The 54,095-nt window shown below is 53.1% G+C and carries 52 protein-coding genes; 24 read left to right on the top strand and 28 right to left on the bottom strand.

Translation table 11 applies throughout. The features are described from left to right. The coding region (locus VMT71_14885) for a tripartite tricarboxylate transporter substrate binding protein (GenBank protein HVN25256.1) at nt 1–532 on the bottom strand (532 nt) is incomplete at its 3' end. 638 nt (nt 533–1,170) lie between these two features. Here VMT71_14885 and VMT71_14880 point away from each other — a divergent pair. The 3 genes from VMT71_14880 to VMT71_14870 all read left to right on the top strand — a co-directional run bounded on the left by VMT71_14880 (nt 1,171) and on the right by VMT71_14870 (nt 3,881). Then, nucleotides 1,171–2,811 carry an FAD-binding protein gene (locus VMT71_14880; protein ID HVN25255.1) on the top strand — a complete coding sequence of 547 codons (1,641 nt, stop codon included), beginning with the start codon at nt 1,171–1,173 and terminating at the stop codon, nt 2,809–2,811. 10 nt (nt 2,812–2,821) lie between these two features. Then, the gene (locus VMT71_14875) at nt 2,822–3,034 is read left to right on the top strand and encodes a ferredoxin family protein (GenBank protein HVN25254.1); all 213 of its coding nucleotides are present in this window, start codon (nt 2,822–2,824) and stop codon (nt 3,032–3,034) included. A 256-nt stretch (nt 3,035–3,290) separates the two neighbouring features. Then, nucleotides 3,291–3,881, top strand: coding sequence for a hypothetical protein (locus VMT71_14870; GenBank protein HVN25253.1), 591 nt, complete (start codon nt 3,291–3,293; stop codon nt 3,879–3,881). Between the two features lie 17 nt (nt 3,882–3,898). On the opposite strand, the gene scmD is transcribed toward VMT71_14870, so the two are convergent. Continuing rightward, nucleotides 3,899–4,624: a SynChlorMet cassette protein ScmD gene (scmD, locus tag VMT71_14865; GenBank protein HVN25252.1), complete on the bottom strand. Its 726-nt coding sequence runs from the start codon at nt 4,622–4,624 to the stop codon at nt 3,899–3,901. A gap of 128 nt (nt 4,625–4,752) precedes the next feature. On the opposite strand from scmD, the gene VMT71_14860 reads away from it, so the two are divergent. Beyond that, complete coding sequence (locus tag VMT71_14860; protein ID HVN25251.1) at nt 4,753–5,130, top strand: hypothetical protein; 378 nt, start codon at nt 4,753–4,755, stop codon at nt 5,128–5,130. 168 nt (nt 5,131–5,298) lie between these two features. Here the strand turns inward: VMT71_14860 and VMT71_14855 are convergent, their stop codons facing one another. Continuing rightward, on the bottom strand, nt 5,299–6,009 hold the full coding sequence (locus tag VMT71_14855) for a class II aldolase/adducin family protein (GenBank protein ID HVN25250.1): 711 nt from the start codon (nt 6,007–6,009) through the stop codon (nt 5,299–5,301). Nucleotides 6,010–6,224: 215 nt separating this feature from the next. Here VMT71_14855 and VMT71_14850 point away from each other — a divergent pair, with 215 nt between their 5' ends. Genes VMT71_14850 through VMT71_14840 form a run of 3 tightly spaced genes read left to right on the top strand, consistent with a single transcriptional unit; the run spans nt 6,225 to nt 9,261 of the window. Then, nucleotides 6,225–6,707: a tripartite tricarboxylate transporter TctB family protein gene (locus VMT71_14850; GenBank protein ID HVN25249.1), complete on the top strand. Its 483-nt coding sequence runs from the start codon at nt 6,225–6,227 to the stop codon at nt 6,705–6,707. A gap of 40 nt (nt 6,708–6,747) precedes the next feature. Then, nucleotides 6,748–8,244 (top strand): tripartite tricarboxylate transporter permease, encoded by a 1,497-nt coding sequence (locus VMT71_14845; protein ID HVN25248.1) that lies wholly within the window; start codon nt 6,748–6,750, stop codon nt 8,242–8,244. Between the two features lie 51 nt (nt 8,245–8,295). Continuing rightward, entirely contained in the window at nt 8,296–9,261 is a 966-nt protein-coding gene (locus VMT71_14840; protein HVN25247.1) for a tripartite tricarboxylate transporter substrate binding protein, read from the top strand. Between the two features lie 65 nt (nt 9,262–9,326). Here the strand turns inward: VMT71_14840 and VMT71_14835 are convergent, their stop codons facing one another. Next, on the bottom strand, nt 9,327–9,893 hold the full coding sequence (locus VMT71_14835; GenBank protein ID HVN25246.1) for a hypothetical protein: 567 nt from the start codon (nt 9,891–9,893) through the stop codon (nt 9,327–9,329). A 346-nt stretch (nt 9,894–10,239) separates the two neighbouring features. Between VMT71_14835 and VMT71_14830 the strand changes: the two genes are divergently transcribed. After that, entirely contained in the window at nt 10,240–10,818 is a 579-nt protein-coding gene (locus VMT71_14830) for a rubrerythrin family protein (GenBank protein ID HVN25245.1), read from the top strand. Nucleotides 10,819–10,825: 7 nt separating this feature from the next. Here the strand turns inward: VMT71_14830 and VMT71_14825 are convergent, their stop codons facing one another. Next, nucleotides 10,826–12,376: a hypothetical protein gene (locus VMT71_14825; GenBank protein HVN25244.1), complete on the bottom strand. Its 1,551-nt coding sequence runs from the start codon at nt 12,374–12,376 to the stop codon at nt 10,826–10,828. Between the two features lie 399 nt (nt 12,377–12,775). Further along, entirely contained in the window at nt 12,776–14,305 is a 1,530-nt protein-coding gene (locus VMT71_14820; GenBank protein ID HVN25243.1) for a sigma 54-interacting transcriptional regulator, read from the bottom strand. A gap of 201 nt (nt 14,306–14,506) precedes the next feature. Here VMT71_14820 and VMT71_14815 point away from each other — a divergent pair, with 201 nt between their 5' ends. The 5 genes from VMT71_14815 to VMT71_14795 all read left to right on the top strand — a co-directional run bounded on the left by VMT71_14815 (nt 14,507) and on the right by VMT71_14795 (nt 18,283). Further along, entirely contained in the window at nt 14,507–14,782 is a 276-nt protein-coding gene (locus VMT71_14815) for a hypothetical protein (protein ID HVN25242.1), read from the top strand. After that, complete coding sequence (locus VMT71_14810) at nt 14,767–16,785, top strand: ATP-binding protein (protein ID HVN25241.1); 2,019 nt, start codon at nt 14,767–14,769, stop codon at nt 16,783–16,785. Before VMT71_14815 ends, VMT71_14810 begins: the two co-directional genes overlap by 16 nt. Further along, on the top strand, nt 16,775–17,191 hold the full coding sequence (locus VMT71_14805; protein HVN25240.1) for a response regulator: 417 nt from the start codon (nt 16,775–16,777) through the stop codon (nt 17,189–17,191). Before VMT71_14810 ends, VMT71_14805 begins: the two co-directional genes overlap by 11 nt. Beyond that, nucleotides 17,163–17,534, top strand: coding sequence for a response regulator (locus tag VMT71_14800; GenBank protein HVN25239.1), 372 nt, complete (start codon nt 17,163–17,165; stop codon nt 17,532–17,534). The genes VMT71_14805 and VMT71_14800 overlap by 29 nt, the downstream gene beginning before the upstream one ends. A gap of 80 nt (nt 17,535–17,614) precedes the next feature. Continuing rightward, complete coding sequence (locus VMT71_14795) at nt 17,615–18,283, top strand: hypothetical protein (GenBank protein ID HVN25238.1); 669 nt, start codon at nt 17,615–17,617, stop codon at nt 18,281–18,283. A gap of 7 nt (nt 18,284–18,290) precedes the next feature. Here VMT71_14795 and VMT71_14790 read toward each other — a convergent pair whose 3' ends face one another. Further along, a complete protein-coding gene (locus VMT71_14790) occupies nt 18,291–19,052 on the bottom strand; it encodes a glucose 1-dehydrogenase (GenBank protein ID HVN25237.1) in 762 nt (253 codons plus the stop codon). 158 nt (nt 19,053–19,210) lie between these two features. Here VMT71_14790 and VMT71_14785 point away from each other — a divergent pair, with 158 nt between their 5' ends. Both VMT71_14785 and VMT71_14780 read left to right on the top strand, forming a co-directional pair. Continuing rightward, nucleotides 19,211–20,077 carry an alpha/beta fold hydrolase gene (locus VMT71_14785; GenBank protein HVN25236.1) on the top strand — a complete coding sequence of 289 codons (867 nt, stop codon included), beginning with the start codon at nt 19,211–19,213 and terminating at the stop codon, nt 20,075–20,077. Next, entirely contained in the window at nt 20,070–21,305 is a 1,236-nt protein-coding gene (locus VMT71_14780; GenBank protein HVN25235.1) for an MFS transporter, read from the top strand. Before VMT71_14785 ends, VMT71_14780 begins: the two co-directional genes overlap by 8 nt. A gap of 27 nt (nt 21,306–21,332) precedes the next feature. Here VMT71_14780 and VMT71_14775 read toward each other — a convergent pair whose 3' ends face one another. From VMT71_14775 to VMT71_14745, 7 genes are all read right to left on the bottom strand, one after another. Next, nucleotides 21,333–22,574, bottom strand: coding sequence for a pyridoxal phosphate-dependent aminotransferase (locus tag VMT71_14775; protein HVN25234.1), 1,242 nt, complete (start codon nt 22,572–22,574; stop codon nt 21,333–21,335). A gap of 25 nt (nt 22,575–22,599) precedes the next feature. Further along, nucleotides 22,600–23,718: a reductive dehalogenase gene (locus tag VMT71_14770; protein HVN25233.1), complete on the bottom strand. Its 1,119-nt coding sequence runs from the start codon at nt 23,716–23,718 to the stop codon at nt 22,600–22,602. 49 nt (nt 23,719–23,767) lie between these two features. Then, nucleotides 23,768–24,472, bottom strand: a complete 705-nt coding sequence (locus VMT71_14765) for an ABC transporter ATP-binding protein (protein HVN25232.1) — start codon at nt 24,470–24,472, stop codon at nt 23,768–23,770. Beyond that, nucleotides 24,459–25,184: an ABC transporter ATP-binding protein gene (locus VMT71_14760; GenBank protein HVN25231.1), complete on the bottom strand. Its 726-nt coding sequence runs from the start codon at nt 25,182–25,184 to the stop codon at nt 24,459–24,461. Before VMT71_14760 ends, VMT71_14765 begins: the two co-directional genes overlap by 14 nt. 23 nt (nt 25,185–25,207) lie before the next feature. Continuing rightward, nucleotides 25,208–26,197 (bottom strand): branched-chain amino acid ABC transporter permease, encoded by a 990-nt coding sequence (locus tag VMT71_14755; GenBank protein ID HVN25230.1) that lies wholly within the window; start codon nt 26,195–26,197, stop codon nt 25,208–25,210. Beyond that, on the bottom strand, nt 26,181–27,107 hold the full coding sequence (locus tag VMT71_14750; protein ID HVN25229.1) for a branched-chain amino acid ABC transporter permease: 927 nt from the start codon (nt 27,105–27,107) through the stop codon (nt 26,181–26,183). Before VMT71_14750 ends, VMT71_14755 begins: the two co-directional genes overlap by 17 nt. A gap of 80 nt (nt 27,108–27,187) precedes the next feature. After that, nucleotides 27,188–28,432, bottom strand: a complete 1,245-nt coding sequence (locus VMT71_14745; GenBank protein ID HVN25228.1) for an ABC transporter substrate-binding protein — start codon at nt 28,430–28,432, stop codon at nt 27,188–27,190. 226 nt (nt 28,433–28,658) lie between these two features. Here VMT71_14745 and VMT71_14740 point away from each other — a divergent pair, with 226 nt between their 5' ends. After that, nucleotides 28,659–29,606 (top strand): DUF523 and DUF1722 domain-containing protein, encoded by a 948-nt coding sequence (locus VMT71_14740; protein HVN25227.1) that lies wholly within the window; start codon nt 28,659–28,661, stop codon nt 29,604–29,606. Between the two features lie 236 nt (nt 29,607–29,842). After that, nucleotides 29,843–30,472 carry a PEP-CTERM sorting domain-containing protein gene (locus VMT71_14735; GenBank protein ID HVN25226.1) on the top strand — a complete coding sequence of 210 codons (630 nt, stop codon included), beginning with the start codon at nt 29,843–29,845 and terminating at the stop codon, nt 30,470–30,472. Nucleotides 30,473–30,505: 33 nt separating this feature from the next. On the opposite strand, the gene VMT71_14730 is transcribed toward VMT71_14735, so the two are convergent. The 5 genes from VMT71_14730 to VMT71_14710 form a co-directional block, all read right to left on the bottom strand. After that, nucleotides 30,506–30,955: a PH domain-containing protein gene (locus VMT71_14730; protein HVN25225.1), complete on the bottom strand. Its 450-nt coding sequence runs from the start codon at nt 30,953–30,955 to the stop codon at nt 30,506–30,508. 102 nt (nt 30,956–31,057) lie between these two features. Then, complete coding sequence (locus tag VMT71_14725; GenBank protein HVN25224.1) at nt 31,058–32,365, bottom strand: TRAP transporter large permease; 1,308 nt, start codon at nt 32,363–32,365, stop codon at nt 31,058–31,060. Then, on the bottom strand, nt 32,358–32,843 hold the full coding sequence (locus VMT71_14720; GenBank protein ID HVN25223.1) for a TRAP transporter small permease: 486 nt from the start codon (nt 32,841–32,843) through the stop codon (nt 32,358–32,360). Before VMT71_14720 ends, VMT71_14725 begins: the two co-directional genes overlap by 8 nt. 110 nt (nt 32,844–32,953) lie before the next feature. After that, on the bottom strand, nt 32,954–33,973 hold the full coding sequence (locus VMT71_14715; GenBank protein ID HVN25222.1) for a TRAP transporter substrate-binding protein: 1,020 nt from the start codon (nt 33,971–33,973) through the stop codon (nt 32,954–32,956). Between the two features lie 124 nt (nt 33,974–34,097). Next, on the bottom strand, nt 34,098–34,832 hold the full coding sequence (locus VMT71_14710; GenBank protein ID HVN25221.1) for a FadR/GntR family transcriptional regulator: 735 nt from the start codon (nt 34,830–34,832) through the stop codon (nt 34,098–34,100). Nucleotides 34,833–34,988: 156 nt separating this feature from the next. Between VMT71_14710 and VMT71_14705 the strand changes: the two genes are divergently transcribed. After that, complete coding sequence (locus VMT71_14705; protein HVN25220.1) at nt 34,989–36,482, top strand: AMP-binding protein; 1,494 nt, start codon at nt 34,989–34,991, stop codon at nt 36,480–36,482. A gap of 48 nt (nt 36,483–36,530) precedes the next feature. Here the strand turns inward: VMT71_14705 and VMT71_14700 are convergent, their stop codons facing one another. Continuing rightward, nucleotides 36,531–37,343 (bottom strand): transporter substrate-binding domain-containing protein, encoded by an 813-nt coding sequence (locus VMT71_14700; protein HVN25219.1) that lies wholly within the window; start codon nt 37,341–37,343, stop codon nt 36,531–36,533. A 282-nt stretch (nt 37,344–37,625) separates the two neighbouring features. Between VMT71_14700 and VMT71_14695 the strand changes: the two genes are divergently transcribed. Beyond that, nucleotides 37,626–37,907 carry a hypothetical protein gene (locus VMT71_14695; protein ID HVN25218.1) on the top strand — a complete coding sequence of 94 codons (282 nt, stop codon included), beginning with the start codon at nt 37,626–37,628 and terminating at the stop codon, nt 37,905–37,907. A 43-nt stretch (nt 37,908–37,950) separates the two neighbouring features. On the opposite strand, the gene VMT71_14690 is transcribed toward VMT71_14695, so the two are convergent. The 6 genes from VMT71_14690 to VMT71_14665 all read right to left on the bottom strand — a co-directional run bounded on the left by VMT71_14690 (nt 37,951) and on the right by VMT71_14665 (nt 42,965). Further along, nucleotides 37,951–38,571: a DUF4412 domain-containing protein gene (locus VMT71_14690; protein ID HVN25217.1), complete on the bottom strand. Its 621-nt coding sequence runs from the start codon at nt 38,569–38,571 to the stop codon at nt 37,951–37,953. A gap of 176 nt (nt 38,572–38,747) precedes the next feature. Further along, complete coding sequence (locus VMT71_14685) at nt 38,748–39,446, bottom strand: M48 family metallopeptidase (protein ID HVN25216.1); 699 nt, start codon at nt 39,444–39,446, stop codon at nt 38,748–38,750. A 63-nt stretch (nt 39,447–39,509) separates the two neighbouring features. Further along, nucleotides 39,510–41,369 carry a carbamoyltransferase gene (locus VMT71_14680; protein ID HVN25215.1) on the bottom strand — a complete coding sequence of 620 codons (1,860 nt, stop codon included), beginning with the start codon at nt 41,367–41,369 and terminating at the stop codon, nt 39,510–39,512. A gap of 64 nt (nt 41,370–41,433) precedes the next feature. Next, a complete protein-coding gene (locus VMT71_14675) occupies nt 41,434–41,583 on the bottom strand; it encodes a DUF5989 family protein (GenBank protein HVN25214.1) in 150 nt (49 codons plus the stop codon). A gap of 10 nt (nt 41,584–41,593) precedes the next feature. Continuing rightward, the gene (locus VMT71_14670) at nt 41,594–41,962 is read right to left on the bottom strand and encodes an SxtJ family membrane protein (GenBank protein HVN25213.1); all 369 of its coding nucleotides are present in this window, start codon (nt 41,960–41,962) and stop codon (nt 41,594–41,596) included. Nucleotides 41,963–41,972: 10 nt separating this feature from the next. Then, a complete protein-coding gene (locus VMT71_14665; protein HVN25212.1) occupies nt 41,973–42,965 on the bottom strand; it encodes an SGNH/GDSL hydrolase family protein in 993 nt (330 codons plus the stop codon). Between the two features lie 290 nt (nt 42,966–43,255). Here VMT71_14665 and VMT71_14660 point away from each other — a divergent pair, with 290 nt between their 5' ends. Then, complete coding sequence (locus tag VMT71_14660) at nt 43,256–44,524, top strand: glyceraldehyde 3-phosphate dehydrogenase NAD-binding domain-containing protein (GenBank protein HVN25211.1); 1,269 nt, start codon at nt 43,256–43,258, stop codon at nt 44,522–44,524. Between the two features lie 9 nt (nt 44,525–44,533). On the opposite strand, the gene VMT71_14655 is transcribed toward VMT71_14660, so the two are convergent. Continuing rightward, complete coding sequence (locus tag VMT71_14655) at nt 44,534–48,724, bottom strand: PEP/pyruvate-binding domain-containing protein (GenBank protein ID HVN25210.1); 4,191 nt, start codon at nt 48,722–48,724, stop codon at nt 44,534–44,536. 153 nt (nt 48,725–48,877) lie between these two features. Next, the gene (locus VMT71_14650) at nt 48,878–49,261 is read right to left on the bottom strand and encodes a response regulator (protein ID HVN25209.1); all 384 of its coding nucleotides are present in this window, start codon (nt 49,259–49,261) and stop codon (nt 48,878–48,880) included. Between the two features lie 461 nt (nt 49,262–49,722). Here VMT71_14650 and VMT71_14645 point away from each other — a divergent pair, with 461 nt between their 5' ends. The 4 genes from VMT71_14645 to VMT71_14630 all read left to right on the top strand — a co-directional run bounded on the left by VMT71_14645 (nt 49,723) and on the right by VMT71_14630 (nt 53,973). Then, nucleotides 49,723–50,883, top strand: a complete 1,161-nt coding sequence (locus tag VMT71_14645; GenBank protein HVN25208.1) for an L-dopachrome tautomerase-related protein — start codon at nt 49,723–49,725, stop codon at nt 50,881–50,883. A gap of 25 nt (nt 50,884–50,908) precedes the next feature. Beyond that, a complete protein-coding gene (locus VMT71_14640) occupies nt 50,909–52,426 on the top strand; it encodes an FAD-dependent oxidoreductase (GenBank protein HVN25207.1) in 1,518 nt (505 codons plus the stop codon). A gap of 208 nt (nt 52,427–52,634) precedes the next feature. Next, entirely contained in the window at nt 52,635–53,297 is a 663-nt protein-coding gene (locus VMT71_14635; GenBank protein ID HVN25206.1) for a class I SAM-dependent methyltransferase, read from the top strand. A gap of 433 nt (nt 53,298–53,730) precedes the next feature. Continuing rightward, the gene (locus tag VMT71_14630) at nt 53,731–53,973 is read left to right on the top strand and encodes a ribbon-helix-helix domain-containing protein (GenBank protein ID HVN25205.1); all 243 of its coding nucleotides are present in this window, start codon (nt 53,731–53,733) and stop codon (nt 53,971–53,973) included. Nucleotides 53,974–54,095: the final 122 nt, after the last annotated feature.

The following is a 54,095-nucleotide window of genomic DNA, read 5'->3' as shown; positions in this document are numbered from 1 at the left end:
CTAGCTGTGTCTGAGCGTTGAACATCTCCATGACCAGATGTGGAAGCGATCCTACACCAACTGTGCTGTACGAGAGGGTCTTCGGGTGCTGTTTCGCGTAAGCCACCAGTTCAGGCAGGGTCTTCACAGGCAGATCTTTGTTAACCAGGAATATTTGATCAGCGGTGACAGTCCTCCCGATCGGCGTGAAGTCGCTCAGTTTGTATGGGAGATCAGGAGTGATGAGCGGAATGGTAACCATGGTGACCCAGTTGGTAAGAAGGGTGTAGCCGTCCGGCTTTGAGGCAGCTACAAAGGCGCTACCCAGTGCCGAGGCTGCACCGGGTTTATTCACGACGATGAGTGGCTGTCCCAGGTACTTCCCCATGTACTCTGCAACGACGCGAGCGGCAAGATCCGTGATCCCTCCAACAGCATACGGGCATATAAACTGGATTGGCTTATTAGGATAGTCATCTTTGGCCCACGCTTGCGATCCTGTGAGTATGATGCAAAAGCTAACAAGAATAAGCAGCACAGTCCTTGCGTTCATGCATTCTCCCTTCTTATTCCCTGAGAATGTACAACTGTCTACGGCAGGCTCACTGGTTACAGCCCCGGTGTGAGAATGTTTTATCCCGTTTCTATCGCTGCTTGTCAAGGAAAACTAATCGTGCCAACCAACCGTGCCGTGCAAAGTCAAGCGCTGTTCGTCATCGGCAAAAGAGTCTTCCGTATTGAATCGAAGGAGCCGCACGACTGATTGGGCAATGATTGACTCGACATGGGGGGTGTGCTAAAGTTCGGCCAAATCTGATCTTCAATACCTGCGATGCGTTTGAGAAATGGAAATTCGTTTTAAGAAAGTGTGCTTAAAGACGTAGCCAGGCAGCCTGGCTGGAAGGCTGGGTATTGTCAAAAGTCTTATGAAAACTAGAACCTGCCGGAACACTGTTTCCTTCGCTGCTCCGCTCCGGGCGGTTGACCCACTAAAGTCTCGCAATCGCTCAATCTATACGCCCACCCCAGGGGTACCGGGTCGTGCAGATTGTCCTGCGGAACGTTCTTGCTCGCCCAGCGGGTGCCCCAATCCGTCCTTTACGTCGCCGCACCCGCAAGCGGGTACCCGAGGAAAAGTTCTTCCGGCAGGGCGGATTTTGACGATACCCAAGGCTGTTCAGGGAGGGGCTTATGAAAGAGGAAGTGATACAGGCTGACGTGTTGTGCGTCGGCGGGGGCATTGCCGGTCTGATGGCGGCGATCAGGGCAAGTGAGTCTGGTGCGAAAGTTGTGGTAGCCGAGAAGTCCAATACGGTGCACAGCGGATCAGCGGGAGTTGGAAACGATCACTTCCGTTGCTACATCCCGGAGATTCATGGCTCGGACATGAAGCCCAACCTTGAGGCACTCGTGCGCTCGCCTGGTGGTGGAGGGATGAGGCACATGAAATTCATGCGCACCTGGTTGGAGAAGTCGTTCGACATCGTGAAGCTTTGGGAGAGCTGGGGTATCCCGATGAAATATGAGGGACAGTACGAATTCGCCGGCCATGGGCTTCCCGGCCGTATTCTTACATCTCTTAAGTATTCAGGCAAAGATCAGAAAGTTATTTTGACGCGTGAGGCTCTGAAGCGCGGTGTGGCCATTATGAACCGGGTGATGATGTTTGACCTCATAAACAGCAACGGCAACCTGGTAGCATTGGGCATCGACACGAGAGAGGACAAGCTCCTGATCTACGAAGCAAGAAGTGTGATTCTGGGAACTGGGTTGTGTACGAGGCTCTATCCGAGTCCTACGCCGGGGCACATGTTCAATATTGCGTACTCACCCAATAATACCGGAGACGGGCGCGCAATGGCGTACCGGGCCGGCGCTGAACTGGCAAACCTGGAACTCACGATGCGGTGGGCAGGCCCCAAGTACTTTGCCAGGTGCGGGAAGGCGACGTGGGTTGGGGTTCTCAGGGATCCGGCGGACAAGCCTATAGGACCCTTTGTTACACAACCTGACCGGAAGCTGGGCGATGTCGCAGCGGACATCTGGCATTCGGCATTTGAAGACTTCGCCAAATCGGGCAAGGGCCCGGTCTACATGGATTGTCGAGGTATCTCAGATGAGGATTACCAGTACATGATTCACTGGTTGAGGAATGAGGGGAACGTATCGCTTCTGGACCATCTGGCCGAAGAAGGCATTGATATCAAGAAACAGCCTGTGGAGTTCTCCACCTACGAATTGCACCTCTCCGGAGGAGTCTATTACAACGAGAAGGGGGAGACATCCGTCAAAGGTCTTTACGCGGCAGGAGATGAGATATTCGGTGCCATCTCATGCGCTGCAACATTCGGTTGGATTGCAGGAGAAAGCGCCGCGGCGTATTCACGAAGCGCTGCCTTCCCGCGTGCGGAAGAGGCGCGCGGACATGTCGAGGCAAAGAAACAGATACTGCACGAGATGCTCAGCCGGGCGAGAGGCCCGGGATGGAAAGAAGCCAACGTGGCCCTTCAGCAAATCATGCAAGATTATGCAGGCCCGATACGGTCAGAAACCTTGCTCTCAGCCGGGCTCACGCACCTGCGCAGGCTCAAGCAAAAGATAGCTACGGCCCTTACGGCTCGCGACCAACACGAGTTGGCGAGGAGCCTCGAAATAGTGAACCTTGCTGATCTTGCGGAGCTTCTGTTTCTTGCCGCTCTGGAAAGGAAGGAGACGAGAGCGGGACATGTGCGTACTGATTATCCGTTCACGAACCCTTTGCTTGAGAAGCTGCTCATGGTGAAAAAAGGCGAGAGCGGGCCTGTGATGGAATGGAGAGAGGTAGAACGTTGAGGAGGAGCGTATGCCACCGCTTATAGACGAGAAGATCTGCACCCGCTGCGGTGCTTGCGTGGACGTGTGTCAAAGTGATGTTTTTGTGATGACGGCAAAGAATGAGCTGCCTTCTGCTGTTTATGCGGATGAGTGCTGGCATTGCGGCGCATGCGTGGCAGAGTGCCCGGCCGAGGCCGTCACACTGAGAGTTCCGCTACCAATGATGATTTGCTGCAAGTAATCGCGCTCCCAATTCCTTGCGGTGAGGGACTGCTATCTCCGCCTTCCCCGTAAGTGCATCTAAAGGTTTTCGCGATAGCTTAGACAAGAAGTACACCTCGTAGTTCTCCTGTCTTCGGCGCCCGACGACTGATGTGAATTTCGAAGAGCGCCGGCAAGAATCCAGCCGGTACACTAGAGGATCGAAGCTTCTTCCGAATAGAGCACCTTGACGTGCTTTTTTTACGGTCTTACTATCCTCGCAGGAGGGAAGCGCCATGAAAAAGTTCATCTTCACCGCAGTACTTTGTCTGATAGTTGCCGTTTCATATGCGTATGGAAAGAATGGGCATGGCGGTGGCCGCTCCTCTGGTGGGTCTCGCACTTTCTCGACCGGACATCCCGGAGGGGGATATCACGGAGGCGGTGGAGGCCGTTGGTACGGCGGATACGTCCGTGGAGGCCACTATTACGGGGGGCATTATTATGGCGGCTACGGCAGGTATTACTACAGAGGCTATGCACCCAAAGGTGCCATATTCGGTGCTTTTCTCGGCGGACTCGTTATCGGAGGCGTGTACAGTCCGTTCTGGTGGCCTTTTTACGCGGTACCGGTCCCTCCGAGCTACTATGATCCCTATTATCAATATCCTTATCCCCCACCTCCCTATGTGATAGAAGTTCCTCCGGCTGAGGCCACTACTGCCTATCCGCAAGAGCCTCCTGTAGCGGCACCGCCGGCAGAAACAGCGCCAGCACAACCAAATAAGTGCTATGCGCCAAAGACCGACTCGAATGGAAATATAGTCAAAGAGAATGAGAATATGATTCCCGACTTCTCGAAGCCTGTGCCGTGTCCTCCGCAATAGGGAATATAATCGGCAATTTACATGGGCCCGGTGCCGGTTGAGCAGTCGGGGATATAATCCGCACCGCCCGTGGCGCAACCACAGCCAAAGCCGTACGGAGAGCGTAAGCTGCCACCATTGCAGGTTGGAGGAAACCCCGCAGCGGTGCCGTTGCTGCAAGCATAGCCCACACTGCCACCGCTACCGCATCCGGCCGCATTTCCTGTATTGCAGGCGCCTGCCAGATGGTGAGAACCGGAGGTGCAGTTTCCATGAGCACGCCTCTCCTGACCCAGTAGTTCCAGCCGTGGCTGCTCGTAAACGACGGTACCAGGACAGGGTTGGTGCGACGGTGGAACTTTGTGGGGAATATTCTCGGCCACGCATGCAGCATGGAGTGATGAGCATTGCCTGTCGTTACAGCTCCGTGCTCCCGCATATCCCGCCAGGCCGTTTTCTACCAGATCCTCAACGAAGGAGGCTATATGCTCACGTGCGTTCTGCTGCAACGTCGGCACACCTCTGCGCAGGGCTGCGAGTAGATCATTGATTGAATGCTCTCCATCCAGGAGCTTCCAAACGTAAACACCGACGGGATTCAAGCCGAAACCATGGCCCGTATCAGGGTCAAAGAGAACCGCCCAATCGTCAAACTCTTCACGGATGACGACATGAGGATTGGCAAAAGGTCTGTCCCGGTTTTTCATGTGGTAGATGCACGCTGTTCTCTGTGCGTCACTGTCTGTAAAACTTACAGGATTCATGCAAGTTATATGCCTGGTACCCACAATGCTCAATATGGCTGTTACAGCGCTTCCCACATCTTGACTGCATCCTGATACCTATGCATGGACAACTTTTTTGTGGTAAGTTTAAGGCTAGAGTCACGCATATGAAGCCGGTTACCATAGAAGTGGTGAGCCATCTCCTCACGACCTACAGCCACTGTATCAGGTGTGGACTCATGTTTAGAGAGTCTGGGCTGGAACGAGAGGTTACGAACAAGGACAGGGAGGAGTACCCGCCTGACCTGCAGGAAGAATCTCTGAAACTCTCCGAATGGATGTGTGAGCTATCAAGGCTTTACAGGCATCGTGTCCGCATCCGTCTCATAGATGCCAAATCACCCTTGGGCATCTACAAGTCCCTACTGCACCGCTTTCGTACGTATCCCACCTTTATCATCGAGAAGGAAGACGTGTACAGCGGGTGGAATGAGCAAGAGCTCGAAAGCCTGCTCGACCTGCGCATAAGAACCGCCAATCAATGAATCTCAACTTTGAAAGACTCACTTGGATGTGACTCTGATCGGCGACCATTGCAGCGGGAGTGACCGGAGTCCGCCGGGTCCGCAATCGTCGGTTACGGGAACGCATTGTGCAGCAGCAGAGGTACTCTATTTGATCTCGACAGAAGAAGAGATTGCTCTTGAGAACCTCTACTTTGAATCCAGATACGTGTGGCTCAGGTAACCCCATATATTCTTGACCCAGTTCTTGTGGGTCTGCCCCTTGATGTGGTTGCCATCCAGATACATTGCTTCGATCGGTCTCGGTGTCCCCAGGGTCGAGGCGATGTACTGCATCTTAGCGGTTCTCTCGAGGATGGCGCAAATGGCGACGCACGCCTCCGGAGATTCTCCCACAGTCACTGCTCCATGTCCTCTCACCAGAAGCGCTGGGCTGCCCCCGAGGGCTTCCGCCAGTTCCTGCCCCAGTTCCGGCCTGTCGATCTGCCCGGGGTAATCCCAGATGGGCACGGCGGGATGAAATATAGCTGCCCTGTGATAGACAGGAAGAATCTTCACACCGGCAATGCTGAAGCAGGTGGCCATTTGGGGATGGCAGTGGATCACCGATGCAACGTCCGGCCGGGCAGCATAGATCTTTGTGTGGATGAACCGCTCGCCTACGGCCCCAAGCTCACCCTCCACCTTGTTGCCTTCCATGTCGATGGTGATGATGTCGTCAAAGGTTAGGGTGTCCAGGGTTCGGGCCTGGTCGTGCAGATGCCCGGGCATGCAAATCAGGTTTTCACCCGGCACCTTGACGCTCAAGTGGCCCGTATTGAGCTCCATGAGCTCATCGCGAAGAAGGATCTTCATGCCATCCACGATCTTCTGTTTGATCTCATCCACCTGGCTGCTCATTGCTCCCTCCCTTTATCCTCCGTAGATGTCCGACAAGCCGCGATATACGGCTATGTATCAGGGAGAATATAGCGGGTTATTCCATGCAAGTCAATCAGGCGACGATCCCCGTCGAAGTGATGAACGTTCGGAAAAGCGTCTTGACTTGACGAGCGATGTTGCAATAGAATTCGACGTTATCAAATCCCGTATAAGATCGCATCAAAGGTCTCAACGTGCCGATTCCAAAAAAATGTAAAGAGCCGGTCTTTCTCTTCAACGGGTTCCTCCTGGCAGCGTTCGTTCTTATGTATCACCAGACCGGCCGCTTTTCTGAAAGGGCGCAGAAATTCCCCAAATTCGTCCTTGGAATAGGCATTCTTACCCTTACGTTCTGGATGGTGTCCTATATCATATTCCCCGCCATCCTCAGATTCACGGAACAACAGGCGGAGAAGGAAGACGAAAGAACCGAAAATCGTGCTCGGTATTACTGGTCATGGTTCTGCATAGCCGTCTCCATCCTGACAGGCTATCTCTTTGGATTTGTCTTCGTCGTTCCCGCGGCCTTCCTCAGCTATGGTCTCATCCTCGGCGAGAGAGGCAAATGGCTTTCCTTGATGATCGTCATGCTGGCCATGACGTTCGGCTTTTATATCGTCTTCTATCGGATACTGCATATTCCGGTGCTGAGGGGCGTGATTCTGAATGTCGAGTGAGAAGGATTGCGGCTGAATGGTAGAGGTAGATTAGCTCCGTATGGTGCCTTTTGATATCATCCTCCAGGGGATAGCCGCAACCTTCACGGTTCAGAATCTCTTGCTACTCCTGTTGGGTTTGATCGTGGGAGTGGTGGTCGGGATTTTACCGGGAATAGGGCCTGCCGCGGGCATGGTGCTTGTTCTGCCTTTCAGCGTGGGCCTGCAGGCAACCAGTGCCCTGGTCCTCATGAGCGGTGTCTATTTCGCCTCGAGTTACGGCGGTTCAGTCGCGGCCATCCTTGTTAACACTCCCGGTGAATCGGCAAGCGCCGCAACACTCCTCGATGGGTATCCGATGACACAACGGGGGCGAGGCGCAGAGGCGCTTGGTATCTCCGCGACGGCCGCCTGCCTGGGTACTGTCTTTGGAGTTCTGGTCCTGGCTTTTACGGCTCCACTGCTCGCCTCTCTCGCGCTGCGCTTCGGTCCGGCAGAGAATTGCTTACTCGCGCTTTTTGCCCTTTCTGTGATTTCCGCAATCGTCAAACGAAATCCCGTCAAAGGCCTGATCTCCGCGTGCATCGGGCTCGTTCTCGCAACAGTCGGATCAGATGAGGTCAGCAATAGCATCCGTTTCACTTTCGGACTGCGGGCCCTTGAGGATGGAATACCTTTTGTGCAGACTATGATCGGCCTCTTCGCCATTTCTCAGGTCCTCACGTTGTCCGAGCAGAATCAGGCTATCAGCAGCGTGGAACTCGCCGGATCCGGATTCCTCACAGGTTTCAAGACGACGTTCAAACATCCCTTCACACTCCTCAGGTCGTTTATGATAGGGTTATGGATAGGAGCGCTTCCCGCGGCAGGAAGGAGCACGGCGTCCTTTATGGCCTATGCAGAAGAGATGAGGGTTGCCAAGGACAAATCACAATTCGGAAAAGGAAATCCTGTCGGGGTCATCGCGAGCGAGATGGGTAATAACGCATGCGCCATGGGAGACCTCATTCCCACTCTTAGCCTGGGCATACCCGGAAGCGTTGGCGCTGCAGTCTTTCTCGGGATTATGATCATCTTCGGCGTCATTCCGGGGCACAAGGTCTTCGTCGAACAAGGAACAACTATCTACGGCCTTTTTACCGCGTTCTTTATCGAAAGCCTTCTGGTATTGGTTTTAGGACTGACCTATGCGAAGTATTTTGCCAAGATTGCTCTTGTCCGGAATGATCTGATCGTTCCCATCATCCTGGTCTTTTCGCTGCTCGGAAGCTACGCGATCCAGAACTCCTTTTTTGATATCTTGATTACCGCAGTTTTCGGTGGCCTTGGCTATTTCATGAATAAGCACGGGTATTCGCCCATTCCCCTCGTTCTCGCGCTGGTTCTGGGACCCATGCTGGAGAAGAATTTTCAGAGGGCCCTCATCATGAGCGATGGATCCTATTCGATCTTCTTTCACTCGGGAATCAGCCTTGTTCTGGTGGCACTGACCTTTTTTTCTTTGCTCTATCCTTATCTTTCGCCTCTCATGAAAGCGCGGAGGATGCGAAGCCGTTGAGGCGGTTGCTCTATCGATAAACATGTTAAGGAGATTTCAGACGTGCACCTTATGAAAACATTGTGGGTTCTTCTACTGATTGTCTCGATTTCTTTCTTTCTCGGCCAGGCCGCTTCCGCCGAGGAGAAATTCCCCAGCAGGCCTATCAGAATGGTTATCACCCACGCAGCCGGCGGAAGCGTGGATCTCCCGGGAAGGGCGATGGCGCAATACATGCAGAAATATCTCAAAGTCCCCGTACAGTGCGAGAACATGCTGGGAGGAGGAGGTCGCAAAGCGATGGAGTATGTCTTCGCTGCAAAACCCGACGGATATACGATCGTCACCAGTGCGTTTCCCTCGCGGCTTATAGGAGAACTCGTCTATAAGTCCAAGTACAAGATGAAAGAATATGTCCATCTGGGAAGCTGGGTCGGAGGGGACTACCGTACGGTGTTTGTTGCTAAAGACTCAGCGTTCAAGGATTTCAAACAGGTGTTCGATGAATCGAAAAAAAGAAAGATCAATGTGGGAGGCGGTGGGGGCCTTGGGTCGACGTCCCAACTTCAGATCGTGTATCTGAAGGAACTTGTCAAATTGAACCTTAATTTTGTGCCTTTCGACAGTGATGCGGAAGTGGCGGCTGCTGTCCTGGGAAAACATGTGGATATAGGCACCGGTCCCCTTTCTGGTGCGATACGCAATCATAAATCGGGCGAGATACGGATTCTCGCTGTCCATGCGCCCAAACGTATCAAGGAGATTCCCGAGGTCCCGACCATGAAAGAACTGGGGTTCGACGGGGTGATTATCCCCTACGGCGTTGGAGCCTGGGCGCCACCCCACACGCCGAACGACAGAGCGAAGATCCTCGCGGATGCTATCATGGCATCCTGCAAAGATCCGGAATTCATCAAATGGGCCGAGAAGACCTCAACAATGCTCGATCCGATGGGCCCGGAAGAGTTTTATAAGGTTACCCTGGAGGATTACAGGAGCATCGAGAAGGTGCTACCTCTCCTGATGAAGGAGAAATAGTCCGAGGCACCAAAAATATTTCAACGCACACCTTCCCGCAGGGCTCCTGCGCTCTCACATCTCATCTATTTCTTGAGTTTCGGTGCAGGGGCTTTATCGGTGGTAAATTTGAACGTACCGCCGTCTACAATCTCGGAACTCTTTTTGACGTGGGCTATCTGCCATACGTATTCGACGCTATATTCTAGCTTCTCTTTCGGTACCGCAAAAGTTTCGCCCTTGATGTCATTTGCTTCCAGAACGGTATCTCCACTGCCGCCCTTTCTCACAATCAGGAGCGAGGTACTTGCCGTGTCAGGAGGGTTCTTCCATGTCAGGACGGGTGTCAAAGGCACGAGGCCGGAAGGACTGACCGGAGGGTCAAAAGTTTTCATATTCTTGGGATCAACGTTGGGGTGTGCCTTCAGCCACTCCTTTATGGATGTCACTTTGACGACGCCCGTTGTCTGCCCGTTTTTCACCTGGGGATTGTTCGGGTCTACCTCAGGATGCTGTTTCAGCCACTCCTTGATATTCGTGACACTGACGATGTGCCCCTCGGCGTAGAGATTACGGACAGTATAAGTGAATGCACCAACGAAGAACGTAAGGCTAATCGCCGCCACCACTGTCACAACTCCTCTTCTTCGCATGCCTAAACCTCCTTTGATGTTAGAAGTAGTTCATATAGATTCATTCTTCATTGTTCACGAAAAACGAATGCTACCGATTGCGAACGCAAAACACTGTCTGCTGCTCTTTTCATCGGCTGAAACGCTTCAACACATAAGTGGTGTTACCTGCTCCGTTCGGCGTCTTAAATCGTTGCAGGCGTGAGCACTCGATCAGGCGACAGCCGGAGAAGAAGACCTCATACCGTGGAGACATGCAGATGGGTCATCGAAAGTGCCTGAGTCCTGTTGACAGGCATCCTCGCTCTTGAGTAGCATTGTAGGAGAAAAGCTCGGGATGACAGGCTTGGCCTGACAGGAGGACAGGTTGAAAACATTAAAGGGGACTCAAACCGAAAAGAATCTTCTCCTTGCGTATACGGGCGAGTGTCTTAACAGGAATCTGTATACCTTTCTTGCCTCGCAGGCACAGGAGGAAGGGTACGAACAGATCGCCGCAATTTTCTCGGAGACTGCAGACCATGAACGGGAACACGCGAGGCAGCTGCTGAAGATTATTCAGACGAGCGATATAGAACTTCCTTCCATGGTTTACCCCCTGAAAGGGATCGGTGATACCCTTTCGAACCTGGAAACCGCAGTCGCAGGTGAGCATTATGAGCAGACCATCATGTACCCTGATTTCGCAAAAGCGGCCGATGAAGAAGGCTTTTCAGAGATCGCCCAACTGCTCAGGCATATCGCCATTGTTGAAGCCATGCATGAGGGACGGTATCGTGCGCTGCTCGACAATGTGAAGGAGGGCAGGGTTTTCAAAAAGGGCACGGTTGTGAAATGGAAGTGTCGTGTATGCGGCTACGTGAAAGAAGATAGGGAGCCTCCGGACAAATGTCCTGTATGCGGCTATGGCCGTACCCATTTCGAGTTGTTTGCGGAGAACTACTAGAACGGAGTCAGTGTCTTCCCTCGATGTGCTTTTCCCATAGCGCCCTGGAATCGATAGGCTGCAGCTGCTCGTTGTATTTAGGGTTGCCGCCGGTAAAGTGGTAGTAATCCAAATGCTTGCTCTCGTAATACTCACCGGTCGTCATGTTGCGCATGCCCCAACTATCGCTGCGATAGACGGTGCCTCCTTCCATGGAGGAGACCCAGTCCTGCTGGCCCCTGATGTAGCTGGTGCGCTGGTAGTCTATGTACTCCTGGCTGCGCTGTCTTTCGTCATATGCTGCCTGCATCATCTGATGTATTTCAGATGCATTCCGTGTGACCATAGCTGAAGTCTGCTGCTGGAGCTGGCGCAGGCGCTGCATGCCTTGGGCCACATAATTGGCGGCCCAGCGGTCGTCGATACGGTACGATTGGAGCATGGTAACGAAGTTCGGTAGAAACGCGTCGAACTCATCTGCGCGTGCCGCCACGGTCATGTGCCTGAACGTCCAGTTCGCGCCTGAGCGCGCACCGAAAGAAAGGCCCAGGGTATAGCCCTTGTCCTTGCCGGTCTTGCTGTCAAACGTGTAGATCATCTCTTCTATCGTGAGGATGCCTGTGTAAGCCTGGGACATCTGCTGGACAAGATCCTGTCTGGGAATAACTTTTTCAAAGTGCATATTGGCTGCGAGGCCTATGCGCCCCGTGATGAAAGGCCATGCCTGCTGCGGCGGCATGTAGGGCGCGGTAATGACTCCGGGCACATTGACGCGCATCTGAGGCGATATCAGTTCCACGGCTCCGACAATGAAGCTGCGACCGCGCTCCCGATCGCCCGCCGCAAACGCACCTTTGCCGAACTCCCGGCATTGCCAACCCTGAGGCATTTGGAAGGATGCTGACCCGTCACGCAGGCGGTATGGTACAAAAGAAACCCGCTCAGCCTGTGCGCCTTTACCCTCTGAAAAGCCCCCTTTCATCACCCGGATGTTGGAGAGAATGGTGAGAAGCAAGGGTTTGGCCGTGGCGAGTTGCCCCTCAGGAGCTTCGATGCTCTGGTAGGTAAATTGAGTGCCTGTCATAGTAATCCACGCTTTGAATTCCTTGCGCTCCCGCTGCAAGCCTGTGTAGGCGCCATCGAACGTTGCCTTCGTCCTGTCCGGTGAAAACATGGCATTGCGGAGCTGTAGATCGGGGAAGCGTCGGCCTATACCTCCGGCAAAACGCTTGGCTAGGGCCGTTAGGTCGTTGCCGGTGGGACTGGCGCCCGTGAATAGAGCAACCTCGTACGACCCCGAAGGGTCAGCGGCAGAGACTGTTTTGAAGCCGGGTTGAGTACCTTCGCTGATCCTCCACCCTTTGGGCGCATAAAGAACGAAGGTGGCCTGCTCCGATACATACTTCTGCATCGGCCCAAAGTCCGCCGCCTGGGCAGCCTGTTTGACGGAAGCTGATTTCTGACTTTCCTGACTGCGGCTCGCACCTTGGGCTGATACGACCTCAGGCGAGTGCGAGCAGACTCCACACAGGAACACAGTAGACGCGATAACAAAACGAATGCACTGCCGAAGGTTCATGGCTGATACCTCCTGACGAGCAGCGTCTTTTCCTCAGTCTAATCCGCCTCTCCGTTTTTAGCAAGTGTCGCTGAAGGCTGGTCAGAGGAGAGCCCGGCCGGTGAGATTCAATCAGGTGCTGGTACAGTTCGCCGATAGCGCGATGCGCCAAGCATTTGCTCAATGGTCCTTGTAGGGGTTCGCGTAACGGGAAATGTGAGATCGGCGGCGACGTGGAATGTGCGTGGCACCTTATTGTGGATCGATTGACGAGAATGGACCGGCTTGATGAATGCGAGAAGATTTTTCCCCTCAAGAGGTGGCGTGCGGATAGTGCAGGCGGACCCAGATCGATACGGCGCACCGCCAACAGCCCGTCAAGCTAAACAATCTGCCAGCCCGTGGGAATCTATTTCCAGATTACGAATTCTTTTTTCTGCCGAATGGAATGTGTAGCCTTCTCATTCTGGCCCGTAGCGTGCTGGGATTTACTCCGAGAAGCAGCGCGGCTCCATTCTTGCCTTCTATCCTTCCGTGAGTCATTTCCAGCACTCGCCTGATGTGCAACGCTTCCATCTCCTCGAGTCTCAGGCTCGATGATTGTTCGGACCTTCCAGGCTCAGCCGTTGTTTGGGAAGGGATCAGGTCCGTGAACGTAAGGGGTTTGCCATCCGACTGGATGAGCGCCCTCTCGACAACATTGGCGACTTCTCTGACGTTGCCGGGCCACGCATACTGCATGAGCCGATCTATAGCTCCCGGGCTCAACGTTGGAGCCATGCGAAGGCCCATCTCACGTCTCTTCTTTTCGATAAAATGTTCGACCAGGGCAGGGATATCTGCTTTTCGCTCCCGCAGCGGCGGTATATGAATAGGGAAGACGCCGAGGCGATAGTAAAGGTCATCCCTGAAGCTTCCCTCTGCCACGAGCTTTTCGAGACTCCTGTGAGTGGCTGATATTATCCGTATGTCAACCTTTATGGGATTCGTGCCGCCCACTCTTTCAATCTCTTTTTCCTGAAGTACACGCAGAAGTCTTACCTGCGCCTGCGGAGGGAGTTCGCCCACCTCGTCGAGAAAAATTGTACCCCTATGGGCCCTCTCAAACCTGCCCCTCCTCTCTGTCAAAGCTCCGGTGAAGGAGCCCTTCTCATGACCGAAGAGTTCGCTGTCGACCAAGGATTCCGGAATCGCGCCACAGTTGACAGTGATCAAGGGACCGCTGTTTCTGAGGGATAAACTATGAATGGCGTTTGCGATGACCTCTTTACCCGTCCCCGTCTCACCGGTGAGCAGCACCGGGCTTGTGAGGGGCGCGACCTTGACTACCTGCTCAAACACCTGTCGCAGGCCGAAGTCGGCGCCCACTATGGTGTCTCCCAGGCCTCTCCTCAGTTCGTTTTGTAGATACCGGTTGTCATCAGCGAGAAGGTCCTTCATTTTCAGGAGCTCGTAATATTTTCTGCTGTTCGCCAGCGCGATGGCTGTTGGTTCATTCACGAGCGACCAGAGTCTCGCGTGCCCTTCAGTGTACCTGTCTTTTCCGTTTGCGCGAACGATCAGGGAACCGACGAAATTGTGCTGGATCACCAGTCTTCCGACAATCAGTGAAGAGTCAGACCAGCGGTACTGAAGAGCCAGCCTTTCCATTATCGGATCCTGCAAAGCATCATTAGATATTCGCACGCGGGGATACTGCTCAACATGTTCTAGCTGTTTGCGCATATCTGTTCCCATGGTTATTTTGTCTCCTCTGTCAACTCCTCCCTTCTCATCAGCGGTTGTCACGACCTCCAGAAAGCCGAATGCCGGGTCGAAAACAGTAAGTATCAGTTCATCGGCAGGCAGAGCAGAACGGACATACAGAAGACAACGCCACAAAGCCTCCTTCAAATCGAAGCTGCCGCATATCCGTAGCGTAAATTCCCGAAAAAAGTCATTCTCCTCCATGGTGCCTCCGCGCGTTCGTTCAAGCTGCCACATGTGATAGCTTACACCATTTCCTCAATATATGACAGTTTGTTTCTACCAAATGTAACAGCATGTGCCGAGCACGCCGCTAAGTACTTGATAAATAAAGATAAAAAAGACCGAATAGTTGGGCATGTTTTGTGCTCTTTATGAGGCAGGAAATAGCTGACGGGAAAACATATGGTCTGGATGGAAATGATTCGGCTGCGAACAACGGAAAGTCAGAGTGATGTTGCGCTCAATTTGCTCCATCATTCGGTCAGTAGGGCGGTTGAGGAGCCGGGGCTTGTGCAGGTTCATCTCTATAACAGCGCATCGTTTCGCAACGACCTGGCGCTCAGCTTGATATGGAATACACATGTTCCCCGACAACAGGGAAGCCGGATGGGCTTGAGTATAAGGGATACGCTCGACAGGTTTGGCCTTGTAGAGTACTCGATATGGCTGGAGAAATAAACGAAGCTGTGGAACATAGCGTGGGCGCTCATGCCGGTTTTGCCCTTTCGCTGGCAGGGCTGGATCGTAAGGTGCTCTACACAACCCGTTCGAAATTCATCGGTAGCTTCCTTTTGGTGGCTCTTCTCGTGGGGCTTGTCTCTATCTACACGGGAAGACAACTTCTCAATAGAACCGTATTGAGCCAGACAGAAAGCAGGGTGAGCCTGGACCTGAACGCGGCGCAGAAGATTTATCAAGGGCAGGTCGACACTGTGTTAAAGACAGTTACTACGGCTGCTCTGGACAAGGAATTCCAGGACCTGATAAAGAAGGATGAGACTGAAAAGCTCAGCATGAAATTGAGGGCATTGGCGGAGCGGGGCGGACTCGATTTTCTAGGGGTTGCCTCCCCGGAAGGAATTGTCATCAGCAGGGCGCGGCCTGCTGTTCATGCAAAACCAGGTAAGACGCCCGGATATTATAACCCTCTCGTGGAGTACGTGCTCAAACATGGTTCGAGCATCGGAGGTACTGTTGTGCTGGAACCTTCCTTTCTCATGGCCGAGGACCCGGATCTCGTAAAGCAGGCGCGCACGACGCTCGTCCCCACTTCCATGGCAGCTCCTCGCCCGGAGAAAGAGGAGCTGGCAGGAATGGCAATGGGAGCGGGAAGCGGTCTTTACGAGGGAAAGAAACTCATCGGCGTATTGTATGGCGGACAACTCCTGAACGGCAACCATTCCTTCGTTGATGGTGTTCGTGACGCGCTGTTCCAAAACGACATGTACGAAGGCAGGAGTATCGGTGTGACAACTATTTTCTTGGGGGATACAAGAATCTCAAGCAATGCGTGCAGTCCCGGCGGGAAACGGGCCATAGGAACACGCGCGTCAGAGAAGGTGCGAAGCACAGTTCTTGACAGGGGTGGCCGCTGGACAGACAGGGCTTTCGTGGTGACCGACTGGTACCTGACCGCATACGAACCGATCATTGATATTTTCGGAAAGCGCGTAGGGATGCTCGCCACCGCCGTGTTGGAGGCCAAATACCGCGACGTGCAGCAGCGGGCACTGATTCCTCTGGTTTTTGTGACTGTCGCAGGCATGCTCGTCGCCATCTCCATGGGCTTTTTTCTTTCGAACAGGATCACGAAACCGATTCGGGCGCTTATTGCTGCGAGCCGTAAAGTTTCCGAAGGTAATTTTGCTCCGGAGATTGGTCCCAGGTCGAAAGACGAAATGGGTGTATTGCAGAAGACCTTTGTGGAGATGCTTGCTTCTCTGCAGGAGAGAGACAAACGCCAATCTATGGAGAGCGAGATCAAGCTTCTTCAGTCAGAAAAGCAGGCGAGCATCGGAAGGCTCGCTGCGGGCGTTGCCCACGAGATCAACAATCCTTTGACTGGTGTCCTCACCTTCACGCATATGCTCCTCAGGAGAAAAGATATAGACGAGGCGATGAAGGAAGACCTTACCATCATTGCGAAAGCCACAGAGAGGGTCCGCACGATTGTCAAAGGTCTGCTCGAATTCTCGAGAGAAACCATACTGGAGCGCGAGCCGGCTGACCTCAACGAACTCGTCGCCTCTGCTGTGAAGCTCGTGGAGAATAGCGCGCTCGTCAAGGGCGTCAAACTCTCCTTCAGGCCAACGCAGTCCCTTCCGCTTCGACGTGTCGACAAGAGTGCGATGCAGGGTGTGATCCTCAACATCATTATGAATGCCCTTGATGCGACCAGCAAGGGCGGATCGATTCTCGTCACCACAAGTGTGGTCGATTTCGGGAAGACAATCGAAATTGGCGTCAGCGATACGGGGCACGGTATTGCCCCCCAGGACCTCGAAAAGATTTTCGAACCCTTCTTCACCACCAAGGACGTCGGTCAGGGAACAGGTCTTGGTCTCTCGGTTTCTCTGGGAATTGTAGAACGGCATGGAGGATCCATTCACGTTGAAAGTACTCTTCACAAAGGAAGCGCGTTCATTGTGCGGCTCCCATCAGGAGATGAGGATGAACACTAGAAAGATTCTGGTGGTGGACGATGATCCCACCGTCCTTCATTGCTGTCAACGAATACTGGAGCCGGAGGACTATCATGTGTCGTGTGTGCCGAGCGCGGACGACGCGTTCGACAACCTGGAGATGGGATATTTCGACCTGATGATCATGGATGTGAAGATGCCTGAACAGGACGGCTTCTATCTGCTGCGTAAGGTGAGGGAGAAATGGCCACTGGATAGATTTCTCGAACTGCCGGTGCTGGTGATGACGGGGTATCCCACTCAAGAGACTCTGAGGGAGCTTAAGAAAGGCGGCGCCCGTCAAATCATCTCCAAGCCCTTCACGCCGGACGAGCTTCTGGCAGCCGTGAAAATAGCCCTAGAAAGGAGTAAGAGAAATGGAGAAGAAAAAAGCATTGGTGATTGATGACGAGCAGATCGTGCTGGACAGCGTGAGAAGAATTCTTGCCGCGGAAGATTTCGATGTCGAGACCACGTCGAACAGCAGGGAGGGGATCGCGCTTGCGCTGGATAACACCTATGACATCGTGCTTACCGATGTTCGCATGCCTCAAGTAGACGGCATGACCGTCTTATTGAATATCAAGAGTGCGAAGCCTTCGACGCCGATAGTTGTCATGACCGGTTATGCCACGGTGCGTGCTGCGGTGGAGGCAATGAAGTACGGCGCCACCGATTACATCCAGAAGCCTTTTACGCCTGAAAAGCTCGTCATGAGAGTGACGGCGGCGATCGATAAGGCTGCTTAGTATCTTGTGAATCCTTTGACAGCCGCTTCCCGCAGGATTAGAATTCTTCCTGTAGGAGCAGCGTCATAAAAAGGTTTCTTTTGGTTGTTGTGCTTTGTTTGGGGATCGCTCTCCCGTATGCCGACGCAAAGGGTGGGCAGGCCGGGGGCGCTCGAGGAGGGGCCGGCCGTCACGGAGGCGTGTCTGCGAGTCACCCCGGCAGAACAGCAATTCAATCTCTGCCCTCCACCGGCACGAGAAGCTATGGTGTATCCGGAGGAGGTTTTAGCGGAGGAAGTCGCGGGAGTTATGTCTCCGGGAGTTATTATCAAGGACATTACTATCCCGGAGGATATTACGGGGGTAACGAGAGGTACTATTATCGTGGATATGCTCCGCACGGCGCGGTCTTCGGGTTTTTTCTCGGGGGAGCAGTTATTGGCGGTGCCCGCACCACCTTCTGGTGGCCTTACTATGCCGTAGCGGTGCCTCCATCCTACTATGATCCTTACTATCAGTATCCCTATCCTGCACCTCCCTACGTGATCGAAGTCCCTCCAGCCGAAGCTACTACAGCTTATCCGCAAGGACCCCAGATAATAGAAGTCCCTCCGCCCGGAGTTCCTGCCATCTATCCAATAGGACCTCAACCAACGCCGACAGCGCCAAATCAGTGCTATGCACCAAAGACTGATGCAAGGGGAACTATAATCAAGGAGAACGGGAACATGGTTCCTGACTTTGCGAAGCCGGTGCCCTGTCCGAGCTGACTGTTTCTCACACGTATATCATCTTCCGCGTCATCCCTCCATCCACAACATAATTGACGCCGGTAATATAGGATGCTTCAGGCGAACAGAGAAAGAGGGCAGGGCCGGCAATGTCTGCAGGTGTTCCTACTCTACCAACAGGCTGTTGCTCCTTGTCTTCTTTAGTCAGCTCTGCGGAGTGAGCCCGCGAGCTCTTTTTCCACTCCGAGACTTCGATCCAGCCGGGGCTGATACAGTTCACGCATATCTCAGGTGCCAGGCTCATGGCTAACGCATGAGTGAGCGCCACAATGCCTCCCTTGGAGGCAGCGTACGCCTCGGTACGGGGTTCAGACATGAGAGCCCTTGTGGAGGCGATATTGACTATAGACCCTTTCTGCTTGCGCAGATGGGGAGCGGCATGCTTGGCGCAGAGAAAGGTGCCGGTAAGGTTCACGGCAATAACCCGATTCCATGATTGGACGCTTAGCTCTTCCGGAGGGCCTGATGCGGCAGTGGCAATTCCTGCATTATTGATCAGTATATCGATTCGGCCGAATTCACTAGCAGTATCGGCTACGGCCTGTTTCACCATCTCCTCGTCGGCAACGTCAGTTTCGCGAAAACGGATGATACCGAGAGACTTATATTCGACTTCTGTTTCCTTGCCTGCTTCAACATCTATTTCTGCGATAACTACTTTAATGCCGTGTTGAAGAAAGTGGCGGGCGATTCCTCTGCCGATGCCCTGGCCTCCTCCTGTTATAATAGCTACTCGTGTGTCATTCATGGGGTCCTCCATCCTGGTTTTACGATATTTGTTAAACTTGCGCTGGCTCCGACCGTTTCCTTCACTCGCTAAGCGTGTCCGTATTATATCGCCAAATAGAGAGGTGATGGGAAGTGTACGCCGGTCCGGAGAAATAATGTTGTGGAGTTCTGGAAACTGTGGCAGACTCAAGGGGAATGACGGGAAGGATAGTGACTGGATTCGATAAGTCTCTTGAACTGATGGATCGACCGGAGATCACCTACAGGTTGTTCTTCCCCCGCCGGGAAGAACTCGACGAGCCCAGGCCTCATAATGGAACCGCTCATGCCATTGTGGTTGCAAAGGGCATTTCCATCGGGTGCATGTTTTATCCCGCAGGCAAGGACGGGCCCAACATCCTCTATTTTCATGGGAATGGCGAGATCGCTGCGGATTACGATTACGTTGCGCCGCTCTACAAGCGACACGACTTAAACCTGTTCGTTGCCGACTATCGTGGATACGGCACAAGCGACGGAAGCCCCTGCTGCAGCGCAATGATAAGGGATGCTTTTCCTCTATTTGAGGGATTCGTTGCATTCCTCCGTAATGGCGGATATGGAGGCGCCCTGTTTGTAATGGGTCGCTCCCTGGGCAGTGCTCCCGCGATCGAGGTGGCCTACCGCTATCAGGATAGGCTTTCAGGGCTTATCGTGGAGAGCGGCTTTGCAAGCCAGCGGAAGCAGCTGGAACGGCTGGGCGTCATACATCTCTTTGCAGGAATAGAGGAAGTGGTGGGATTCGGCAACGACGTGAAGATTCAGCAGGTGCACATACCAACGCTGATCATTCATGGGGAAGAGGACGAAATTATACCGGTATCCGAGGGGAGGGCGCTCTATGCGCTCTCAGGAGCCGAACGCAAGCGGTCTTTCCTCGTCAGCGATGCCGGTCACAACGATTTACTGGAGAGAGCAGGAGCAGACTACATGCGAACGATAGTCACCTTCACGCAGGGCTGCCAGGGCGAACCATTTCCTGCGCGGACTATGAACGATGCCTGAAACGGGCACGTCATCGGTGCGTGTACCCTATGGTTACTTCATTGTTATTGCCTGCTTTCTTATAGAAGGCTGCGGCATCGGGGCGTACGTTGCATTCAGCGTCTTCTTCAAGCCGCTGCTCAAAGACTTCGGTTGGTCGCGTGCTACCATTTCGGGTGCAAGCTCTCTCGCGTATCTTTTGATGGGATTGATCGGTATTGTTGCGGGAAGCCTTAATGACAGGTTCGGCCCGCGCATTGTTATGGCACTTACCGGTATCATCTGCGGCATAGGCTATTTCCTGCTCTCGCAGATCCAGTCGAGCTGGGAGCTTTACGTGCTCTATGGCCTCCTGGTGGGCACAGGTCTCAGCTCTGCCGATGTGATTCCGCTGACCGTCACCGCGCGATGGTTTCTGCGGCGCCGGGGAATGATGACGGGCATCATCAAGGTAGGGACCGGCAGCGGTCAACTCGTCATGCCATTGTTGGCTGGCGCATTGATCATGGCGTACGGCTGGCGCGCTGCATTCGTCGGCTTTGGCATTGTGGTAGCAGTGGTTCTCATCGGCGCCGGTCAGTTCCTGCGAAGGGATCCCGGTGTCAAGGGGAATGTGCTGGATGGGGCAGGCGCTCATGCTCGCATGGCTGAGGGCGCACGTGAGGATGGGCTCTCGTTGCGTGAAGCTGTCCGAACGCCACAGTTCTGGCTATTCTGCATCATCACCTTTCTTGTGATGAACTGCCTGCTCACGATTCTGATGCATGTGGTCCCCCATGCAAGCGATATCGGTCTCGATCCGATCAAAGCCGCAGGAGTCGTATCGACAGTCGGAGGGGTAAGCATGCTCGGGCGTCTTCTCACGGGCTTTCTGATCGACAGGATAGGCACGAGAAAATCGATGACCATCTGCTTTATTCTGCTGATAGCCGCTTTTCTCTGGCTGCAGGTTGCACACAATGCCTGGATGCTCTATCTGTTCGCTGCGGTCTATGGCGTGGCCCACGGCTCCTTCTTCACCCTTATCTCACCCACGGTTGCTCGTCTATTCGGCATCAGTTCCCACGGGGTACTCGTCGGCATCATCCTGTTCAGTGGAAACTTCGGAGGGGCGATAGGCCCTGTGCTGGCCGGCTACGTTTTTGATTTGACGAACAGTTATCAGCTGGTCTTTCTACTGCTCGCCGCAGTTTGTGGTGTTGCGTTGCTGCTCACGCCCCTGTTGAAGCCGGCAGTTCAAAAGGCATGAAGCTAAAATACAGGTAAGAGGCCGGCATCAGAAGTTCGCGCCAGCCAACCAGTTCTCTATCCGGTTAAACGCTTCGCTGATCTCCTCTTCGGTCCCGCCGAAGGAGAAGCGGATGTGGCCTTCGCCGGATGGGCCGAAGCCGTTGCCGGGAACACTGATTACCTTTGCCTCGTAAAGCAGGCGGAGTGCGAGGTCCATGGATTTCAGGCTCCCGGGTACGATCCTTGGGAAAACATAGTACGCACCCTGCGGCTTCTGGTAGGAGAAAAGAGAAGAAAGCCTGTCCAGTCGGGCGCAAGCCAGGTGTCTGCGCGCGTCCAGTGCGGCGACGAGCTCTTGAATGAACCTGTCTCCCTCGCCATCGTGCCCGTTTGTGGCCCTGAGAGCAGCCAGCGCGGCATACTGCGAAACAGTCGGAGCACAAATCGCAAACGCATCGTGAACTTTGAGCACCTGGTCGATGAACCGAGAAGCAGCATACATGTAGCCAACGCGCCAGCCGGTCATACAGTACATCTTTGAGAAGCTGAAGGCAGCAATCAGGCGTTCCTTTAATTCGGGTATTGCTGTGAGGCTGGTGTGGCGCAGGGGGGAGTAGACGAGGAAATCATACGCCTCGTCAGTGATAACAAAGAGATCCTGCTCTATCGCAAGCTCGGCGATACCCCTGATCTCTTCGGAGGAAAAGGCAGCGCCCGTTGGGTTCATGGGGTTGCAGATGAGGATGGCTTTGGTGCGCGGTGTCACAGCCTTTTTCATCCCGGCGATATCGATCCTCCATCCTTCCTCTTCGAGCAGGGGAACGAACACAGGCACGCCCTCGGCAAAAAGGATCTGCTCGATGTGCGAAGCGTAGTTGGGCGAAGGGACGATCACTTCGTCTCCCCGGTCTACCAGCGCGCTGATGGCCCCTGCGAGTGCCTCCATCGAGCCGCAGCTTATGAATAGCTCCTTTTCAGGATCGACCGATATGCCCCTGGTCCGGTGAAGATGCGTGGCGATCTCTGCTTTGAGCTCCGGCATACCGGGCTGCAGCGAGTACTTGCCGATCCTTTCATCTTCGCGCAATGCCCGTATTACCGCATCTGTCACGAAAGCAGGCGTGCCGAAAGAGGGGATTCCCTGACCGAGAGAAACAGCGCCGGGCACCTTGCTTGCCAGCACGGGCATCTGCTTGATGGCAGAGACGGTGATCTGCGCGACCCGCTTCGAGATGCCGCGCAGATCCTCCTCTCTGCCCACACTCTTGTATGCCGATCGATCTTCCATTAAACGGATCCTTTGCTGTCAGTCCTCAGTCGAAAAAATCAATCGATTGTTTCCCGTAGCCCATTCGCGCATCCATGGATACCATAAACCTGGTCAGTATGTCTCTCTCTGCAAAGAACTTGACTGCACGGTGAAAGACCGTATTCGGCTTATTCCACGGGCAGACACGGACGCAGACCGAACAGTGCGATCCATTCTTTGCCCACCAGTCGAGGCATTTCATGGCATGGACAGGCCACTTCAGCATACCGCGGCTATTCGATTCGTCCCAGGGTTCATCAGTACGCGCTCCTGACTTGAGCGCGCCGCTCGGGCAATGTTCGGCACATCTTTCGCATTTCTCGCAAAACGACTGGATACCGATGTCGATGGGTGGATCGACTTCCAACGGAAGATCGGTGAAGACTTTTCCGATCCTGCAACGCGGCCCGAACTCCCGCGTCATAAGTAATCCCATTCGTCCCATCTCGCCCAGTCCCGCATCAACGGCAAAAGCAATGTCTATACCCAGTTCATTGACCGATGGAATCGCGCGATAACCTATTTCACTGATGTAGGTCGCAAGGGAGCAGGAGGTGAAGCCCATCTTCGCATATATCAGGTCAGTGTCTGCCTCGACCGCAGGAGAGCGTTTCACCATCTCATAGCCCATCTCCTGGATAAGCACAATGACGTACTGACAGGCTTCAGGGATTTCGATCGGGTCCCCGGCTTTTGCCGCGCCCGAGTAGTAGGCGTTCTGGTCTCCCCAATGACTGTAGACCCAGGACCGGTTCAGCTTTGCAATGCCCACCAGGTCCGCACCCAGCCAGCGCGCCACCCTCTTGATGATTCGCGTAAGCTGGGCCGCCGTCATGTTTTCCGTTTTGAATTCGCGGTTGAACTGCGCTGCGATCTCTCTCCCGTACTGGGTGCGCCGCATGACATAATCTACCGTGCGGCCTGCAACCCAGAGACCATGATCGAGAATAGTTTTTCCTTTTACATTCTTCCTGATGTTTTCCACGCTTCTGTCGTGCATCTTGTCGTACTTGCTACCGCCGGCGTCATTGCGGCCACGGCTGAACCCTCCTCTGCGATCGTCGAACCGTTCGATCGGGCCGGTGATGAACTTCTTGTATGTCGGTTCATTCAGAATCTTCATCGTACAAACCTCGTCAATCCGTCGAATAGTGTGTTGTGCGTGGCCTGTCTCATATGCCCAGGTAAGCTTTCTTCAGGTGTTCGTCTCTTATCAGATCTTTACCGGCGCCGCTCAGCACGATCCGTCCGTTTTCAATGACATAAGCTCGATGGGACATATTGAGGGCGTTGAACACGTTCTGTTCCGAAAGAAGGATAGTTACGTTGTCCTTGTTGATCTGCTCCAGGAGTTGGAAGGTTTTTTGTACCAGCATGGGAGCCAGTCCTAACGAGGGCTCGTCAACGGTAAGGAGGGTAGGGCGGGCCATGAGCCCCCTGGCGATCGCGAGCATCTGCTGTTCGCCGCCGCTCAGCGAACCGGCGAGTTGCTCTCTGTGATCGTAAAGTTCCGGAAAGAGTTCGTATAGCTCCTTTAATGACTGGTGCAGATCGATGTCTGATTTCCGGATATAGGCGCCCACCTCCAGGTTTTCGCGAACAGTCAGAAGTGGAAAGACGCGCCGGCCCTCGGGGATATGCACGATACCGCTCTCGACGATGCCGTAGGGAGGCTTTCCTACCAGTTCTCTTCCCTTAAACACAATTGACCCCAACGTCTTTTTCAAGAGTCCAGAGATGGAGCGCAGGAGCGTACTCTTGCCGGCCGCATTAGCTCCGACAATGGAGATGAACTCTCCTTCATGGATTTCGAGGTTGATGTCGAAGAGGACCTGAACATCGCCATAATAGACATTCAAGTTGTTAACCTTGAGCAAGCAGGTATTCCTCCCCGAGATAGGCTTTGATGACTTCGGCATCCGATGCGATCTGTGAGGGTTCCCCCTCTGCAATCTTTTCACCGTGGTTGAGCACGATGATCCTGTGTGAGAGTCCCATGATGACAGCCATGATGTGCTCTATGACGAAGAGGACAATACCTGAGTCGGCAACTTGTCGTATCAGCTTGATCATCTCCTGCAGTTCTGCCGGGTTAAGTCCGGCCATCACTTCATCGAGGAGGAAAAGCTTAGGAGATGTAGCGAGGCCCTTGGCGATCTCCAGCCGCTTTCGGTCGGCGATGGTCAGGTTTCTCCCGAGCAGATGTCTTCGATCGTGGAGTCCGACGAATTCCAGAACTTCTTCTGCCCTTTTCTCTGCCTTCCTGACGCTCTTCTCTCTGTTGAGAGCCCCGATCATGACGTTCTTGGTTACGGATATGTTGCTGAAGGGTCGCGTAATCTGAAAGGTCCGGCAGAGCCCCAAGCTACAGATCGCTTCAGGCGGCAGTCTGGTGATGTCCATATCGTTGAACCTGATGTAGCCCGTTCTGCTCCTGTAGAACCCGCTGACCACGTTGAAGACGGTGGTCTTCCCGGCTCCGTTAGGACCTATTAATCCCACGACCTCCCCTTGTTGAATAGAGAAGCTGAGATCGCTGATCACGGCATTGCCGCCGAACCATTTACTTATGCCGTGCACGTCAAGCATGGGACATTTCGCTCCAATTCATTCTACGACTTTTTTAACAAGGGGATTCTCTCCTTCAGTTTGGATGCGATGCCTTGCGGCATATAGATAAGCACAAGCACGAGGATGACTCCGTAGATGATCATGTGAAGGCCCGGCAGGGAGGTCCCCATTTTCGCACGAAGGAGCATGGTGATCGGCACAAATATCATGGCGCCAATGGCAGGACCTAGCGTAGTGCCGATACCGCCGATGATAGCAAAGAGAGCCACCTGCACAGAAATCTGAATTCGCATGACACTGCTGGGATCGATGAAGACAACGTACTGGGCATAAAACGTACCCATGATTGCCGAGAGAAAGGAGCTGAGCACCATGGCGATGAGCCGCACCCGGCCCGTTCTCACACCGAGCGCACGGGCAGCGTTCTCATTCTCCCTGAAGGCCGTGAGGTAGTAGCCGAGCCGTGAGTGCTCTATTGCGTAAGAAATGCCTATCACCACTAGAAAGAAAAGAAGACCGATATAGACATAAGGAAGCTTGCCCGCAAAGGAAAAAAGCATCGGACTGGGCTGAATGGGCAGGGCGAGTCCCTCGGATCCGCCGGTCAGCGACCGTAAATTTACAGCGACAATATAGCCAACCTCGCCAAAGGCGAGCGTCGCCAATGCAAAGTAATGACTCCTCAGTCGGAAGCAGACGAGGCCCAGGATCAGGCCAATGACCGATGCAAACAATCCGCCGATAAGCATGCCGATCCATGGTGAAAGACCAAAGTGAAGAAGCAGCAGGGTTGAAGTGTAGGCCCCGATCCCGAAGAAGGCGTTATGTCCGAGAGACATCATTCCCGCGTATCCCGCGAGTATGTTCCACGCTCCTGCGAACGCGCCCCATAGAAAAATCAGTATAAGTGCATCGAGGTAGAACTCGTTCTTGATGAACAGCGGTAGAAGAGCAAGGAGCAGCAGAGCGATCCAGAGGATCGCTTTGAGCGTCTTTCCGCTGCTTTGTTGCCGGTCAATCGATGGTTTCAATGTGTTCCAACTCCTCCTCTTCCCTCAGTCCGAAAAGGCCCGACGGCCGTACTACCAGGATGGCGATGAATACGAGGAAGTAAATGATCTGCTTGTTCTCCTGGCCGATCCAGTAGCTGGAAAAGACTTCCACCACGCCGATGATCAAACCGCTGATCATGGCGCCCACCACGCTCCCCATGCCGCCGAGGACGACCACGACAAACATGATGAGCACAAAGTCGAACCCTACAAAAGGTTGTACCGAATAGACGGGCAGCACCAGCCCACCCGCCAACCCCACGAGCACGATCCCGATCGCAAAGGTGAGCCTGTATATTTTGTCCGTATTGATGCCCATCAGAAGCGCAGCGGAACGGTCCTGTGCTGTAGCGCGAATTATTTTGCCTGTGTACGAGAATTTGAGAAAAAGGTAAAACGCGACCGAGAGCAGAATGGCAAGGGCAAAGGCGATGAGGCGAATGGGGCTTATCATGATCTCTTCCACGCGGAGAGCGGCGAATGGTCCAAGCACGAGTGATTCGGTTGCATAGCTGACGGAGATGCTCCTGAAATCGGCAGACCAGAAGAGAAGCACCATGTTCTGGATAATCGTGGAGAGACCGACGGTGATGAAGATCTGGGCAAGCACCGACGACGACAACGTCGGTCTTATGAAGAGATAGTACGTGACGATGCCTATGAGGAAGACCACGGGAACCGCGACAAGCGTCGCGAGATAGGGGTCAAGGTGGAGATACTGGACCGCCCAGTAGGCAAGATACATAGCGACCATAAAGAACTCGCCATGGGCAAAATTGACGACCTTCATCACCCCGAATATCAGGGTAAGCCCTATGCTGGCCAGGGCATAGACCCCTCCCAGGAGGATGCCGGAAATCAGCAATTGTATAAAAAGGGTCAGGTCCATGGGGGTGGCCGATTCTGAGTTCCTTGACAGAAGCGGGCAGGAAATCAATCTCCTGCCCGCTCTCCCGCAATGAAAATGCGCTACTTGACCAGCTTGAAATCCGCCGAAGCGATCTCTTTCGGATAGATCAATTTTAACTCGCCGTTCTGCCACTGGTTGAGACCCGCAGATGCGTAAAGATTTTGCCCGGCGTTCTTTTCTTCAGGCTTGGCAAACTTCACTCCCCAGTTGAGAACACCTTTGCCGCGGGGAATATCGAGGCTGAGCGCGGCCTCGCGCAGTTTGTCAGCATCGAGACTCCCGGCTTTGGGAAGTATAAATTTGTATAGAATCCACGCACCCGCAAAGCCCACGAAAGAAGTAGGGTTGGGATATTCACCATTGTGGCTGTCCTTGTACCGCTTCACAAATTCGTCCGCATCTTTTTTCTGTTGCGCTGTCAACCTCTGAACGGAAATCTCTGAAGGTATACCGCCCGCCATGACTCCATCAGCACCCTTGCCGAAGGCCTGCACGAAGTCCGGATTACCCTGGCCTGCGGTTGTTCCGATTACAATCGTATTGAACTTCAATTCCTTCGCCTGCCTGTGGAAGAGGATCGAATCGTTGATATACTGGGCGGCCAGAACTATGTCCGGTTTTGCCTGTTTCAGCTTCATCACCATACCGGAAAGATCAACGGATTTTGCGCTATAGACCTCGGTTGTGACCACGTTGAGGTTGCGGGCCTTTGCCCTGTCCGTCAGCCCCTTTCCTGTCGACGTTCCGAACCCGCCATCCTCCTGGACAATAGCCAGGCGGAGGTTCTTATCCGTTTTCTTGATTGCTGGCGCTATAACGTCGGCCGCAAAATCGATCATCTGGTAGGCCATCATATCGCTGTCAAATGTCGACCTGAAGGTATATTTGAAGCCGCGACTGGTAATGCCGCTGGAGATACCTTCATTCTCGAGATAGAAAACCTTTGCCTTCTCCGCAACCACAGTGGCAGCCATTGAGAGCGTGCTCGCCTGTGTTCCTATGATGGCGGTAATCTTTTCATTCGTGATAAGGCGATTGGCCTCGCTTGCGGCGGCTTGAGGATCAGGCGCATCAGCACTGACCAACACTACTTTCTTCCCCAAAACTCCGCCCTGATCATTGATCATGTCTGTGGCGATTTTTACACCATCGAAGTTCTTGATACCATTCTTGGCGAGCGGCCCGGTCAGCGGGAGAATTGTTCCTATGCGCCACGCATTTTCCTGTCCGTACACGAGACCGCATGTTCCATATAGAACAACTAAAAAAAGTACGACCGACGTAAGCACAAGGCCCTTTTTCATACAGCTGCTCCCTCCCTCGATCTTATTTGTGCGCTGGATACCGGCGTGATGGCTGCCAGCTAGTTTATCCGACTTTCACTTGTGAAAGCAACAGGAAGCGGCCGAAGTCGGCAAGCAGATTTCTGCATCCTGCTGTTGTCTTGACATGATGCTGAGGCGTACTGTATGGTTGATGGATGGTGCATGGGCGCCTGTTCGTCTCCAGCGTTGTGAGACGGTGAGAGTGATGGAAAAAATTAAGATCGGTATCAGTACGTGCCTTCTCGGGGAGAAAGTTCGCTACGATGGCGGACATAAACTGGATCGCTACATAACGGAAACACTCGGGCAGTTCTTTGAATATATTCCCGTGTGTCCAGAAGTCGAGTACGGACTTCCGATCCCGAGGGAGTCTCTCAGGCTCATGGGAGATCCTTCGGCACCAAGGCTGGTCACGACACGCACGGGCATAGATCACACAGACGGCATGAGAAAATGGGCGGAGAGGAAGCTGGACGAACTGGAACGGGAGGGACTCTCCGGGTTCATCTTTAAGAGCCGCTCTCCGAGCTCAGGCCTGAAAGGCGTGAAAGTCTACACGCCGTCGGGCATGCCGAGTCACAGCGGCGTCGGGATTTTCGCTGCAGCATTTACGCGTCGAAACCCGCACCTGCCGGTGACTGACGAGGGAAGACTGCACGACCCGGCTCTCCGTGAAATCTTCATCGATTCTGTTTTTGTGTACAGACGCTGGCAGCAGCTATTGCAGAAAGGCGGACATGCGAAGGATCTTGTTGCTTTTCACACTGAACTGAAATTACTCCTGCTGTCCCACAGTCCTAAGCATTATGGGTTGCTCGGACAAATAGTAGCAAGGGCAGGGTCATTGAATAGTGATGAGCTTCATGCTGCTTACGGCAGCCTTCTTATGCAGGCTCTCCGACTTCAGGCGACAGCTTCCAAGAATACGAACGTGCTCCTCCATGCCGTGGGCTATTTCAAAAAAAAGCTGACCAACGAAGAGAAAGAAGAACTGCTCGAGGTCATCGAGACGTACCGGAAAAGATATCTCCCGCTCATTGTGCCTGTAACGCTCATTAATCACTACATAAGGCAATACCGGGAACCGTACCTGGGGCGGCAGTTCTATTTCAATCCATCCCCTGTTGAACTGATGCTGAGAAATCACACCTGACCGCTGTTTTTCGTCGCGGATATTCGATTTCCCCCGCCCGGGCCACCGAGCACCAACCCGAACCTCCCATCTGGCTTAATACAAAGAGATACGTTTTTTAGCCCCAAAGGACGATTAACATAGATTTGATACCAGCCGATACCTAAAGAAGCCGGGACAGATCAAGTCTCGGCTTCCCGATGGGAAACCGCCATACAAAGAGGCACGTCGGGAATCGGAGTATGAGGAGGAGTACCGTGAGTAAATTACCGCTAGTCCTGGTTGCCGTGATATGGTTATGGGCAGGTACTGCAGGCCCGGTCCTGGCCGACACACTGAATCTGCAGACCCTTCCGGCGAGCACGTACGAAAACTACTATGTCGGCCCGGTACAGGGGAACCTTAACGGAGGTGCGCGAACCGGTTTCGTGTGCGATGACTTCGCGACTGAAACCTTCGTGCCAGGTTCTTTCGCGGTACATGTCAGCACCTTGTCTGACCTGACCCAAACGAAGTTTGGTGCGCTTCCCGATGCCGCAACAAAGTATCAGGAAGTGAGCTGGCTCCTTGGCCAGATGAACAGCAACCCGGCTCAAACGGGGCCGATTCAATTTGCCATCTGGCACATCTTCACACCATCCACCCCCATGGTGGCGGGAGAACAGGATTGGCTCAATGCGGCTGCTTCTTTCAACCCTGCAGGATGGGACTTGAGTTCTGTGCGCATCTATACGGCCACCGACAGCGTGAATCAGGAATTCATCAGCGGCGACCCGAGGTCTTCTGTTCCGGAGCCGGCAGTGGTCTTCCTGCTTGCCTTCGGTATGGTTGGCATGGGTTTGCTCACCATGAGGAGCCGGAGAAAAACTGCTTCAGATGCTCCTTAAGACGCGAGGTAACGGAATCGGCTGGACTGACGTTTAAGGGCGGCCGGATGAGAGTATCTGCTGCCGGACTTTGGTCGTAAAATCCATCGGGGAAGAAACAAACCTGATGGTCGCTCTGCCATGCTTCTTGTCTACGATAATAAGCTTGCCGAAATTGAGCATTGAGCCGAGGGCGGGTTGGTGGTAGTCCACAGCGACGATCTCGTTGAGTGGGATATCATACGTCCTCCGCAAAGGGAATCCAGCGTTTATCAACACCCTTGTGCTGGTCAATGCTACATCCGATGCACGCAGGCTCGCGTACGAAAATCCACCCCAGACAAAACCGAAAGCCATGAGTGCTATGGCGTGAATTCCCTGAGCTCTCAGAGACAGCCCGCCGATGATAATGACGATCATCGGACCGAGAAGCATCGCCCAATGACACCCCGTGCGGTAAATGATCCTCTCGCCATCTGTTAGTTTGTTGTCAATTGAACCCATCGTACCCGCAAGCAAGTGAGCCTGCCGACGTCGGACCTCGGCAGGCTCACTTGTTCTATTCAACCAATTACGACTCCGTGCAAGCCAGGATCCCTGTAATGGCTATCCTTTACCCATGAGCAGATTGGGCAGCCACAGCGCGATCTGCGGGAACACAAAGAGTATGATAAGGGCCAGGACAAGTGCCGAAAGAAAGGGAACCACGCCCTTATAAATTGTCTTGAACGGAATCCCTGTTATGTTCCCCAGTATGAAAACATAAATTGCAACGGGCGGAATAAGACCTCCGATCATAAGCGTGACGCAGATCAGGATACCGAACCAGATGGGGTCATACCCCAGTTGCATTGCCGTGGGGAAGAAGATAGGCGTGGCGAGCACCATGAACGCCAAATCATCCATGATGGAGCCGCCTATAAGGTAGATAGCAATAACCAGCATCATGACAAAGAAGCCCGGTATCGGAAGCGATCCGGCCCACTTTGCCGCAATCATCGGAATCTCGGTTATGGCGAGGAAATGTCCGAAGATGGCAGATCCCGCAATGAGCATGAGCGTCATTATAGAGGTTTTCAACGCGCCCTTGAAAGACTTTACGATCATCCCAAAATTAACTTCTCGCCGGACAAGGGCCAGGAAGAAGATTGCAACCGTACCTATGGTGCCTGATTCCGTAGGGCTGAAAAAACCGGTGATCATGCCACCGATCACTACGCCGAAAATAACAAGGACAATGAATGCTTCGGGGATTACAACGATTCGTTCAGCCCAGCTTGCTTTGGCCGCCCTGGGAGCTATTTCAGGCCGCAGGGTTACCCATCCCGCTATAACTGCCATGAAGAAAAAGGCTATCATGAGCGCGGGCACAATGCCGGCAAGGAACAATCTGCCGATAGACTGCTCAACCTGAAGTCCATAGATGATAAGGACCGTGCAGGGAGGCAGGATCATGCCCATGGTGCTGACAGAGGCTATGGTACCTGCGGAAAGTTCCTTTTTGTACCCGTAGCGATCCATCTCAGGCATAGCGAGCGTTGAAAAGGTTCCCACGGTAGCGAGGCTTGACCCGCACATGGCCTTGAAGGTTGTCGCACCTACGACGGTCGTCATTGCAAGTCCGCCCGGTATGTGACCGAACCACTTGTGCGCCCCCTTGTAGAGTCGTTTCGCGATATTGGAGTTCGCGGCAAACTCTCCCATCACCATAAACAGGGGAATCACGGTGTAGCTATACGTCGTGAAATTATCAAAGAAATCCTTGATCACGAGACTGGAGGCGGCTGCAAAGGTCATGAGAAAGGTGAATCCCAGAAACCCGACCAGGATCATGCAGTAGGCCATTTCAAGGCCGGTCAAAAATAGCGCCAGCAGCAGTATGATTCCGTATATTCCTACCGCAACATCACTCATCGTCTGAACCCCTTATTTTTTTCAGTAGGTCACAAAAGATCGTAAAACTCTGCAGGACAAAACTGAGGCAGAGAGCGAAGCTGAATGGGTAGTAAGGTACCTTGAAACTGGCCGTACGTTCACCAGACTTCCTCACGTCGATGCCGTAAAGGTAGAAATTGTAGGCAACAAACAGAAAGAGGAGAATTCCCACAATCCTGGTGAGTATGTTTACAACGCGTTTCTTTTCCGGGCTCAGCTTGTCCGTTATGATGTCGACAATTACCTGGGCGCCCAGCAAGGTACCAAAAGGAATCGAAAACCCGAACACTATGGAACCGCCGTATTGTATCAATTCCATGGATCCCGTAATAGGATGGCCAAGATTCCTCAGGATGACATCACAGAAGGTCAAGGTGATCATGAACCCCAGGACGATACCGGCGATGACGTATAAGAACTTGTCAACAGCATAGATTCCTGCCATGAAACTCTTCATAGCCTGCCTCCACCTTTGGAAAAGAGCAAGATTCGAATCGCTTGATGCACAGCGCTAACTAAAGGCTATGGGGGCTGCGCACCACAGCCCCCATAGTGAAGTACAGCTGTTTACTGGTTTTTCTTCAAAAACTCCTCGCAGAATTTCAAAGCTTCGTCGCCGGGAAGCCCCTTGCCCTTTGCCATTTTCACATAGTCATCCAGAATGGGCTTCATCTGCTTGGCTGTGAGTGCCTCGTCTTCCTTGGAGACCTTCAGGAAGTTTACGCCCTTTCCTTTCGCGAACTGTACGGCTTTGTCATCCAGTTCAACCCAGAGCTTGCCGGCTTTCTCGACGTATTCTTCGTTGATCTTGTCTATTGCCTTCTGGTCTGCAGGAGATATTGAATTCCATTTTGCCTTATTCATGATCGCATACATGGAGGTCAGATAAGACATCGGATAATCTTCAAGCACTGTCTTTACAACTTCGCCGATTTTGAACCCCTGGAGTGCTTCCAGCGGAAAGAGACATCCGTCCACGACGCCCCTCGAGAGCGCATCGTACGTCTCGGTAACCGGCATGGTGACCGGGGATGCGCCGAGATTCTTCACGATGTCCGCGTTTTCTGCGTTAGCCTTGATCCTGAGACCTTTCAGGTCGGCAACCGATTTGGCCTGGTTCTTGGTGAAAATGAAACCGGGCGCTGCGCCGTGGAGAAAAAGAACGTGCACGTCATCAAATTCCTTCGGTTTGAATTTCTGGTAGTATGCATTTGCCAGCTTGGTGCCCTGGTAGCCGCTCTTATAGCCCAACGGCTGCTGCAGCACTTCGGAGAGCGGCAGTCTGCCGGGTGAGTATGCCAGGAGATTCGTGCCGACATCCACTACGCCCTTCACGGTATTGTCATACACCTGCATCGGGGGTGAGAGTGTGTTGGCAGCAAACACGGTTACAGTTATCCTTCCGTTCGTTGCTTTCTCAACATCCTTGCCCCAACTGTCGAAGAGCTTTGTGAAAGGGTGCTGCGGCGGCCACATAACAGAAAGCCTGAGCTTCATCGATTTCTCCTGGGCCTGAGCAGCCATAGGAACCAACGCAACGCCGAGGAAACCAACCACCAGCAACATACAGAGCAACTTCTTCTTCATGATGTTACCTCCTGTTTGAGATAATAAATCGATGGATCATCGACCTTCCTGTCTACCTATATTAGCATTGTCACTTGAAATTATGTACATTTTTCTGAGCAATAAATGCCTTTCAATGTCTCCTTCAGGCTGATGCAGCCTGTCTTTTCCGATAGGTCCGTTCCAGCTCCATCAGTGTCTTGCCGAATTGGGTAGCATGTTTTCTCATTGCTGCCTCAGCGGCACGGGAGTTTCCCGCCAGCACCGCCTTTATGATGGGTCTGTGCATGCCTGCCGGATGCAGGAAAGGGGGCTGATCCGGATGCACTGCTTCAATGATTCTACGAGTCATCTGCATCACAGACCTGACCAGTCCTTCAAGAAACCGGTTGCCGCACATTTCCGCCAGAACAAAGTGAACGGCTGTCTTCCTCTCGAGGTCTTCACGGAGTGTCGCAGACGTCTCATCCTCAGCATCAAGGTAGGCCTTGAGCCGCTCGGCATATCCGGGCGTAACGTTGAGAGCCGCGAGTCGCGCCACCTCCGGTTCCACCAGGAGTCTCACCTGGTACACTTCAGGGATCGATATTTTGTCAGCCAGAAAAAGGTCAAGGAAGGCGTTGCTCAGTTGCCGAAAGGTCAAATCCGTCACGAAGGTTCCCCCGGAGACTCCCTGGCGTGTCGCTATAAAGCCCGAAGTCTCAAGGACCCTCAAAGCCTCCCTGATTGCAACGCGGCTTACCTGAAACTGTTCCGCCAACTCCCTCTCGGGTGGCAGCTTGTCTCCTGACTTGAAATGGCCAAGGAGAATGGATCGTTTCAACTGGTCGGTCACTGCCGCGGAAATGCGGGATTGCCTGATGGGTTTGAAAGGTTGCATGAACGGTTAATCTAGTCTATATGAAAGAGTATAGTTTGGCAAGAAGTTTTTGAAAATATTTCGTTGACAAATATAATATACCTATGTAAATATTAGACCATTACTACAGGATACGCTGCAGTTGTCCACGTCTTGAAATATCTCTAGGGGGTCCCTATGAATATTGCGCAAAATCTGGAACGATCCGCTTTTTTCTTTCCAACCCGCCCTGCGATCCGCCAGGGAGATCTTGAGCTTACATACGCGGAGCTGAATGATACGGCGAACAAGATAGCAACGGGCTTGATAAGCCTGGGCATCAAGCCCGGGGAACACGTGGGCCTCTGCTCGCTCAATTCTGCTGATTGGGTCGCATTCTATTTCGGGGCTCTTAAGGCCGGGGCAGTGGCAGTCACGCTCTCAGGCCTTCTCAAAGGAGATGAGTTAAACCTCCTGGTCGGTCATGCCAAACCCCGCGTCATATTCACGTCTGAAACCAGGCTCGCGGAGATGGAGCGGCTCAAGGGAGGGACGGGGCTAGAGAAGATCATATGCCCCGGTGGCGATATGGACCTTGCTCATCTCATGTCTCTCGGCTCCGGAACGTTTGAGGCTGTCCAGCGGGACCGGACGGATGTCGGCGCCATACTCTTTACAGGAGGCACGACAGGGGTCCCCAAGGGTGCAATGCTGACCCACGAAGGCATGAACTTTTCGAGCTGGAGCATAGCCTATTATGAACACTCAACACAGCATGACACCGGCCTCTGCTTTCTTCCGTTCAATCATGTGTTCGGCCAGATGCATATCTTGAATGGGACTATTCTGAGCGCAGGGTGCCTGGAACTGCTGCCCGCTTTTGACATGGACAAAACGTTAGAACTGGTGGAGAAGGGCCGGGTAACGAAATTCTTCGCCGTTCCCACAGTCTATATACGATTTCTCAGCCTCCCGGATCTTGAGAAAAGGGTGGGTAAGCTCCGCTACTGCTTTTCAGCTGCTGCATCCATGGCGATGGAAATTGTGAAGCAGTGGAAGGAACGCACAGGCATCACGATTGCCGAATCCTTCGGGCAGACGGAATGCATGCCTATTACGTTTAATCATTATTATCCGGAGAGGCATGTTGTCGGCTCTGTGGGCCAGCCGGTGCACGGCATGGAAGTTCAGATCAGAGACCTGTCCGGAAATCCCGTGAAGCAGGGCCAGGAAGGGGAGATCTGCATGCGGGGGCGCAACGTGATGAAAGGTTATCTCGATAACCCTGAAGGTACCAGGGATACGTTCTGGGGCGATTGGCTCCGTTCAGGGGACATCGGTGTGTTCGACCGGGAGGGCTATCTGTTTATAGTGGATCGTCTCAAGGATCTCATCATCACCGGCGGGGAAAACGTTTATCCCCGGGAGGTCGAGGAACAGCTCTACGCCTATCCCGACGTCGAAGAGTGTGCTGTCATCGGCCTCCCCGATAAAGAATGGGGGGAGCGGGTTGCAGCGTACATAGTGCCCAAAGCAGGCCGGAGCGTGGCAACTGAGAATATTAAGACATTCCTCAAAGGCAAGCTCTCCTCCTTTAAGGTCCCGAAGGAATATGTAATCGTGAAGGAGCTCCCGAAAAGTCCTCAGGGAAAAATTCTCAAGCGTGAGCTGAGGAAACTGGCCCAAAGCTAGGAGCGCAAGCGGCGGCTTTACACAAGCCTGCCGGTTGGTTCCAGCGCACTACTCTGTTCTTGGCGGGTCACTCATCAGGGGTTTAGTCGTTGCAGGTACTTTCCACTTCGCGATGATGCTATCGTAGGTGCCGTCTACGAGTACAGCCTTGAGCCCTTCATTAAAGATTTTCAGCTGGGCATCCCGTTTTCCCTTCAAGACTGCTATGCCGATGGGAACTTCAAGAAATCCTTTGGAGGGCAGCGTAAATTTTCCGGGGAAGAGGCTCTCTGCCAGAACTGCCCCAGCTTGAGTGTTGAGGGCAGCAGCTTCAGCCTTTCCATCAAGGACTGCTTCCAGGGTTGCCTGGTAATCTTTAACGTCAGTGTAAAGATAGACCTTGGGGAAGTTCTTTCTGATATAGTCTGCCAGAGGTCCCTTTAACGGCGTGGCTACTCGCTTTCCTTCCAATTCCTTCAGGTCGGATCGGGGAACGCCAGGGGCTGTGGTGAAAAGAGCTCCCCCTGAGATAAGATACGGATCGCTGAAGTCGAACGTATTCTTGCGCGCGGGGTTGATGCCGAAAAACGCCAAGCCATCAGCCTCACCTTTAAATAGTAGCTCCTCCACGTTCTCCTGCTGTTCACCGATGAAGACGACCTTCAGATTTGCGCGGGCAAAAACAGCCGTCAGGATATCTATAGCCAGCCCTTCAGATTTACCATCCTTAACAGTTGCGAATGGTTCGAAAGAGAGGATATGCACCAGCCTGATCACTTCTTTCTGTTCCCCAGCCTCACCCACGCGCCACGTACATCCCAGTAAGACTATCATGAACGCCACCACAGCAACCGTACGCATTAAGACTGCCTTTCCCCTCATTGCAGGCTCCCCCTTTCAAGACACGCTATGTGCGTTAGCGCCTGTCGAAAACTTTCATTGTCTCCATTTTGCTCGTTAGACGGTATGGTGTCAAGCTGAAACGTCTTGCCCTGTTTGTTGCTGTGGAAATCTGTCTTCATTTTCCTTGACGTGCTGCTGTGAATGGCTATAATCATACTGAAGGGTCCGTCCCGGCGAGGAGGGCGGGTTTGTTTGGAAACCGGCAGTTGGTATCGAGGATGTTAGCCTCATCGAGGTCATCTTACGCAAGGGGGTAGTTCTATGCCGACTAAGAGAAAAGCTGACAAGGGACAGGGAAGAAAGAAAACGGCGAGCGAAAGAGAGGAACGGAAATTCAAGGTAGCCATGCTGGCCCTGGAGAAGACAGCCCAGGAGCGGATGCTCACCGCCAAAGACCCTTGTTCCGTGGGCGTGAAGATGGCGCAAGAGATCAGAAAACTGGCAGAACGAATCGAAAGCGAAGTTGAAAGCGCAACCGCGAGTGCAACGGAGGCTGCGTACAGCGGCTACGACATCATAGGTGTGGGTGTAAGCGTTTCCTGAATCAGAATATTAGAACAACCGCTTTCCTGCGTTCGGCTGTGTGTTACTCGCCTTGGCCTGGCGAAGTCTTCCCCGGCAATTTTGGCATCTTCGGCATTCCGGGCATTGAAGGCATTGCAGACATCGCCATTTTCTTGTAGTCCGAAGGAACCTCAAAGAGAGTATCCGGCTGAGCAGCCATTTTGATGTTCTTGTATTCCACGGTCCAGCTGCCGTCAACGGCTGCCATCTTCACCGGAAACTTAATATCTGTGGCCATCCACTGGTACATCTTCTCTGTCTTGCCGCTCTCGCTGTACGTCACTTCGTATTTCTGCGCCGGATGACCGTCAACGGTCTCAGAGCCGATCAATTTTCTGCTCACCTCTCCGCCCACCTTTTCTTCTGTCCTGGGCTGCTGGCCAGGGTTTGGTTTCATCTCCATATAAGACTTCTGGTCAGGCATGACCATCCAGACCACCTGCTTATCTCCCCTCATGATTGAGTATGTAGGCTGCCCTTTCGGTTCCATGCGCGATTTCTGATCCTTCACAAATATCTTGGACGTGGCGGTATGTCCCTGGGAGCTCGAGACTATGTCTGCTGAGAATTCCATTGCGATGGCACTGCTGACAAGAAAAAAGCTGAAGACAACGGAACTGCAAATCAGGATGACGTTTCTCATGGATAACCTCCTATTAGATGGAACTCCGGTATCCGGAACCAAGGAATAACCCGCTGCCAACATGATAAATGAAGAAGGGAGCGCTGACAAGAGAAAGTTTGTGTGCGCGGTCTCTGAGTGGGACCTGTAAGAAATCGCTGCCGCAGAAAAAAAAGATTATTTCACGGGGCTGTGAGCTACGGCAATTGCTCGACTCTTTTGATTCTGTCAGAAGTTCCGGGATGGTCGCTGAGAAAGCCGCCGCTCGGGCCGGAGGTCTTGAGGAGCCAGGTCAGAGCGCCCGCGACAATCTGTTTTCCATTGTACCCCGCACGGTTTAATATGTCGACCGCGTGCTGGTCGGCCTGATACTCCTCCTGGCGGCTGAAGGGTTGCTGTACGGCCAGCTTTGCCACTGTAGGTGCTATGAGGCCGGAACCGGGTACAATTTGAGAAAGGATCATCACGCCTATGTTGACACCGGTCCCGACTACCTTCGCTTTCGCAACGTGCCCCAGGTCCTCGTGTGCGACTTCATGCGCCAGGACACCGAAAAGCTGCTCGTCGTTTGCTTTGTCGAGAAGGCCTGCTGTGACGTAGAACTGGCCTTTCCCGGCGTTAGCGGCGTTGATGGACTGATCGTCGATTACCGCAATCTTCACCTCGCTCAATGGTATGGGTTTGTTCATGTTATGTATGAGCGTCACCATCATACGCTTGATGCGATCGGCCTGGGCCTCATCCAGGTGGGGAGCACTTTTCCCATCCTTCTTTTCTACTGTTGAAGGTTCGACTCCCCTCGTAGCGCACGCGGAGAGCATTGCAGCCATGAGAAGCGCCCCAACGAGCTGGCAACTCAGATGACGTGACAGGGGAATGGTAGATGGTTTGATCATATCGCGCACGTGATTGCAGTATCCGTCTGCGCCAACCGCACAACAGGCAGAAGGGGGCGCCTGTTAATCGAGTGTAAATTCTTTTTTCCAGTCACCGCTTTCAGAGAGTTTCGGCTGTTCCTTTTTGTCGAGAAGATGATTCCCCAGGACAAGATAGTCCATCTCGGTACGCATGAAGCAGCGGTAGGCGTCCTCGGGGGTACAGACAATCGGCTCTCCCCGCACATTGAAGCTGGTGTTTACGATAACGCTATAGCCGGTAAGCTTCTTGAACTCCTGAATCAGCTGCCAGTACCTGGGGTTGATCTCCCGGTTCACACTTTGCACGCGGGCAGAGTAGTCGATGTGCGTGATTGCCGGTAAATCGGACCTCAAAAAATAGAGCCGCTCGTACAAACCCCACTCGTTGTAATCGGGTGGCACGGGAATTCTTCTATCTTCACGCAGCGGCACCACGAGCAGCATGTAGGGTGACGGTCTGTCCAGATCAAAATAGTCCAGAATGTCCTCTTCGAGTACGGTCGGTGCAAACGGCCTGAACCCTTCCCGGTACTTTATTTTGAGATTCATCTTCTTTTGCATCTCCGGGTTGCGGGCATCGCCGAGAATGCTGCGGTTTCCCAGCGCCCTTGGACCGAATTCCATTCTTCCCTGGAACCAACCGACCACGTATCCTTCGGAAAGCTTCTTCGCGACGTCGTGGGCCAACTCGTCGTAATCCTGATAATGGTTCACCTGGGCTCCGAATTTCACAAGAGCTCTCTGGATTTCCTTATCCGAGAATTCAGGACCGAGGAAAGCCCCTTTCATCATGTCCGGATGCGCAAGCAACGTGCGCTCGTTGCCTTTGAGAATGTGCCAGACTGCGAAGGCGGCTCCAACTGCACCGCCTGCGTCTCCCGCTGCCGGCTGAATCCAGATGTCATCGAAAAGGCCCGACCGGAGGAGCTTCCCATTTGCAACGCTGTTGAGCGCCACGCCGCCCGCCAGTACCAGGTACCTACTTTTGGTCATCTCTTTCGCTGTTCTGCACAGTTTGAAGACGATCTCTTCAGTCACCTGCTGGATGGCCAGTGCCATGTTCATGTAAACTTGGGCTATCTCTGACTCGGGTTTCTGGGGTGGAACGCCGAAGAGTTGCCTCCATTTGTCTTCATTGACCATTCTTAGTCCGGTGGCATAATCGAAATAATCCATATTCAAGAGCAGCGAACCATCTTCCCGAATGTCAACCAGTTCGGAGGTTATCTTCTCTCTGAAGTCGAGCGTCTGTGCTGATCCTGCATTGCCGTAAGGCGCCAGGCCCATCAGCTTATATTCTCCGCTGTTAACTTTGAAACCCGTATAGTAGGTGAATGCAGAGTAGAGTAATCCCAGCGAATGGGGAAACCTTAGCTCCTCCAGTATAGTTATTTCCTTTCCTTGACCGTGACCGATGGTAGTCGTTGCCCATTCGCCCACACCATCAATTGTCACAATCGCTGCCTCCCCAAAGGGGGAGGGGTAGAAGGCGCTGGCCGCGTGTGACAAATGGTGCTCCGGAAAAAGAATAGGCACATCGCCCGGCCCCAGGCCGGCTAAGTTATCCCGTAGCATTTTCTTCATGAAGACTTTTTCTTTTATCCAGACGGGGATCGCGGACCAGAAGCTGGGCAGCCCCCTGGGTGCGAAGGCGTGGTACGTCTCCAGCAGCCTTTCAAACTTTATCAACGGTTTGTCGTAGAACGAGACCGCGGTAAGATTGTTATATGCAATGCCGGCTTCATCCAGAACATACTGCGCCGCATGAATCGGGAAAGAGGAATCATGTTTTTTTCTGGTGAAGCGCTCTTCATGCGCAGCAGCTATGATCTCTCCATCTATGAGGAGTGCGGCTGCGCTGTCATGGTAGTACGCCGAGATACCAAGAATCGCTTGTCTCATGCTTATCGTGCCTGCCTCATACTCTCTTTCCGCTATGCCTCCGCTGCCATCAATCAGTTTCTTCTTAAAAAAGCGTGTAGATAAACGGAGCGATAGCCGATCCGCTGGTCAGCACAATCAAAAGGCCGAAGCCGAGCAGCATAATGATAATCGGTATCAGCCAGTATTTCTTCCTGGTCCTCAAAAATCCCCACAAGTCTTTTAAGAAATCCATATCGTTCCTCCTAATAGGGCTTCAGAATATCATCCGCGCAAAACTTGTGGTTCCTCTTGTCCATCACCGAACCATTACCCCGTTTGAATGCCTTGAGTTTCAGAGTATCTGCGCCGAGAAGCCTTCTCATCACTCCGATCGGAGTCACAACCACAAAGAAGAGTATCGATAAGACAATCCTGGAAGTTATTATACCGAGCACGTGAGACAGTCCGAACCAGACCACCGCCAGAGGCTTAAATAGCTGAGGTCTGATCATGTCGAGCACCAACACGCCGATCGCGCAGAAGAGCAGATAATTGCGTTTGGTCCCGAGAGCCAGAAGCAGCAAGATGAGCACCATGGCCATTCCCGTGTCTTTGCACTGATCTTTCGTCATCCCACCACCTTTACCTCTGCGACACCGCGCTAGCCCTGCTGCCAGTCACCGCTCGTTCCTGCAGGTAGCCTCCCTGCATCAGGAAATTGTAGATTTTCTCACTCACGACTGTATGGCCTTCCGGCGTCCAGTGGCGCCCTTGCTCCGGGTACGTGAATGAATTGCTCAGATCAACAAAGGGAATACGGTTATCCTTGAGGTAGTTCTGAAACTCCGCATTCGCGTCGTGTAACCCGACGATAAACGCAGCCCCTCTGCTCGTGACGAAACGATTCATGTTTGCGATGATCGCACGCGTAGGGTCCTCGACGCGTACTGTCGCGGGTCCCGTAATCTTGAAATAACCATTTGCAAGCAACCTGAACCAGTATGAACGGCTGAGCAGATCATGCTGAGCGATGAAATAGTCGTATGATTTTGGGACAGGCACTCCCTTCAACGTCAGTTGGTCACCGTCGGCTGTGAAATAAGGCTTGAAGTAGCTGCCATACCTTGCATTGTAAGAGTTATCCAGTTCATCGTTGCCCGAGCCGAACAAAACAACTACAATCTTGGGTTTGTAGAAACCGTACTGCTGCATGAGGAGCAGATACTCCTGGTCTGTCCCGTACCCGCTGACCCCAAGATTATAGACAGCCCAGCCAGGCAGTTTTGCGCGGAGTTTTTCAGTAAAGCGCTCCTCGCTTTCCACATCATATCCCCACACGAAGGAATCCCCGAGGAACAGAATTGCCGGCCTGCTGTCGATGACGCGCTCGGGATCTCTGAAGCCCCGGCTGTTGTGTGAGACCTTAATCGGGCGGCTTCCGGTAAATGTCCTATCGCTGCGCTCGACAGGGAACCAACCCAATTTCTCATCGTACCTGTACAGCAGGCTTTTTTCATTCGTGCGTGTACGCAGGCTGTTTTTGAGCAGAACTCTCATCCCCAATTCTGTGATGCCTGCGCAGAACATCACGGACAGCAGCACAACCAGCACATTATAGAATCGATTCTTCTTCACGTAAGCGCTATGCGCAAGCCATCTACGCAATAATTACGGTCGAAATGATACACTGTGCATGCCCAAAAGGCAAGGAGACGCGGGGCGATGCTGAAGGTGCTGCTCCCTTGCACCCTCTGAACGAATGCATTCGGCAATGCCAAAAGCTTGGGAGAAACCCGACCGCCCGGGGGGTGCGGTACGGTAATTGGAATATCGTTTCAATTTATTGACAAGCGGATGTCTGCGCTATAAAATTGTATACAATCTTTGGGTCGTGTCGCACCATACTATCAAGGAGGTAACACAGGATGAGCAGAGCTCAGGTTTTCGAGAAAAGGCCCCCGGTGCTCGGGATCAACGGTCTCGGACGAATTGGAAAGCTGACGCTGTGGCATCACGTGGCGAGAAAGTACTTCGAGGGGATCGTTGTCAATCTCGGGCGGGAGGTGGGCCAGGGACTGGAAGCGGTAGCCCAGCTGATCGAAAAGGATGCGACCTATGGATTACTGCACCGTTTTCTCCACGGTGTTAAATCTGAAAGGGTGGTTCAGATAGTCGATGCAAAGAGCGGCAAGATGCTCGTCGACGGCATGCCGGTCACTGTGCTCAGACAATCGAGAAACCCCGCCGAGATTCCATGGCGCGATTACGCTGTGGATGTCGTGGCAGAATGTACGGGCAAATTCAACGATCCCACGCTTCTCGCGGACGACAACAAGGGATCTATACGCGGCCATCTCGCCGGCGGCGCAAGAGCCGTGGTCAATTCTTCGGCCTTCAAAATCAAGAATAAGGCGCTTTCCATGCCGGAGGATTGCGTTACCCTCATCTACGGCATAAACCACCACGCCTATGACTTTAAAAAGTTCCAGCTGGTCTCGGCCGCGTCCTGTACCACTACCGGGCTGGCTCACATGGTGAAACCGCTTCTCCAGACAGAGGAGACGAGTTCGATCCTTACGGCATCGATGTCCACGGTCCATGCAGTGACCAACACGCAGAGTGTACTGGACACTGTTCCGAAGGCGGGCGAGAAAGACCTGCGAAAAAACCGGAGTATACTCAACAACATCATCCTGACGTCTACCAATGCTGCCGAAGCGCTGGTGCAGGTGATTCCTGAAGTGAGGAACATCGGCTTCATGGCAGATTCGATACGGGTTCCGACCACTACGGAGTCGCTCATCGTGCTCAACGCCACCTTCCAGGCCAAAAACGGTACTGCCGCATTGGTCAACACTAAATTGATAAACGGGATCTACCAGAAAGTAGCGGAAAAGGATCCGGAGCATCTTCTTGTGTATAGTGCAGAGCAGAACGTATCAACTGACCTTATCGGTGTGGACGCGGCAATTGTGATAGAGGGTCAGTTCAACCACACACGCACAGCCTTCATAGACGTGGACCTTTCGCAAGTGCCTGTGCTTCCCGAAGGGCTGATCGACTCTCTGCCCACGAAGAACCTGCGTGTGCCGGTTGTCCACGCGAAGATTTTCGGCTGGTATGACAATGAGTACGGCAGCTATACCAACAGGATGGGCGACCTGACGGTCCACGTGCACAAAAATCTTCTGTAAGGTCGGCTTTTATATTGTTATGCGATGAGGTTCTGCTGATTCAGTCTCGTGCTTGCCGATATAGACTGCGCCGCTCCACCCGTCGATGCTGATAAAATCACCGCCATTGATGACGCGGCCGCTGATCTTGCTGTATCTCTCCGCTTCGTAGACCCTGAGCTTACTGAATCCCACGACGCCTACTTTGTTGAGCTGGGGAATGGTAACAGCAGCATGGGAGGTTGCTCCCCCCTTTGCGGTCAGGATGCCGTCAACATTAAGAAGCACACCCACGTCTTCCGGCACAGTGTCGGGGCGTATCAGGATAAGAGGGGTCTGGGGCTCTTCAGCGCGAAAGCGGCTAATCTCCTCATCGCAATAGACGGCGCGCCCTGATAGGGCACCACCGCTCACCCCGATCCCGCTGCCGATGAGCGACGCATCGAGACTGCCTGCATCTTTGAATATCTTCAGTCTTGTACCATCCAGTTGCGCCATGTCACGCGTCTGAAGAATGTGAAGCCCGGTCTTTGTCGAATTCTCGAAAGTAAACTCGATCTCTTGATGGTTGAATCCTCTCTCGTAGATGAGCACCTCCGAGAGCCTGACCAGTTCCCTGTATATCTCGGGGAATCTTGTTTCAAGCGAAATGGCAGAATCTCTCCTTTCCATTACCCGTTGTTTTTCTGAGATGGGAAATGTCTCGACCAGGCCGGAGACTATGTCGTCGCCTTGCACGCCGAAAATAAAATCGCCGAAGAGCGTCACCTCCCGGGATATGCCTTTCGGGTCCCTTGTGAAGATGACACCCGACCCGGAGTCCCGGTTGAGGTTCCCGAAAACCATGGCCTGCACGATCACTGCGGTGCCCCACTCGTCGGACAGGTGCATCTGGTGACGGTAGATATTTGCCTGTTCCGAGTGCCAGGAGGCAAAGACCTCCATGATCGCGTGGCGCAACTGGTCAGGGGGGTGATCGGTGACTGCGATGCCGCTCTTCTCCAGGGCTTCTCTGTACGCAAGCGCCACCTGCCGCATCTGTTCAGGGACGAACTGGATTTTTCTGCTCACATTGTAACGCCGTTTGAAGCTGTCCATGATCTTGTCAAAATAATCCCTGTCGAGACCCTGGAACATACCCCACATCTGTAAGAACCTGCGATAACAGTCCCAGGCAGCCCACGCGAACTCCGGGCGCTGGCTCAAGCCTTCGGCAACTGCTGGGTTTATTCCTACATTGAGAAAGGAATGCATCATGCCCGGCAAGGATATAGTTGCACCGCTCCTCACCGACAGCAGCAGAGGGTTCGACGGGTCTCCAAACGTTCCTCCTGCCGCTTTTTCCAGCTTTTTTATTTCGTTGCCGATTCTCACGCTCAGATCGTTGGTGATGTACTTGTAGCCCACGACAGCATCGTGCGCGCGGAATACCTCAGTCGTGAGGATAAAGCCGGGAGGGATTGGAAAGCCGAATGACGCGAGTTGCTTCAGGAAGTAGCCCTTGTTACCGATCAGGATCTGGTTGTCCAGTTTTTCGTTTCTCCTGTGGATCGGTGAGATCGTGAGATCGGGATCGTAGGCCATCACCAGGTTAAGCAGGCGTCTGTTGCTCTTGAACCGCTCCATTTCAGCGCCGAGTGTCCTCAGGATGCTGTTTACAAAAGTGTCGAGTACCTGCAGGCCGAATGCCGAGGCGATCATGGAGCGTATAAAGTTTTCGGAGTGCTGGTAGATGGTCTCTTCGCCGCGGCCCTGCGTATCGTCACCTGCTGTCTTCTGGTAAATCTGCCCGATAATGACCGGAAGGTTGGAGCCGTGCGCGTCTATGTAGTAATCGCGGATAACGTTCTGAATCCCTTTTGAGATAAACTGGAAAATATCGAGGTACTGGTCTATAGAGAAGTCCTTTATCTGCAGAGCGCTGGTGACATACTTGATTTTTGCGACCAGCCCTTCAGTCGCTATGCCCTCAAGGTCAAGGGCTTTGACATAAAGCCAGAGGTACTTGTGGATCTTTGTGAGCGTGCTTCTCGTGACGAATTTCAGATTAAGTTGTGCGATCATCTCCTCAAAAAGAGTCGTGGCCAGGCTCTCCAGGCGCAGCGACAAACCGACCGCCTCAAGTTTTTCTTCCCTGTACGTGCCGTACATTGAGGGAATACCGGCCGCTATATGTCGCTTGTAATAGATGTTTTCAAAGAAGGTAGTTTTGGTGGGAGAAAGAATCCTTTCTTTCAATGTCGAGAGAAAGCCGAGGATGACGACGAGGCTTTTGTAGTGCTCCTGAGAGGTGAGCGAACGCTTGAGCGCGCGAATTTTCTCAGAGTCGAATATGTGGGCCGCCTCCAGCTCCTTGAGCAGGTCCAGGTGCTGCGGGTGATATTTTTTATAGAGAAGCTGATAGAGCCTTATCATCAGGCCCGCCCGCTCTCTGTCCCGCTCGCTTACTCTCCTTGCGCTGTGTATCTCCCGTTGTATCTTTGCCTTGTCCCACGAGAGAAATTGAAATGGACCTGCGCCCACCGTTTCGAATAACTTTTTGAAGAGCGTGTGCATGCCCTCGAAATACTCACCATTACCCGGGACCTGCTCGAAGACCTCGTCCGGCAGGTGCTTTCTCAGGTGCTCTCTTTCTCCGGTGTACCAGTAACGGAATATATCCTCGATGAAACCTACCAGGAGGCTGTTGCTCTCCACGTGAGACTGCTTCCGAAGAAAATAGATGAGTTTGTCGTTTCTCCGCGAAACTTCATCCACCCGGGTGGAGATGTCACGCAGCTCACCCTCTGCGCCTATCTCGCTGAAATAGACCGGGAACATCCTGAGAATCTGCTTAGACAGGTTGTAGGCCGGGGCTATGTCGGAGTTAAGGAAAGCTGAGATGTCCCGCTGCAGGAGGTCCGTGTCCCTCACGAAGACGCCTCCCAGCTTGAGATTAATGATAAGAGCCGATAGAAGCCTCTTGGTCCATCGCGGCCTCAGGCCGATGATTTCCAACCAGCAGCGTATATTTTTGACATGGGCCGGGTTGACCTCCACCTGCCACTCGGTGGTCGACCCTCTTACCTCCGGGTATTGAAAGCCGAAGGAGATGAGTTCGTTGATGAAGGTATCGACCAGCGCGTGGTTCTTCTGATTGAAAACCTCCCTCGCGATTGTGCTGATGCAGTCGATGATAGTGGAGGGATACTGCTGGCGTGACCCGCTCTTCTTCAGAAGATCGAATATATTCCTGACGAACTCGTGCAGGCCTGAAGGGTCCTTCTCGCTGAATACCATGCCCAGACAGTGGTTGATCTCCCGAAGGGCCGTACCGTGGACATCGGAAAGTCCCGCCACGTTGATGATGTTAAAAAGGAAGTCCAGTTTGACAAGGTGTTGACGACCCGCGAAGACCGGTGAGCGTTCCAGATCGTCCGCGATAAGCAGGTATCCGTTTACGATCTGAAAATAATCGGGCATTCCGATATACGCGCTAACCTCTCCGTTGCCTGTTGACAGTGGGTTCAGTTCTTCCAATAGCTTTTCCAGTTCCGCATGGCTCAAAGGCTTGATCAATTCTCTGTAGGTTGCCGCACCCTCGAGGCTCTCGTCGTTATGTGCCAGCCACCTCAGAGGATCGGGCTGGGATAGCCAGAACCGATAGGTGGCGCCGAACACGTTGTGAAGAAAGCCTCCCAGGGGCCCCCCCGTCAGGTCTGCTCCCTGGGAGAGGGCTGATCTGAGAAACGGCTTCACATAAGTGGAACTCTTTCGGAAAAGAAGTTTTTGGGCTGACGATGCCTCGAAAAGGTTGTCAAAGAGAGGAGGCAGCAGGGCGAGGTTCCGTGGGAGAAACTCTCTGCTTTTCGATACCACCGTGTCCATGAAATCGAACAGATAGCGGACTGCTGTCTCCTTAACATCCTCTCCGGCTGACCGGATAACGTCGAAGTATATGCCCATGATAACATTGAGGGCTGGCAATCCTTCGGGATGCGTGTTGATCTCATAAAAGTCGCCCACCGAAAGATTCTTCAGGGCACCCATAACATACTCCCAGTTGACGTAAGGGTGGTGCAGCTCCAGAAGCAGTTCCCGCGCCTTCTTGTGAACGCCGTAGTGACTTTCCACGGTGCGGAGGAGGACATCGTATTTGGAAGGGATCTCAACTGCTGCAGCAGTCGCTTTCAGATTCACCTGCAAGGCCGATGAGCGCAGGTTATTCACCTGTTCGTTCATGCTCTTGTTACCTCTCCGCTGTATCTTGGTAGGGTGGGCGTGCATATGGTAATGCTGATTGAAAATTTTTGCAAGAGCGGTGCCAGCCGGGCAGTGCTGTATCTTTGAGCCGTGAGCCTACGTTGTCGCTTCACGATCTCTGGAAACGGAGAATTACCTGGCGCACAATGACCGGATTCTGTTTCTCAGGTTCTCAAAACTGAATGGTTTGCGAAAAAACTCTGATCGGGGGATGTCCTCGATGTTGATGCCAATCTTCTTTATCTCTGCGACTTCGTAGCCGCTCATAAAAAGAAACGCTATATCGTCATCTATCTTGCGCATTTCAACAGCTGTGGTGAGTCCATCGGTTCCAGGAAGCATAACATCGATTAAAGCAACGCACACGTCCTTCGCATGCTCTCTGTATTGAGCCAGAGCCTCAGCACTGTTTGCGGCAGTAAAAATAGGATAACCTTCTCCGCTCAGCCATTCGCTTAAGACAAACATGAGCGAAGAGTCATCTTCTACAAGCAGTATCCCTGCGCTTGGCTTCATCGCTTTTGCGCTGCTTTAATCCTTAAACCTCGCTGGTTCTTCAGCGCACTGGCGGTATGATTCTTTGTAAGGCAGCGAATGGCGCTTGTCAAGAGCGGCAAGGGGCGAGGCATCTTTCGCGGCTAACTTCGTTGCCCATCGGTCCGTCCTTCCTCGACGTACCACCAGGTGCGCCGATACCCCTGTATTAGCCGGGTACCCGCGACGAATCAAAGGAACCGAACCAGATCCAACCATCACGCGGGTGGCAAATCCATCGAAATCTGCCTCGCCCCCCAGTGGCGTTCGCATATACTTGAATTACACCTCCGGCAGCCAGACGCGACTGTTACAGATTCGCGTTGTTCAAAATCTGAGCAATGAGCTGGTGCACCTGAAAAGAATTGATTTTCCTCGCAAGTCGATTATACTGGATGGAAAAATAGTTCTTCGCGAGGATGCGCGAAGGGGGGAGGGAAGGGATGAATAGAACCGTAGCAGTCGCAGTAGCACTTCTCTTGATTGCGGGTACTGCCTTGCCCTGCCTGTCGGCAGCACCCAAAGAGCTTGCGAAAGAGCGACCGGTGGGAAAGATAGAACCGGTAGCATTCTTTTATGGACCCATGCCGACTGGTGTCACTGTTTCATGCACGGGCCGCATGTTCGTGAACTTTCCTAAGTGGGGAGACAACATTGCGTACACCGTGGCCGAGGTAAGGAAGGGAAAGATTGTTCCTTACCCTGATCAGAAAATGAATACGTGTGAGAAGGGAAATCAGAAGGATTGCTTTGTCTCTGTGCAGAGCGTGGTAATCGATCCGAAGGACAGGTTATGGGTCCTGGACACGGGCAGCGTGGCCTTCGGCCCGACAAGCTTTGGCGGACCCAAGATCGTAGGCATTGATCTGGCAACGAACAAGGTTTTTAAAACCATCATCTTCCCTGAAGATATCGCCCTGAAGAATACGTATCTCAACGACGTCCGGTTCGACCTGAGAAAGGGAACGGAAGGGATGGCTTTCATCACGGATTCGGGAGGCAATGCAATCATCGTGGTGGACCTGGCCTCAGGAAAGAGCTGGAGACGCCTTGTCGACCACGAGACGACCAAGCCGGTGCCTGGCATGCTCGCCATTGTGGAAGGAAAGCCGCTTTTGCTCTATATTCCCAATCAGAAGCCGGTTCCCCTGCAGGTAGGCGCCGACGGCATTGCGATCAGCAGCGATGGCTCAAGACTTTACTACTCTCCTCTTACGTCGCGCCATCTCTACAGCGTCAGCGTTGATGCCTTGATCGATCAGTCGCTGCCTGATGGAAAAGTGGCCGAGACGGTGAAAGACCACGGGTGCAAAGGAGGAGCATCCGACGGCCTGGAGTCGGATGCCAAAGGTCGTGTCTATCTCACGGACTACGAGCATAATGCCATACACCGCATGCTGCCTGACGGCACGTTTGAAACCATAGCGCACGACTCGAGGATGCTCTGGCCAGACACGCTCTCTGTCGCTTACGACGGCTATCTCTATTTCACCGCAAACCAGATCGAGAGGCAGGCTGTCCATTGGGAAGGCAAAGACACACGACAGAAACCCTATACGGTCTTTAGAATCAAAATCGATGCAGAGCCTGTAGCATTGAAGTAAGGCGACAGACAAGGGGGGTGCCTTGATGAAGACGAACTCAGACCGAAGGAATTTTTTGAAAACCTCTGCAATCACGGGAGCGGCGTTGCTCGGCACGAGTTTTTCCAGCGGCATGGGGGGTCTTGCGTATGGAGCCGGCCGAAAGGAGATCAAACCGCGCGGAGAAAAAGTACCGGTGGCCGCAGAAGCAGACGTGGTTGTGATCGGAGGGGGGCCGGGAGGATTCGGCGCTGCCCTGAAAGCCGCGCGAATGGGCGCGAAGGCGGTTCTCGTAGATCGCTATGACGTGCCGGGAGGTGTCCACACGGTGGGGCTGCAGGGCGCGTACAACGAAGGTGTCGGAGGGATTCATACTGAGTTGATGCAGAGGCTGGTCAAAGAAGGTCACGTATACACTGCGACGGAAAAAGCATACCCTGATTTTGCAGGCAATCCGCTGTCGCATTATGATTGGAATCTCAAGCAAGGTAGTCCGCTTGCCCGAAGCACGTTCAATCCTGACACGGGCGGATCTGTAATGCTGGCGATGTTGCACGAGGCAAAAGTGACAACATTGTACAATACGACATTCGTTGATGTGATCGTGAAGAAGCGTGCCGGTGGTTCTGCGACAATTGAGGCTGCGCTCGTGAAAACCCTGACAGGTATGCAAGCGGTCAAGGGTAAGATTTTCATAGATGGATCAGGCACTGCTGAAGTGGCGGCGCGAGCTGGCGCTCCTTTTGTGCGGGGAGGAGGAGGGCAGCCCGAGACAGTAACGTGGGATGGAAAGAACCGCCCGCTTCCGGGAGGGCTGCTCTGGATAATGAGCGGCATAGATTTCGAAAAAGTTGCCGGATACCAGAAGAGCCAGAATGATCCTGCACTGAGCAAGCTCATTTCTGCTGCCCGTGAAGCCAGGGACATCCCGCCGGACCTATTCAGGCCGAGACTTGCGGGGACGTGCGTCTACGGCAACCTCTACATAGGTCATCCCACGCTTGATATGAGCCCTATCCAGGGACCGGGCACATTCATATTCTGGGAAAATGTTCCCTACGAATGGTCGCTCCATCTCGACGACAACATGGAGGACATGGTTCGTGGTCAGATAGCGATGAGAGAGTTTGTCGATGCAGAGGCGAGATTCCTGAAGAAGTACGTGCCGGGATTTGAAAACGCTTTCGTCACGAATATAAGCCATTACCTGGGCGTGCGCGATGGAAGGCATCCAAAAGGTGAATACATACTTTCTCTCGATGATGCTCTCAACAGCCGCAAGTTCCCCGATGCCGTCACAAAGCCTATGAAAAAGAGCTTCCACTGGGATTGCAGCAAGGTCCATGAATTTGAGGTTCCTTATCGCTGTTTCCTTCCCCAGAAGGTGAACAACCTCCTCTTGACAGGTGCGTCGCTCTCCTTCACCTACGACACAATCTTCATGGTCATGAGAAATTTCCCGTGGTGCACGCAGACAGGTGAGATTGCAGGGTTCGCCGCGGCTGAGTCGGTGAAGCAAGGAGTGACACCGAAAGAGTATAAGTGGCGCGAGCCTCTATTTTGAAGTCCGACGCATCTTTTGCGGCTAGCTTCGTTGCCCTTCGGCCCGTTCTACTTCGACGTGCCACCAGGTACGCCTGCGTAGCCCGTGCCTCGGAGCGCCTCGTTATGCATCAAAATGCGCCTCGCTCCAAAATTACTCATAGGCAGACTTGTGTGCTGCCTGTCAGGGTGCCCTTCATGGGTGCAAATGAAAATGGAGGAAGTTTCGCATGCAATATCTCCTGAAGTGCTTTGTACTGATCATGATATGGTTGGTTGTTCTTAGCACCCCTTTCGTGACAGCTGAAGGACGGGCGCAGGGGGCCTCGGATCTTGATGCGCAGGTGTCAAGATTTCTCAATGACAACCATGGCTCCTGGTCCTATTGGAATGTTCCTTATCAGGATGGAAAGATTCTCTATGATCTTGTTGTCAAGGGAGGCTTCAAGAATATTCTCGAAATAGGCACGTCGACAGGCCATTCTACCATATGGCTCGCCTGGGCTGCCTCAAAAACGGGCGGCACGGTGACTACCGTTGAGATCGATAAAGGGCGTCATGAAACAGCACGCAAGAACTTCAAAAAGGCGGGCGTTGAATCGTACATCGATGCGCGCCTTGGTGACGCGCACAAGGTCGTGCCCTCATTGAGGGGGCCGTTTGATTTCGTGTTCTGCGACGCAGACAAGGACTGGTATCTCCAGTATTTCAAGGACGTACGGCAGAAGATACCGCTCAATGGGTGCTTCACCGCGCACAATGTGCTGTGGAGCAGTGACAGAGACATCAAGAAATTCCTGGAGTATGCGAAACGGGATGCGCAATTCAGGACCACAATTGAGAGGGGGAGTGGGGAGGGGATTTCGATAAGCTGCCGCATATCAGAACCTTAAGCCGAGGCGTCTTTCGCGTCTAACATTGTCGACTTCGGGGATCGCACGATCCTCAACGTACCCCAAGGTACGCCTCCGGTCGGCGACCCCTCGTCTTCTCGTTATACATCGAAATCAGCCTCGGCTTAGATTGACCCACTGGACGTCCAGCAGTATCCAAACCGATTTCCGTTTGTTATGTCACACCGGCTAATTAACAGTATAGGAGTTGCTGGTATAATGGGAAAGGGGGTCTGCATTTCGCCACGCACAGGATAAGGGTACGGAAGGTTAAAACCGGTGTGCGTATACTGGATATACTTGCCGTTTTGGCAGAATATCCAGTATGAGATGAATTCTTGTGCATACGTAATTGTTACGCATGGAAACCAAAAGATTGCTCGCATGGTACTGGTATGATATAATGTCATACTATTATCGGGAGGACGAGAGAATGGCCAAAGAAAAGATAGCAATTACGCTGGATAAGGAATTCATCGGCGAACTAGATGGGCTAGTCAGAAGGCATGTCTATCAAAGTCGCAGCCAGGTCATCCAGGAAGCCGTCAGTGAAAAGCTCTTACGGCTGAAACGAAGCCGACTCGCGATCGAATGTGCCAAGCTTGACAAGGTTGCCGAGAGAGCCATGGCTGAGGAAGGACTGAATGAGGATGTGAGCCAATGGCCAGAATATTGAGGGGCGAGATCCGATGGGCGGACCTAAACCCGACAAGAGGCAGGGAGCAAGCCGGACTGCGCCCGGTTTTGATCCTCAGCCACGATATCTTTAATGAGCGGTCGGGAACGGTCATAGCTGTG

The organism is Syntrophorhabdales bacterium, from assembly GCA_035541455.1.
GTDB lineage: Bacteria > Desulfobacterota > Syntrophorhabdia > Syntrophorhabdales > WCHB1-27 > JADGQN01.
Note: the sequence above shows the minus strand (reverse complement) of the source record. Positions and strands in the feature narration are given on the sequence as shown.

What these genes read in the sequence shown, in the direction of transcription:
- VMT71_14880 (HVN25255.1), top strand. Translation starts at nt 1,171, where the DNA reads ATGAAAGAGGAAGTGATACAGGCTGACGTGTTGTGCGTCGGCGGGGGC.
- VMT71_14875 (HVN25254.1), top strand. Translation starts at nt 2,822, where the DNA reads ATGCCACCGCTTATAGACGAGAAGATCTGCACCCGCTGCGGTGCTTGC.
- VMT71_14870 (HVN25253.1), top strand. Translation starts at nt 3,291, where the DNA reads ATGAAAAAGTTCATCTTCACCGCAGTACTTTGTCTGATAGTTGCCGTT.
- scmD (HVN25252.1), bottom strand. Translation starts at nt 4,624, where the DNA reads ATGAATCCTGTAAGTTTTACAGACAGTGACGCACAGAGAACAGCGTGC.
- VMT71_14860 (HVN25251.1), top strand. Translation starts at nt 4,753, where the DNA reads ATGAAGCCGGTTACCATAGAAGTGGTGAGCCATCTCCTCACGACCTAC.
- VMT71_14855 (HVN25250.1), bottom strand. Translation starts at nt 6,009, where the DNA reads ATGAGCAGCCAGGTGGATGAGATCAAACAGAAGATCGTGGATGGCATG.
- VMT71_14845 (HVN25248.1), top strand. Translation starts at nt 6,748, where the DNA reads ATGGTGCCTTTTGATATCATCCTCCAGGGGATAGCCGCAACCTTCACG.
- VMT71_14840 (HVN25247.1), top strand. Translation starts at nt 8,296, where the DNA reads ATGAAAACATTGTGGGTTCTTCTACTGATTGTCTCGATTTCTTTCTTT.
- VMT71_14835 (HVN25246.1), bottom strand. Translation starts at nt 9,893, where the DNA reads ATGCGAAGAAGAGGAGTTGTGACAGTGGTGGCGGCGATTAGCCTTACG.
- VMT71_14825 (HVN25244.1), bottom strand. Translation starts at nt 12,376, where the DNA reads ATGAACCTTCGGCAGTGCATTCGTTTTGTTATCGCGTCTACTGTGTTC.
- VMT71_14820 (HVN25243.1), bottom strand. Translation starts at nt 14,305, where the DNA reads ATGGAGGAGAATGACTTTTTTCGGGAATTTACGCTACGGATATGCGGC.
- VMT71_14815 (HVN25242.1), top strand. Translation starts at nt 14,507, where the DNA reads ATGGTCTGGATGGAAATGATTCGGCTGCGAACAACGGAAAGTCAGAGT.
- VMT71_14810 (HVN25241.1), top strand. Translation starts at nt 14,767, where the DNA reads ATGGCTGGAGAAATAAACGAAGCTGTGGAACATAGCGTGGGCGCTCAT.
- VMT71_14805 (HVN25240.1), top strand. Translation starts at nt 16,775, where the DNA reads ATGAACACTAGAAAGATTCTGGTGGTGGACGATGATCCCACCGTCCTT.
- VMT71_14800 (HVN25239.1), top strand. Translation starts at nt 17,163, where the DNA reads ATGGAGAAGAAAAAAGCATTGGTGATTGATGACGAGCAGATCGTGCTG.
- VMT71_14790 (HVN25237.1), bottom strand. Translation starts at nt 19,052, where the DNA reads ATGAATGACACACGAGTAGCTATTATAACAGGAGGAGGCCAGGGCATC.
- VMT71_14780 (HVN25235.1), top strand. Translation starts at nt 20,070, where the DNA reads ATGCCTGAAACGGGCACGTCATCGGTGCGTGTACCCTATGGTTACTTC.
- VMT71_14775 (HVN25234.1), bottom strand. Translation starts at nt 22,574, where the DNA reads ATGGAAGATCGATCGGCATACAAGAGTGTGGGCAGAGAGGAGGATCTG.
- VMT71_14770 (HVN25233.1), bottom strand. Translation starts at nt 23,718, where the DNA reads ATGAAGATTCTGAATGAACCGACATACAAGAAGTTCATCACCGGCCCG.
- VMT71_14760 (HVN25231.1), bottom strand. Translation starts at nt 25,184, where the DNA reads ATGCTTGACGTGCACGGCATAAGTAAATGGTTCGGCGGCAATGCCGTG.
- VMT71_14750 (HVN25229.1), bottom strand. Translation starts at nt 27,107, where the DNA reads ATGGACCTGACCCTTTTTATACAATTGCTGATTTCCGGCATCCTCCTG.
- VMT71_14745 (HVN25228.1), bottom strand. Translation starts at nt 28,432, where the DNA reads ATGAAAAAGGGCCTTGTGCTTACGTCGGTCGTACTTTTTTTAGTTGTT.
- VMT71_14740 (HVN25227.1), top strand. Translation starts at nt 28,659, where the DNA reads ATGGAAAAAATTAAGATCGGTATCAGTACGTGCCTTCTCGGGGAGAAA.
- VMT71_14730 (HVN25225.1), bottom strand. Translation starts at nt 30,955, where the DNA reads ATGGGTTCAATTGACAACAAACTAACAGATGGCGAGAGGATCATTTAC.
- VMT71_14725 (HVN25224.1), bottom strand. Translation starts at nt 32,365, where the DNA reads ATGAGTGATGTTGCGGTAGGAATATACGGAATCATACTGCTGCTGGCG.
- VMT71_14720 (HVN25223.1), bottom strand. Translation starts at nt 32,843, where the DNA reads ATGAAGAGTTTCATGGCAGGAATCTATGCTGTTGACAAGTTCTTATAC.
- VMT71_14715 (HVN25222.1), bottom strand. Translation starts at nt 33,973, where the DNA reads ATGAAGAAGAAGTTGCTCTGTATGTTGCTGGTGGTTGGTTTCCTCGGC.
- VMT71_14710 (HVN25221.1), bottom strand. Translation starts at nt 34,832, where the DNA reads ATGCAACCTTTCAAACCCATCAGGCAATCCCGCATTTCCGCGGCAGTG.
- VMT71_14705 (HVN25220.1), top strand. Translation starts at nt 34,989, where the DNA reads ATGAATATTGCGCAAAATCTGGAACGATCCGCTTTTTTCTTTCCAACC.
- VMT71_14700 (HVN25219.1), bottom strand. Translation starts at nt 37,343, where the DNA reads ATGAGGGGAAAGGCAGTCTTAATGCGTACGGTTGCTGTGGTGGCGTTC.
- VMT71_14695 (HVN25218.1), top strand. Translation starts at nt 37,626, where the DNA reads ATGCCGACTAAGAGAAAAGCTGACAAGGGACAGGGAAGAAAGAAAACG.
- VMT71_14690 (HVN25217.1), bottom strand. Translation starts at nt 38,571, where the DNA reads ATGAGAAACGTCATCCTGATTTGCAGTTCCGTTGTCTTCAGCTTTTTT.
- VMT71_14685 (HVN25216.1), bottom strand. Translation starts at nt 39,446, where the DNA reads ATGATCAAACCATCTACCATTCCCCTGTCACGTCATCTGAGTTGCCAG.
- VMT71_14680 (HVN25215.1), bottom strand. Translation starts at nt 41,369, where the DNA reads ATGAGACAAGCGATTCTTGGTATCTCGGCGTACTACCATGACAGCGCA.
- VMT71_14675 (HVN25214.1), bottom strand. Translation starts at nt 41,583, where the DNA reads ATGGATTTCTTAAAAGACTTGTGGGGATTTTTGAGGACCAGGAAGAAA.
- VMT71_14670 (HVN25213.1), bottom strand. Translation starts at nt 41,962, where the DNA reads ATGACGAAAGATCAGTGCAAAGACACGGGAATGGCCATGGTGCTCATC.
- VMT71_14660 (HVN25211.1), top strand. Translation starts at nt 43,256, where the DNA reads ATGAGCAGAGCTCAGGTTTTCGAGAAAAGGCCCCCGGTGCTCGGGATC.
- VMT71_14655 (HVN25210.1), bottom strand. Translation starts at nt 48,724, where the DNA reads ATGAACGAACAGGTGAATAACCTGCGCTCATCGGCCTTGCAGGTGAAT.
- VMT71_14650 (HVN25209.1), bottom strand. Translation starts at nt 49,261, where the DNA reads ATGAAGCCAAGCGCAGGGATACTGCTTGTAGAAGATGACTCTTCGCTC.
- VMT71_14645 (HVN25208.1), top strand. Translation starts at nt 49,723, where the DNA reads ATGAATAGAACCGTAGCAGTCGCAGTAGCACTTCTCTTGATTGCGGGT.
- VMT71_14640 (HVN25207.1), top strand. Translation starts at nt 50,909, where the DNA reads ATGAAGACGAACTCAGACCGAAGGAATTTTTTGAAAACCTCTGCAATC.
- VMT71_14635 (HVN25206.1), top strand. Translation starts at nt 52,635, where the DNA reads ATGCAATATCTCCTGAAGTGCTTTGTACTGATCATGATATGGTTGGTT.
- VMT71_14630 (HVN25205.1), top strand. Translation starts at nt 53,731, where the DNA reads ATGGCCAAAGAAAAGATAGCAATTACGCTGGATAAGGAATTCATCGGC.